This window comes from Micromonospora sp. NPDC047812, assembly GCF_040704175.1.
Taxonomy (GTDB): domain Bacteria; phylum Actinomycetota; class Actinomycetes; order Mycobacteriales; family Micromonosporaceae; genus Micromonospora.
On sequence record NZ_JBEYRY010000007.1, the window covers coordinates 111,218 to 168,888 of the forward strand.

At 75.3% G+C, this 57,671-nt stretch carries 52 protein-coding genes (2 of these 52 running past the window's edge); 24 read left to right on the plus strand and 28 right to left on the minus strand.

What is annotated here, in order from left to right:
• The 4 genes from AB0883_RS24055 to AB0883_RS24070 form a co-directional block, all read left to right on the plus strand.
• A protein-coding gene (locus AB0883_RS24055) for an ROK family transcriptional regulator (RefSeq protein ID WP_366643494.1) crosses the window boundary here: on the plus strand, window positions 1-691 show its 3' portion. Its footprint begins 530 nt before the window's first position; the window shows 691 of its 1,221 coding nt (coding positions 531-1,221); its start codon lies beyond the left edge, outside the window; the stop codon is at window positions 689-691.
• A 224-nt stretch (window positions 692-915) separates the two neighbouring features.
• Window positions 916-3,369: a glycoside hydrolase family 3 C-terminal domain-containing protein gene (locus AB0883_RS24060; protein ID WP_366643495.1), complete on the plus strand. Its 2,454-nt coding sequence runs from the start codon at window positions 916-918 to the stop codon at window positions 3,367-3,369.
• Window positions 3,366-4,424: a LacI family DNA-binding transcriptional regulator gene (locus tag AB0883_RS24065; RefSeq protein ID WP_366643496.1), complete on the plus strand. Its 1,059-nt coding sequence runs from the start codon at window positions 3,366-3,368 to the stop codon at window positions 4,422-4,424. Before AB0883_RS24060 ends, AB0883_RS24065 begins: the two co-directional genes overlap by 4 nt.
• Complete coding sequence (locus tag AB0883_RS24070; protein WP_366643498.1) at window positions 4,421-6,646, plus strand: glycoside hydrolase N-terminal domain-containing protein; 2,226 nt, start codon at window positions 4,421-4,423, stop codon at window positions 6,644-6,646. The genes AB0883_RS24065 and AB0883_RS24070 overlap by 4 nt, the downstream gene beginning before the upstream one ends.
• 58 nt (window positions 6,647-6,704) lie before the next feature.
• On the opposite strand, the gene AB0883_RS24075 is transcribed toward AB0883_RS24070, so the two are convergent.
• Genes AB0883_RS24075 through AB0883_RS24090 form a run of 4 tightly spaced genes read right to left on the minus strand, consistent with a single transcriptional unit; the run spans window position 6,705 to window position 10,082 of the window.
• On the minus strand, window positions 6,705-7,214 hold the full coding sequence (locus tag AB0883_RS24075; protein ID WP_366643499.1) for an NUDIX domain-containing protein: 510 nt from the start codon (window positions 7,212-7,214) through the stop codon (window positions 6,705-6,707).
• 10 nt (window positions 7,215-7,224) lie between these two features.
• On the minus strand, window positions 7,225-8,049 hold the full coding sequence (locus AB0883_RS24080) for an SDR family oxidoreductase (RefSeq protein ID WP_366643500.1): 825 nt from the start codon (window positions 8,047-8,049) through the stop codon (window positions 7,225-7,227).
• Window positions 8,046-9,371, minus strand: a complete 1,326-nt coding sequence (locus AB0883_RS24085; protein ID WP_366643501.1) for an FAD-dependent oxidoreductase — start codon at window positions 9,369-9,371, stop codon at window positions 8,046-8,048. Before AB0883_RS24085 ends, AB0883_RS24080 begins: the two co-directional genes overlap by 4 nt.
• 60 nt (window positions 9,372-9,431) lie before the next feature.
• Complete coding sequence (locus AB0883_RS24090; RefSeq protein WP_366643502.1) at window positions 9,432-10,082, minus strand: TetR/AcrR family transcriptional regulator; 651 nt, start codon at window positions 10,080-10,082, stop codon at window positions 9,432-9,434.
• A 70-nt stretch (window positions 10,083-10,152) separates the two neighbouring features.
• On the opposite strand from AB0883_RS24090, the gene AB0883_RS24095 reads away from it, so the two are divergent.
• Together AB0883_RS24095 and AB0883_RS24100 are read left to right on the plus strand one after the other, a co-directional pair.
• Window positions 10,153-11,502 (plus strand): MFS transporter, encoded by a 1,350-nt coding sequence (locus AB0883_RS24095; protein WP_366643503.1) that lies wholly within the window; start codon window positions 10,153-10,155, stop codon window positions 11,500-11,502.
• Between the two features lie 166 nt (window positions 11,503-11,668).
• Complete coding sequence (locus AB0883_RS24100) at window positions 11,669-12,793, plus strand: hypothetical protein (protein ID WP_366643504.1); 1,125 nt, start codon at window positions 11,669-11,671, stop codon at window positions 12,791-12,793.
• Window positions 12,794-12,802: 9 nt separating this feature from the next.
• On the opposite strand, the gene AB0883_RS24105 is transcribed toward AB0883_RS24100, so the two are convergent.
• Window positions 12,803-13,792, minus strand: coding sequence for a WYL domain-containing protein (locus AB0883_RS24105; RefSeq protein WP_366643505.1), 990 nt, complete (start codon window positions 13,790-13,792; stop codon window positions 12,803-12,805).
• 61 nt (window positions 13,793-13,853) lie between these two features.
• Here AB0883_RS24105 and AB0883_RS24110 point away from each other — a divergent pair, with 61 nt between their 5' ends.
• The 4 genes from AB0883_RS24110 to AB0883_RS24125 all read left to right on the plus strand — a co-directional run bounded on the left by AB0883_RS24110 (window position 13,854) and on the right by AB0883_RS24125 (window position 16,980).
• Window positions 13,854-14,471, plus strand: a complete 618-nt coding sequence (locus tag AB0883_RS24110) for a DinB family protein (protein WP_366643507.1) — start codon at window positions 13,854-13,856, stop codon at window positions 14,469-14,471.
• Between the two features lie 67 nt (window positions 14,472-14,538).
• Entirely contained in the window at window positions 14,539-15,639 is a 1,101-nt protein-coding gene (locus AB0883_RS24115; protein WP_366643508.1) for a winged helix DNA-binding domain-containing protein, read from the plus strand.
• Window positions 15,640-15,692: 53 nt separating this feature from the next.
• Window positions 15,693-16,283, plus strand: coding sequence for a pyridoxamine 5'-phosphate oxidase family protein (locus tag AB0883_RS24120; RefSeq protein WP_366643509.1), 591 nt, complete (start codon window positions 15,693-15,695; stop codon window positions 16,281-16,283).
• A gap of 355 nt (window positions 16,284-16,638) precedes the next feature.
• Window positions 16,639-16,980 (plus strand): RNA polymerase-binding protein RbpA, encoded by a 342-nt coding sequence (locus AB0883_RS24125; RefSeq protein ID WP_007460094.1) that lies wholly within the window; start codon window positions 16,639-16,641, stop codon window positions 16,978-16,980.
• Window positions 16,981-17,043: 63 nt separating this feature from the next.
• On the opposite strand, the gene AB0883_RS24130 is transcribed toward AB0883_RS24125, so the two are convergent.
• The 9 genes from AB0883_RS24130 to AB0883_RS24170 form a co-directional block, all read right to left on the minus strand.
• Window positions 17,044-17,571: an FxsA family protein gene (locus tag AB0883_RS24130; protein WP_366643510.1), complete on the minus strand. Its 528-nt coding sequence runs from the start codon at window positions 17,569-17,571 to the stop codon at window positions 17,044-17,046.
• Window positions 17,572-17,656: 85 nt separating this feature from the next.
• Window positions 17,657-18,463 (minus strand): polyprenol monophosphomannose synthase, encoded by an 807-nt coding sequence (locus tag AB0883_RS24135; RefSeq protein WP_366643511.1) that lies wholly within the window; start codon window positions 18,461-18,463, stop codon window positions 17,657-17,659.
• A 34-nt stretch (window positions 18,464-18,497) separates the two neighbouring features.
• Window positions 18,498-20,075, minus strand: coding sequence for an apolipoprotein N-acyltransferase (gene lnt / locus AB0883_RS24140; RefSeq protein WP_366643588.1), 1,578 nt, complete (start codon window positions 20,073-20,075; stop codon window positions 18,498-18,500).
• A 468-nt stretch (window positions 20,076-20,543) separates the two neighbouring features.
• Window positions 20,544-21,881, minus strand: coding sequence for a glutamate mutase L (locus AB0883_RS24145; protein WP_366643512.1), 1,338 nt, complete (start codon window positions 21,879-21,881; stop codon window positions 20,544-20,546).
• Window positions 21,878-22,270, minus strand: coding sequence for a hotdog domain-containing protein (locus AB0883_RS24150; RefSeq protein ID WP_121398270.1), 393 nt, complete (start codon window positions 22,268-22,270; stop codon window positions 21,878-21,880). Before AB0883_RS24150 ends, AB0883_RS24145 begins: the two co-directional genes overlap by 4 nt.
• Window positions 22,267-22,968, minus strand: coding sequence for an OAM dimerization domain-containing protein (locus tag AB0883_RS24155; protein WP_366643589.1), 702 nt, complete (start codon window positions 22,966-22,968; stop codon window positions 22,267-22,269). Before AB0883_RS24155 ends, AB0883_RS24150 begins: the two co-directional genes overlap by 4 nt.
• 71 nt (window positions 22,969-23,039) lie before the next feature.
• Window positions 23,040-24,626, minus strand: a complete 1,587-nt coding sequence (locus AB0883_RS24160) for a lysine 5,6-aminomutase subunit alpha (protein ID WP_366643513.1) — start codon at window positions 24,624-24,626, stop codon at window positions 23,040-23,042.
• 67 nt (window positions 24,627-24,693) lie between these two features.
• Window positions 24,694-26,262: an amidohydrolase family protein gene (locus AB0883_RS24165; protein WP_366643514.1), complete on the minus strand. Its 1,569-nt coding sequence runs from the start codon at window positions 26,260-26,262 to the stop codon at window positions 24,694-24,696.
• Window positions 26,263-26,267: 5 nt separating this feature from the next.
• A complete protein-coding gene (locus tag AB0883_RS24170; RefSeq protein ID WP_366643590.1) occupies window positions 26,268-27,317 on the minus strand; it encodes a zinc-binding alcohol dehydrogenase in 1,050 nt (349 codons plus the stop codon).
• A gap of 154 nt (window positions 27,318-27,471) precedes the next feature.
• On the opposite strand from AB0883_RS24170, the gene AB0883_RS24175 reads away from it, so the two are divergent.
• Window positions 27,472-28,878, plus strand: a complete 1,407-nt coding sequence (locus AB0883_RS24175) for a lysine 2,3-aminomutase (RefSeq protein WP_366643516.1) — start codon at window positions 27,472-27,474, stop codon at window positions 28,876-28,878.
• 289 nt (window positions 28,879-29,167) lie between these two features.
• On the plus strand, window positions 29,168-29,779 hold the full coding sequence (locus AB0883_RS24180) for a histidine phosphatase family protein (protein WP_366643517.1): 612 nt from the start codon (window positions 29,168-29,170) through the stop codon (window positions 29,777-29,779).
• On the opposite strand, the gene AB0883_RS24185 is transcribed toward AB0883_RS24180, so the two are convergent.
• The 3 genes from AB0883_RS24185 to AB0883_RS24195 all read right to left on the minus strand — a co-directional run bounded on the left by AB0883_RS24185 (window position 29,709) and on the right by AB0883_RS24195 (window position 32,562).
• Window positions 29,709-30,215, minus strand: a complete 507-nt coding sequence (locus tag AB0883_RS24185; protein ID WP_366643518.1) for an Lrp/AsnC family transcriptional regulator — start codon at window positions 30,213-30,215, stop codon at window positions 29,709-29,711. The two genes, AB0883_RS24180 and AB0883_RS24185, sit on opposite strands and share 71 nt — an antisense overlap.
• A gap of 92 nt (window positions 30,216-30,307) precedes the next feature.
• Window positions 30,308-31,450, minus strand: coding sequence for an acyl-CoA dehydrogenase family protein (locus tag AB0883_RS24190; RefSeq protein WP_366643519.1), 1,143 nt, complete (start codon window positions 31,448-31,450; stop codon window positions 30,308-30,310).
• Window positions 31,447-32,562 (minus strand): Xaa-Pro peptidase family protein, encoded by a 1,116-nt coding sequence (locus AB0883_RS24195; protein WP_366643520.1) that lies wholly within the window; start codon window positions 32,560-32,562, stop codon window positions 31,447-31,449. Before AB0883_RS24195 ends, AB0883_RS24190 begins: the two co-directional genes overlap by 4 nt.
• 222 nt (window positions 32,563-32,784) lie before the next feature.
• Here AB0883_RS24195 and AB0883_RS24200 point away from each other — a divergent pair, with 222 nt between their 5' ends.
• Window positions 32,785-34,164, plus strand: a complete 1,380-nt coding sequence (locus AB0883_RS24200) for a glycosyl hydrolase family 18 protein (RefSeq protein WP_366643521.1) — start codon at window positions 32,785-32,787, stop codon at window positions 34,162-34,164.
• 160 nt (window positions 34,165-34,324) lie between these two features.
• On the opposite strand, the gene AB0883_RS24205 is transcribed toward AB0883_RS24200, so the two are convergent.
• Window positions 34,325-35,413: a DUF4037 domain-containing protein gene (locus AB0883_RS24205; protein ID WP_366643522.1), complete on the minus strand. Its 1,089-nt coding sequence runs from the start codon at window positions 35,411-35,413 to the stop codon at window positions 34,325-34,327.
• A 115-nt stretch (window positions 35,414-35,528) separates the two neighbouring features.
• Here AB0883_RS24205 and AB0883_RS24210 point away from each other — a divergent pair, with 115 nt between their 5' ends.
• On the plus strand, window positions 35,529-35,756 hold the full coding sequence (locus AB0883_RS24210) for a hypothetical protein (RefSeq protein WP_366643523.1): 228 nt from the start codon (window positions 35,529-35,531) through the stop codon (window positions 35,754-35,756).
• A 57-nt stretch (window positions 35,757-35,813) separates the two neighbouring features.
• Window positions 35,814-36,734: a 5'-3' exonuclease gene (locus AB0883_RS24215; protein ID WP_366643524.1), complete on the plus strand. Its 921-nt coding sequence runs from the start codon at window positions 35,814-35,816 to the stop codon at window positions 36,732-36,734.
• Between the two features lie 50 nt (window positions 36,735-36,784).
• On the opposite strand, the gene AB0883_RS24220 is transcribed toward AB0883_RS24215, so the two are convergent.
• Together AB0883_RS24220 and AB0883_RS24225 are read right to left on the minus strand one after the other, a co-directional pair.
• The gene (locus tag AB0883_RS24220; protein WP_366643525.1) at window positions 36,785-37,666 is read right to left on the minus strand and encodes an MHYT domain-containing protein; all 882 of its coding nucleotides are present in this window, start codon (window positions 37,664-37,666) and stop codon (window positions 36,785-36,787) included.
• Window positions 37,667-37,831: 165 nt separating this feature from the next.
• Window positions 37,832-40,657 (minus strand): DEAD/DEAH box helicase, encoded by a 2,826-nt coding sequence (locus AB0883_RS24225; RefSeq protein WP_366643526.1) that lies wholly within the window; start codon window positions 40,655-40,657, stop codon window positions 37,832-37,834.
• 164 nt (window positions 40,658-40,821) lie between these two features.
• Here AB0883_RS24225 and AB0883_RS24230 point away from each other — a divergent pair, with 164 nt between their 5' ends.
• Both AB0883_RS24230 and AB0883_RS24235 read left to right on the plus strand, forming a co-directional pair.
• Window positions 40,822-41,517 carry an HAD-IA family hydrolase gene (locus AB0883_RS24230; protein WP_366643591.1) on the plus strand — a complete coding sequence of 232 codons (696 nt, stop codon included), beginning with the start codon at window positions 40,822-40,824 and terminating at the stop codon, window positions 41,515-41,517.
• Between the two features lie 60 nt (window positions 41,518-41,577).
• Complete coding sequence (locus tag AB0883_RS24235) at window positions 41,578-42,288, plus strand: helix-turn-helix domain-containing protein (protein ID WP_366643527.1); 711 nt, start codon at window positions 41,578-41,580, stop codon at window positions 42,286-42,288.
• Window positions 42,289-42,410: 122 nt separating this feature from the next.
• On the opposite strand, the gene AB0883_RS24240 is transcribed toward AB0883_RS24235, so the two are convergent.
• Entirely contained in the window at window positions 42,411-43,346 is a 936-nt protein-coding gene (locus AB0883_RS24240) for a diacylglycerol kinase (protein ID WP_366643528.1), read from the minus strand.
• A 246-nt stretch (window positions 43,347-43,592) separates the two neighbouring features.
• On the opposite strand from AB0883_RS24240, the gene lanKC reads away from it, so the two are divergent.
• The 5 genes from lanKC (at window position 43,593) to AB0883_RS24265 (ending at window position 50,144) form a co-directional block, all read left to right on the plus strand.
• Complete coding sequence (gene lanKC, locus AB0883_RS24245; RefSeq protein WP_366643529.1) at window positions 43,593-46,193, plus strand: class III lanthionine synthetase LanKC; 2,601 nt, start codon at window positions 43,593-43,595, stop codon at window positions 46,191-46,193.
• A 6-nt stretch (window positions 46,194-46,199) separates the two neighbouring features.
• Entirely contained in the window at window positions 46,200-46,319 is a 120-nt protein-coding gene (locus tag AB0883_RS24250; RefSeq protein ID WP_089003486.1) for a SapB/AmfS family lanthipeptide, read from the plus strand.
• 71 nt (window positions 46,320-46,390) lie between these two features.
• On the plus strand, window positions 46,391-46,510 hold the full coding sequence (locus tag AB0883_RS24255; RefSeq protein WP_089003486.1) for a SapB/AmfS family lanthipeptide: 120 nt from the start codon (window positions 46,391-46,393) through the stop codon (window positions 46,508-46,510).
• 74 nt (window positions 46,511-46,584) lie between these two features.
• Window positions 46,585-48,315: an ABC transporter ATP-binding protein gene (locus AB0883_RS24260; RefSeq protein ID WP_366643531.1), complete on the plus strand. Its 1,731-nt coding sequence runs from the start codon at window positions 46,585-46,587 to the stop codon at window positions 48,313-48,315.
• The gene (locus tag AB0883_RS24265; RefSeq protein ID WP_366643532.1) at window positions 48,312-50,144 is read left to right on the plus strand and encodes an ABC transporter ATP-binding protein; all 1,833 of its coding nucleotides are present in this window, start codon (window positions 48,312-48,314) and stop codon (window positions 50,142-50,144) included. The genes AB0883_RS24260 and AB0883_RS24265 overlap by 4 nt, the downstream gene beginning before the upstream one ends.
• Before the next feature lie 22 nt (window positions 50,145-50,166).
• Here the strand turns inward: AB0883_RS24265 and AB0883_RS24270 are convergent, their stop codons facing one another.
• The 7 genes from AB0883_RS24270 to AB0883_RS24300 all read right to left on the minus strand — a co-directional run bounded on the left by AB0883_RS24270 (window position 50,167) and on the right by AB0883_RS24300 (window position 55,945).
• Window positions 50,167-50,745, minus strand: a complete 579-nt coding sequence (locus AB0883_RS24270; RefSeq protein WP_366643533.1) for a response regulator transcription factor — start codon at window positions 50,743-50,745, stop codon at window positions 50,167-50,169.
• 138 nt (window positions 50,746-50,883) lie between these two features.
• Window positions 50,884-51,489 carry a response regulator transcription factor gene (locus AB0883_RS24275; RefSeq protein ID WP_366643534.1) on the minus strand — a complete coding sequence of 202 codons (606 nt, stop codon included), beginning with the start codon at window positions 51,487-51,489 and terminating at the stop codon, window positions 50,884-50,886.
• A 640-nt stretch (window positions 51,490-52,129) separates the two neighbouring features.
• A complete protein-coding gene (gene tatC / locus AB0883_RS24280; RefSeq protein WP_366643535.1) occupies window positions 52,130-53,083 on the minus strand; it encodes a twin-arginine translocase subunit TatC in 954 nt (317 codons plus the stop codon).
• Between the two features lie 17 nt (window positions 53,084-53,100).
• Entirely contained in the window at window positions 53,101-53,427 is a 327-nt protein-coding gene (gene tatA / locus AB0883_RS24285) for a Sec-independent protein translocase subunit TatA (protein WP_121398247.1), read from the minus strand.
• Window positions 53,428-53,635: 208 nt separating this feature from the next.
• Complete coding sequence (locus tag AB0883_RS24290; protein ID WP_121398246.1) at window positions 53,636-53,884, minus strand: DUF5320 domain-containing protein; 249 nt, start codon at window positions 53,882-53,884, stop codon at window positions 53,636-53,638.
• A gap of 10 nt (window positions 53,885-53,894) precedes the next feature.
• The gene (locus tag AB0883_RS24295) at window positions 53,895-54,950 is read right to left on the minus strand and encodes a YafY family protein (RefSeq protein WP_366643536.1); all 1,056 of its coding nucleotides are present in this window, start codon (window positions 54,948-54,950) and stop codon (window positions 53,895-53,897) included.
• Window positions 54,947-55,945, minus strand: a complete 999-nt coding sequence (locus AB0883_RS24300) for a WYL domain-containing protein (protein ID WP_366643537.1) — start codon at window positions 55,943-55,945, stop codon at window positions 54,947-54,949. Before AB0883_RS24300 ends, AB0883_RS24295 begins: the two co-directional genes overlap by 4 nt.
• Window positions 55,946-56,071: 126 nt before the next feature.
• On the opposite strand from AB0883_RS24300, the gene AB0883_RS24305 reads away from it, so the two are divergent.
• Both AB0883_RS24305 and AB0883_RS24310 read left to right on the plus strand, forming a co-directional pair.
• Entirely contained in the window at window positions 56,072-57,028 is a 957-nt protein-coding gene (locus AB0883_RS24305; RefSeq protein WP_366643539.1) for a cation diffusion facilitator family transporter, read from the plus strand.
• Window positions 57,029-57,091: 63 nt separating this feature from the next.
• A protein-coding gene (locus AB0883_RS24310; protein ID WP_366643540.1) for a DUF3866 family protein crosses the window boundary here: on the plus strand, window positions 57,092-57,671 show its 5' portion. It continues 506 nt past the right edge of the window; only the first 580 of its 1,086 coding nucleotides appear in the window; the start codon lies at window positions 57,092-57,094; the stop codon falls past the right edge of the window.

Below are 57,671 nucleotides of genomic sequence, written 5' to 3' on the forward strand. Positions count from 1 at the left end.
CGTGGCCCTCGCCGCCGACCTGCGCGCCGCACTGCGCGAGCCCGGCCTCACCGTCGACGTCGACACCGACGCCAACCTCGCCGTCCTGGCCGAGCACCGCCACGGCGCGTACGCCGGGGCCGCCCACCTGGTCCACCTCACCGGCGGGGCCGCCGTCGGCGCGGGGATCGTCGCCGGCGGACGGCTGCTGCGCGGCGGTCGGGGATTCGCGGGCGAGATCGGGCACCTGACGCTCGACCCGGCCGGTCCCGCCTGCGCGTGCGGGCGGCGCGGCTGTTTGGTCGCGTACGCCGGGTTGCCGGCGGTGGTCGGCCGCCTCCTGCCCGACACGCAGCAGGACGGGCCGGTCACCGACTTCCTGCCGGAGATCGAACGGATCCAGGCACTGGCCCGCCAGGACGACCCCACCGTCCTGGCCGGACTGGCCGACGTCGGCTGCCGGCTCGGGCACGCCGCGTCCGTTCTGGCCAACCTGCTCAACCCCGAGGCCGTGGTGGTCGGCGGGCACTTCGCGACGCTGGCCCCGTGGCTGCTGCCGGCGGCCCGGACGGAGTTCGCCGCGCGGACCCACGCCCCGAGCGCCGGCGGCTGCCTGCTCGACGCCTCCACCCTGGACTCGGCGGCCACCGCGCTCGGCGGCGCCACCGCCGCGCTCGCCGCCGTCGAGTCGGGCCGGCTCCCCGCGGCGTGACCCCGGGCCGCCGGGCCTTGACCGGACCGGCCCGGTGGTGCCAACCTCGAACCGCCGCCCTGTGGCTCGGGCACCCGGGGCGGCATGTCTCGCGCAGTCGTCGAAGCGCTTCAACGCTTCCGGGCCGGCGACCGCCACCCTCCACCGCGACGCCGCTCGCGCCGCCGTTCGTCGAAGCGCTTCGACACGGTCGTGACGCGGACCCACGGAAGGCGACACCGACCATGACCGAACACCCCGCCCCCTCCCCGCAAGCCCTCGTCGACGACCTGCTGGGCCGGCTCACCCTGCCGGAGAAGCTCGGCCTGCTGCACCAGTGGCAGGCGCCCGTGCCCCGGCTGGGCCTGCCCCCGTTCCGCACCGGCACCGAGGCGCTGCACGGCGTGGCGTGGCTCGGGAAGGCCACCGTCTTCCCGCAGGCGGTCGGGCTCGCCAGCAGCTGGAACCCCGAGCTGGTCCGGGCCGTCGGCGCCGCCGTCGGCGACGAGGTCCGCGCCAAGCACCACGCCGACCCCGAGCGGGTCGGCCTCAACGTCTGGGCGCCGGTGGTCAACCCGCTGCGCGACCCCCGCTGGGGACGCAACGAGGAGGGCTGGTCCGAGGACCCGTGGCTGACCGGCCGGCTCGCCACCGCGTACGCCCGGGGACTGCGCGGCGACCACCCGGACCGGCTGCGTACGGCGCCGACGGTCAAGCACTTCCTCGCCTACAACAACGAGACCGACCGGGCCACCACCTCCAGCGACCTGTCACCCCGGGTGCTGCACGAGTACGAGCTGCCCGCCTTCCGCGCCCCACTCGCCGCCGGCGCGGCCGTCGCCGTGATGGCCTCCTACAACCTGGTCGACGGGGTGCCGGCGCACCTGAGCCCGCTCATCGACAGCGAGCTGCGCCGGTGGGCGCCCGGGGAGCTGATGGTGGTCGGGGACGCCGGCGCGGTCACCAACATCGCCGGGGTGCAGGGCCACCTGCCCGACCACGCCAGCGGATTCGCCGCCGCCCTGCGCGCCGGGATCGACAGCTTCACCGAGGACGACGCCGACAGCGCCCCGACCGTCGCGCGGCTGACCGAGGCGCTGGACCGGGGGCTGATCAGCGTGTCCGACGTGGACCGCGCCGTCCGACGGATCCTCACCCTCCGGGTCCGCCTCGGCGACCTGGACCCGCCGCGCGACGACCCCTTCGCCGGCGTCGCGCCGGACGTCGTCGACCGTCCCGCGCACCGGGACCTGGCCCGCGAGGCCGCCCGCCAGTCGATCGTGCTGCTGCGCAACGACGGGCTGCTCCCGCTGACCGGCGCGGGGCTGCGGGTGGCCGTGCTCGGCCCGCTGGCCGACGCCGTGCACACCGACTGGTACAGCGGCACCCTGCCGTACGCGGTGACCGCGTACCAGGGACTGGCCGAGCGGCTGTCCACGGTCACCACCCACCCGGGCACCGACCGGATCGCGCTGCGCGTCGGCGGGAGGTACGTCGGCTGCCCCGACAGCCCCGACGGCGGCCCGCTGACCGTCGGCGCCGACGCCACCGGGTTCGACGTCTTCGACTGGGGACGCGACGTGGTGGCGCTGCGCGCCGCGGGCAACGGCCGCCACGTCGGAGCCGACGAGGCCGGCGCGCTCGCCAACGACCGCCCGGGACCGGGCGGCTGGGTGGTGCGCGAGACCTTCCGCTTCCACGACGGCCTCGACGGCACGGTGCTGCTGCACCACCTCGCCACCGACCGGTACGTCGCCGTCGACGCGGACGGGCGGCTGCGCGCCGACGCCCCGACCCCGGGCGACGCGACCCGGTTCACGGTGGAACTGCTGGCCGACGGGGCCGCCGAGGCCGCCGCCCTGGCCGCCGCCGCCGACGTGGCCGTGGTGGCGTTGGGCAACCACCCGATGGTCAACGGCCGGGAGACCGAGGACCGCGTCGACCTGGCCCTGCCCGCCGGTCAGGAGGCGCTGCTGCGGGCGGTGCACGCCGCCAACCCGCGCACCGTGCTGGTGCTGACCAGCAGCTACCCGTACGCCGTCGGCGGGGTCGGCGCGCACGTGCCGGCGGTGCTGTGGTCCGCGCACGGCGGCCAGGAGCACGGCACCGCGCTGGGCGACGTGCTGCTGGGCGACGCCGATCCCGGCGGCCGGCTCACCCAGACCTGGTACGCCGACGCCGCCGAGCTGCCCGACCTGCTCGACTACGACGTGATCGGCTCCGACGCCACCTACCTGTACCACCGGGGCGATCCGCTGTACCCGTTCGGCCACGGGCTCAGCTACACCCGCTTCGACTACGCCGGCCTGCGGTTGAGCGTCGCCGAGGCCACCGCCGGCGAGGAGGTCGAGGTGAGTGTCGAGGTCACCAACGCCGGCGACCGCCCCGGCGAGGAGGTGGTGCAGCTCTACACGCGCCAGCGCCGCTCCCGCGTCAAGCAGCCGCTGCGCCAGCTGCGGGACTTCGCCCGGATCAGCCTCGCGCCCGGGCAGCGGCAGGTGGTGCGGCTGCGGCTGCGTACCGCCGAGCTGAGCTGGTGGGACGCCGCGCGGGGCCGTCGCGTGGTGGAGGACGCCACCCACACCGTCCTCGTCGGGCGGTCCTCGCGCGACGTGCGGCTGGTCGGCGCCCTCGTCGTACGCGGCGACGAGGCGACCGACGGCCGGGCGGCCGTGCCGGCGTCGGGGCGGGCCCGGTGAGCGGGGTGCGGGGGCGCCCGTCGCCGGAGCAGCCGACCATCGCCGACGTCGCCCGGCACGCCGGGGTCGCGGTGAGCACCGTGTCGTACGTGCTCAGCGGCAAGCGCGCCATCTCCGAGGTCACCCGCAACCGGGTGCTGGCCAGCATCCGGACGCTCGGCTACCACCCGCACGCCGGCGCACGGGCCCTGGCCAGCCGGCGGGCCAACGTGATCGCGCTGGTCCTGCCGCTGCGCGCGGGGATGCAGGTGCCCGTGGTGATGCAGTTCGCCATGGCCGTGGTCACCACCGCCCGCCGCTTCGACCACGACGTGCTGCTGGTCACCTCCGACGAGGGGCCCGCCGGCCTGCGGCGCGTCGCCGCCACCGCCCTGGTCGACGGCGTCCTGGTCATGGACGTGGAGCTGGACGACCCGCGGGTGCCGCTGCTGCGGGAGCTGGCCCGGCCCAGCGTGCTCATCGGCCTGCCCGCCGACGCCACCGGCCTGACCTGCGTGGACCTGGACTTCCACCGGGCCGGGTGGGCCTGCGTCGCGCACCTGGCCGGGCTGGGGCACCGGCGCGTCGCCCTGCTCGGCGCGCCCGCCGCCGTCTACGACCGGGGCACCGGCTTCGCGCACCGCACCCGCGCCGGTGTAATCGAGGCCGCCGCCGGCCACGGTGTCGACGCGGTGGCGCTGCCCTGCGAGGAGGGGGCGGTGGCCGTGCGCCGCAGCCTCACCGACCTGCTGCACCGCCACCGGGACGTGTCGGGGCTGATCGTGCAGAACGAGGCCGCGGTGGACCCGGTGCTGGCGACGCTGCCCGCCCTGGGCCGGCGGGTGCCGCAGGACGTGTCGGTGGTGGCCGTCTGCCCCGACCGCTTCGCCGAGCAGGCCAGCCCGATGCTCACCGCCGTGCCCGTCCCCGCCGAGGAGATCGGCACGCAGGCCGTCTCGCTGCTGATGCGCAAGCTCGACGGCGAGGCCGTGCCGGAGGTCACCCTGCTGCCACCCCGGCTGACCGTACGCGACAGCACCGCCGCCCCCGCCCCGACGGCGAGGGCCGGCCGGTGACGGGCGAGCCGTCCCCCGCCGCGCACCGCATCGTCGACACCGCCCCCGCCGCCCGCTGGGAGGACGCGTTCCTCTCCGGCAACGGCGAGGCCGGGATCATGGTGTACGGCCGGCCGCACGCCGAACGCATCATCGTCAACCACCACCGCCTCGTGCTGCCCAACGGCACCCGCGACGCCCGGCCGCCCGAGCTGGCCGCCCTGCTGCCGCGCGTCCGTGAGCTGATCCTCGCCGGCCGGCGCGCCGAGGCCAGCCGGCTGCTCGCCGGCGACGGCGTGCTGCGCTGGACGCAGTCGTTCCACCCCGGCTTCGCCCTCACCGTCGACGCCGTCGCGCCCGGCCCGGTCGACGACTACCGGCGCCGCACCGAGTTCACCACCGGGGAGGTCGTCGTCGAGTGGTCGGGCGGCCGGCGGCGCTCGTTCGTCTCCCGCGCCGACGCGCTGGTGGTCACCCACGTCGACGCGGGCCCCTGCGAGGTGGGCGTCAGCGGGGACCTGCCCGGCCGGCCGGAGTCGGTGCGCTACGGCGCCGCCGCGTACCGCCGGGGGGATCTGGTCTTCCTGCGGGTGCGGGGCCGCTACCCCGACGCGGGCGGCGCGTACGGCTTCGAGGGGCTCACCCTGCTGCGCGGCGACGTGGCGGTCGTCGGCGGCGACCGGGTGGCGGTGCGCGGCCCGGCGCTGCTGATGACCGTGCTCGACCGCCCCGACACGCCGCCGTGGCGCACCGGCGACCTGGAGGACCGGCTGGCCGCGCACGCCGGCGACGACTACGAGACCCTGCTGGCCCGGCACGTCGCCCTGCACGGGCGCGCCTACCGGCGGGTGGGCCTGGACCTGCGGGTGCCGGACGCGCAGCGGCAGCGGCCCGTGGGCGAGTTGCTCGCGGCGCAGAACGCCGACCCGGGCACGCTCCAGCCCGCCCTGCTGGAGCGGCTGTTCCACGCCGGCCGGTACCTGCTGCTCAGCTCCAGCGGCGTCCTGCCGCCCCGGCTGACCGGGCTGTGGCTCGGCTCGTGGGACGCCGCCTGGGCGGGCGACTTCACCACCGACGCCAACCTGAACCTGCAACTGGCCGGTGCGAACGTCGGCGCCCTGCCGGAGGTGACCGCCGCGCACGCGAACCTGGTACGCGGCCAGGTCGACGACTGGCGGCGCAACGCGCGGGCCATCTACGGGGCCCGGGGCCTGCTGGCGCCCAGCCGCACCGACGGCGAGCACGGCCACCTGTTCCACCTGCACGAGGACTGGCCCTTCGCCGCGTGGCTGCCCGGCGCGGACTGGCTGCTGCACCCGCTGCACGAGCACCACCTGGTCACCGGTGCGCCCCTCGGGGAGGTGGCCGGCTGGCTGGTGGAGGTGGCGGACTTCTTCGCCGACCTGCTCACCGTCACCGACGAGGCGGGCAGGGTGGTCGTCGTGCCGTCGTACTCGGCGGAGACCGGCCCGTACGACGAGCGGGGGCGGGCCGTGCACGTGGCGGTGAACGCCACGATGGACATCGCCGCCGCCCGGCACGCCCTGCGTACCGCCGCCGAGGTGACCGGCTCGGACCGGTGGGCGGGGCTGCTTCAGCGGCTGCCCGCGTACCGGGTGGACGGGCGCGGAGCGCTGGCCGAGTGGGCCTGGCCCGGCTACCACGGCGACGACGACCACCGCCACGTCAGCCACCTCTACCCGGTGTGGCCGCTGGACGAGATCAACCCGGACGACACCCCCGAGCTGGCCCGGGCCGCGCACCGGGCGTTGACGCTGCGCGGCGACGAGAACCTCTCCGCACACGGCAGTCTGCACCGGGCGCTGGCCGCCGCCCGGCTGCACGACGGCGCGCTGACCGCCGGGAACCTGCTGAAGATCCTCGGCAACGACATGTTCTTCCGGTCCCTGATGAGCGCGCACAACCCGGGCCTGGTGACGTACAACGCCGACGCCGCGCACGCCCTGCCGGCGGTGCTGATCGAGTCGCTGGTGCAGTCCCGCCCGGGGCTGCTGCGGCTGCTGCCGGCCGTCCTGCCGGGACTGGACGCCGGGGCGCTGCACGGGGTGGCCTGCCGGGGGCGCGTCACCGTCGAGGAGCTGTCCTGGTCGCCGGGGCGGGTGCGGGCCCGCCTGCGCTCCCCCGTCGCGCAGCGGGTCAGCGTGCGTAGCCCGTACGGCGGACGGGACGTGGAGCTGGCCGCGGCGACGCCGGCCGAGGTGGCCTTCGCCGCCCCCGGATGAGCGGCGCTCGGCCGCACTCGCACACCTGGCCCGGGCGGGGCGCGCCGACGGGCGGCGGTCAGAGCGCGTCGGGCCGGTCGAGCGCCGGATGCCGCTCGCCGGGAGCGGCGTGCCAGACGGGGGCGTCCTCGCGCAGCGCGGTGTCGACGCGCAGCCGCGCCCACTCGTTGATCTCCGGCAGGTCGGCCGGGTCGAACCAGGCCACCTCGGTGGACTCGTCGTCGTTGACGCGCGGCTCGCCGCCCACCGCCCGGCACCGGAACCACACGTTCAGGTACTCGCAGACGTCGCCGTTGGGGTAGACGACGGGGTGGGTGGCGACGCCGGCGACCCCGTCGACGCGCACGTGCACGCCGGTCTCCTCGTACACCTCCCGCACGACCGCGTCGGCGGGTTGCTCGCCGGGGTCGATGAGGCCGGCGGGCACCGACCAGCGGCCGTTGTCGACGCGCCGGGCCAGCAGCACCCGTCCGGCGTCGTCGCGCACGACCGCGCTGACCCCGGGCAGCAGGAGCAGGTCGTGACCGACGTGGGCGCGCAGCCGGGCGACGTACGGGGAGATGGCCACGCCGGCCACGCTAGCCGGTGGCGTCGCGGTGCCGGCGCAGCATCCCGGCGGCCAGCGGCGCGGCGTCCAGGTCGCCGGCGGCGACCCGGGCGGCGACGGTACGGCGCACGAGCCGGTCGGCCAGCGTGGGGGCGTGCCGGGCGAGGGCCAGTTCGAGGCGTCCGCGCCGGGTGGTGGCCACGTCCCGGGGTGCCCGCCGGGCGGTGGCGGCGCGCAGGATCGCGGCGACGACCCCCTGCACCGGCTCCGGGCGCGACACGCCCCGCAGGGACAGGCCGGCGTCGGCGGTGCTGTCGTGGATCGGCGAGGCGACCATGCTCGGGTAGACGACGCTCACCCCGACGTGGGTGCCCACCTCGTGGCGCAGCGCGTCGGCGTAGGCGACCAGGGCCCGCTTGCTGACCCCGTACGCGGCGGCCAGCGGCAGCGGCAGCAGGGCCATCCGGCTGGCGACGAAGACCACCCGGCCGCGAGCGGCCTCCAGGGCGGGCAGCGCGGCGGCAGTGGTCCGCCAGGCGGCGAGCAGGTTCACCTCCAGCTGTTGGCGCACCACCGCGTCCGGTGCCAGCTCGGCCGGGGCGGGGCCGCCGACGCCGGCGTTGTTGACCAGCAGGTCCAGCCCGCCGAGGCGGTCCACGGCGGCGGCGACCGTGGCCGGCACGGCGGCCGGGTCGGTCAGGTCGCAGCCGAGCACCGCCACGCCGCAGACGGTGCCGGCCTGGCGGTCGATGCCGACGACCCGCGCCCCGGCGGCGGTGAACGCGGCGCACAGGTGCCGGCCGAAGGTGCCGCTGGCCCCGGTGACCAGCACCCGGCGGTGCGCCAGCCCGCTCATGCCGTGGCTCCGGTGGCGCGGGCGCGGCGGGTGCCGGCGGCCAGTTCCCGCCTCAGCTCGGCCAGGTACGCGTCGAAGTCCACCCGCATGGCGGGCCGGCGCTGTCCCCAGCGGGCGGTGGCGGCGCGCAGTTCGGCCCGGCAGGCGGCGCGCTGTGCGGGCGGCTCGGGCAGCGCGTAGCGGCCGGACAGCTGCGCCGCGACCAGCTTGGCCTGCGCCTCGACGAGCGGGAACGCGGCGCCGGTGGACTGCATCAGCCCGACGAACGCCAGCCCGGGCGCGTCGAGGTGGAACACGTGCCGGTACAGCGGCAGGGTGTCCGCCCCGTCGCCGAGCAGCGCGGGGTCGAGGAACGGGATCTCCACCCGGTAGCCGGTGCACCAGATCACCAGGTCGACCTCGTCGACGCGGCCGTCGGTGAAGGTGACGCGTCCGCTGTCGAAGGCGGCGATGCCGGGGCGGGGCTCGATCTCGCCGTGGGTCAGCCGGGACAGCAGCCCGTCCGACAGCGTCGGGTGGTCCTGCAGGAAGCCGTGCGCGGGGGCGGGCAGGCCGTAGCGGGTGGGCGCGCCGACGGTCGCGGTGAGCAGCCGCTGGGTGATGCGCTGACGCAGCCGCCACGGCAACCGCCGGGCCAGGGCGCCGTTGAGGGTGTCCGACGGGCGGCCCAGGAGGTGTTTCGGCACCACCCAGACGCCCCGGCGCAGCGACAGCAGGGTGCGCCGGGCCGCGTACGAGGCGTCCACGGCGATGTCCATGGCGGAGTTGCCGCCGCCGACGACCAGGACCCGCCGGCCGGCGAGTTGTTCGGGTCCCCGGTAGGCGTGGCTGTGCATCTGCTCGGCGGTGCAGGCGCCCGGCGGGGTGGGGGTGGCCGGCTTGGGCACCCGGTTGTGGCCGTTGGCGACGACGACGGCGTCGACGCTGACCTCGACGCCGCCGTCGGGTCCGTCGGCGTGCACCGCCCACCGGCCGTCGCCGCCGCGTTCGACCCGGTCGACGGTGTGCCGCAGCCGCACCGCGTCGTGCAGCCCGAACCGGTCGGCGTAGTCGGTGAGCCAGCCGGCGACGCGGGCGTGGTCGGGGTAGTCCGGCCAGTGCGCCGGCATGGGGTGGTCGACGAACTCGGTGCGCGCCTTGCTGGTGTTCAGGTGCAGGGTCCGGTACGCGGGCGAGCCGGGCGCCCCGTACACCCAGAGGCCACCGACCCGGTCGGCCGCCTCGAAGCAGACGGCGGGCACGCCGACGTCGGCGAGCGCCTTGAGGGTGGCCAGTCCGGCCGCCCCCGCGCCGATGACCGCCACGGACGGCTGCGCGCCCATCGCCGGCTCCTTCCCGTTAATCCAACGTGCGTTGGATAATGGACCGGGGCGGGCGGCACGTCAAGGCGTCGCCGGCCCGTACAGCCCGTCGAGGAAGCGGTGCACGAAGGCGCGGAACTCCCGCCGCTCGCGCGCCTGCGACCCCCCGCCGGCGGCCAGGGCCACCACGTGCCCGTGCACCGCCCACACGAGGCTGCGCACCGTCACGTGCGGCGTCGGCTCGGTCAGCGCCCCCGCCGCCGCGGCGGCGCCGAGCAGGTCGGCGACGAGCCGGTACAGCGGGGCCGCGTACCGCTCGTCGAGTTCGGCGTGCCGTTGCGGCTCCAGCCAGCGCCGCAGCCACAACGCGGTGGTCTCCGGCCGGTCCTCCAGGAAGTCCACGAACACGTCCACCAGGTCGTGCAGCGCGCCCCGGACCTCGGCCGGCCCGCTGTCGAGCGCCTGTCGGGCGCGCCCGGCCGCCGCCTCGAGCGCCTCCCGCTCGGCGGCGAAGACCCGCGCGAAGCAGGCGTCGTAGAGCTGCGCCTTCGTACCCGTGTGGTGCGAGACCGTGGCCACGTCGACGCCGGCGGCCGCCGCGACCTCCCGCAGCCCGACGGCGTCGAAGCCCCGCCGGGCGAACAGCGCGGTCGCGGCGGTGAGCACCACCTCCCGGGTCGGTCGGGTCTCGTCGCGGCGGGGCCGCCCGGGTCGACGGCGGGGCATGGTCATGGCCGCCATTCTGCCCCTACAATCCAGCATCCGTTGGATTGCGGGCGGCGTGCCCGCCGAGGAGGCCGCCATGACCGGGCTCGACCAGCAGCCGACCGGCACGGACACCGCCACCGCACTGCCGCGCGGGCCGTTGCTCGGCTTCGCCGCCGGTTCCCTCGGCATGGGCGTCTGGGTGACGGTCCCCGGCCTGCTGCTGCTCTACTTCCTCACCGACGTGCTGGCCGTCGCCCCCTGGCTGGCCGGCCTGGCGCTGCTGCTGCCGAAGGTCGCCGACGTGCTGCTGCACCCCTGGATCGGGCACCGCTGCGACGTCGAACAGGCACGCCGGGGCGACCGGCGTCGGCTGCTGCTGCTCGGCTGCGCCCTGCCGCTGGCCTTCGTCACCCTGTTCGCCGTGCCCGGCGCGCTCACCGGCGCGCCGGCCGCCGCCTGGGTGGCGCTCGCCTTCGTCGCCGGCAACCTGCTCTTCGCCGCCTACCAGGTCCCCTACCTGGCCACCCCCGCCGACCTGCGGATCGGCTACCACGAGCGGACCCGGCTGATGGCCTTCCGGATGGTGGTGCTGACCCTCGGCATCCTCGCCTCCGGACTGCTGGCACCCCTGCTGGCCGGCGGCGAGGACGCCACCCGGGCCGGCTACCAGCGGATGGGTGTGCTGCTGGCCGCCGGGATGCTGGCCGCCATGCTGGTCGGCGTGGCCGGCATCGCCCGGCTGCGCCGGGCCGCCGCCGCGACGCCCGCACCGCACGGCGGCGGCTGGCGGGGGCTCGCCGTGGCGCTGCGCGACCGGCAGTTCCGTTGGCTGGTCGCCGCGTACCTGGCCATGTCCACCACCACCCACCTGGTCCTGGCCGCGGTGCCCTACTACGCCGAGTACGAGCTGGGTCGCCCCGGGCTGACCACCGTGCTGGTGGCCGCCTTCGTCGCCCCGGCGCTGCTGGTCACCCCGGCCTGGCTGACGTTGGCCCGCCGCGTGGGCAAGCAGCGGGCGCTGCTGGGCGCCCAGGGCGCCTTCGCGGCCGGCTCGCTGGTCCTCGCCGTCGGCCGCCCCGCGGGGCTGCCCGTGCTGGTGGCCGCCGTGGCGGTGCTCGGCGTCGCCTTCGCCGGCATGCAACTGCTGCCGTTCTCGATGGTGCCCGACGTCATCCGGGCGGGCGGCGGCGCCGCCGGCACCTACACCGGGGTCTGGACGGCCACCGAGGCCACCGGCGCGGCGCTGGGCCCGTGGGCGTACTCGCTGTGCCTGGCCGCAGGCGGCTTCGTCGCCTCCACCGCCGGTGAGGGCGTCACGCAGCCCGACGGCGCGCTGACCGCGATCCGCTGGGGCTTCGGGCTGCTGCCCGCCGCGGCGATGCTCGTCGCCCTGCTGCTGCAACGCCGCTACACCCTGGACCGCACGGCCCGCACGGCCGGCTGAGCAGCCCACACAGGTCCGCGCAGTACGCACCGTCGGCGCCGCACGCGGTCCGCCGCGCGGCGGCCGGGCCGGGGTCGCTCCGGCCCCGGGGGCGGTCGCTCCAGCCCCCGCAGGCGTGGGGCGCTGCGCCGGCGGCCCCCCGGCCCGGCAGTAGACTCCGCCCTCGATGGACGCCGAGCCCACCCCCGCCGAGACCCGCCCCTGCGCCCACTGCGGACGGCAGGTGCCGCAGCGCGTCGGCGCCGGCCGGCCGTTCCGCTACTGCCGCGACAACGACGGCGCCTGCCAACGGGCCTCGCGCAACAGCCGCATGCGGCACCGCAACGCCCCCGGCCTGCCCGGTCAGGTGGCCCGCACCTGGGAGGCGGTGGACCGGCTGGAGCAGGTCGCGGAGACCCTCGCCGACGCCCTGCACGCCGAGCTGTCCCCGGTCGGGGTGGAACGCCAACTCGCGCAGGCCCGCGCCGACGCCGCGACGCAGGTCGCGGCGGCCCAGACCGAACGCGACGAGGCCCGCCGCGACGCCGAGGACGCCGCCGCGGCCGCCGTCCGGGCCCGCGAGGAGGCCCGGGCCGCCGCCGCCGAACGCGACGCCGCCCACGACGAGGCCCGGCGCGCCGCCGAGCGGGCCACGGCCGCCGTCGAACGCGCCGACCGGGCGGAGGCCGCCCGCGACGACGCCCGCCGGCAGGCCAGCGCCGCGGAGGCCCTGCGCACCCAGGCCGAACGCGACCGCGACACGGCCCGCCACGAGCTGCGTGCGCTGCGCGTCGAGATCGACGCCGAACGCCGCCGCAGCACCGAACTCACCGGCGAACGCGACGCCGCCCGCGCCGACGCCGACCGGGCGACCCGCGCCGCCACCGAGGCCCTCGACCGCGCCCAGCGCCTGCACGCCGAGGCCGAACAGGCCCGCGAGCGTGCCGGACAGGCCCGCGCCGAGGCCGACTCCGCCCGCGCGGCCGCCGCCGAAGCCGACACGGCCCGGCAACGCGCCGAGGCCACGCAGCGGGACGCCGAGACCGCCCGGCGACACGCCGAGGCCACCGCCGAGCAGGCCCGCGCGGAACTGGCCGCCCTCACCGGCCGACACGACACGCTGCGCGCCGACCTGGCCGCCGCGCGCGAGGCCGCGAGCGCCGCCGAGGGTCGCGCCGCCGAGTTGACCGTACGGCTGCGCGCCGCCGAGACCGACCGCGACGAGGCGCAGCGGCGGACGGCCCAGCTCGCCGAGCAGGTCAGCAACCTCGCCGCCGCCCTGGCCCACCTGGGCGCCCGCGAGACCGGCTGAACGGCCGGGTCAGCTGCCCGCGGTGGCGGCGTAGCGGCGGGCCAGCCGCGCGAAGGCGTCCCTGAGCTCGGCCGGGCCGACCACCTCGATGTCGACGTCGAAGCGGCCGAGGGTGGCGGCCAGGCCCACCCACGACCACGAACCCAGCACGAGCCGGCAGCGGTGCGGGCCGAGTTCCTCGACGAGCGCGTCGTGCAGGTATCCGGACACCACCGCGGCCGGCAGGTCGAGGATCACCTCCCCGCGGCAGGGCCAGTCGCTGGAGCCTCCGCGGCCCCGGAAGCGGTCGTTGACGAAGGCGGCCACGTCACCCCCGGGCAGCTCACGCGGGATGAACCGGGGCCCCGTGGGGGTACGCGGGCTGATCCGGTCGGCGCGGAAGGTGCGCCAGTCCTCGCGGTCGAGGTCCCACGCCACCAGGTACCAGCGTCCGCCCCACGTGACGAGGTGGTGCGGCTGCACCCGGCGCGGCGGAGGCAGCCCACCGTCGCCGTCGGCCTCCGACGGAGCCACGGGGGTGTGGTCGAAGCGCAGCACCTCGCGGGCGTGCACGGCGGCGCCGAGCGCCATGAGCACGCCGCTGTCGACCTGCCGGGCCGCTCGCGTCGGGGACCGCTCGACGGCCGTGACGCGGAGGATGTCGATGCGGTGGCGCAGCCGGGCGGGCATGACCTGCCGCACCGTGTGCAGTGCGCGCGCCGCGGCCTCCTCGATGCCGGCGCCGGCGGTGGTGGCGCTCTGCAACGCGATGGCCAGGGCCACGGCCTGCTCGTCGTCGAACAGCAGCGGCGGCAGCTGCGCACCGGCGGCGAGGCGGTAGCCACCGTCGGGTCCCTTGACGGCCGCGATGGGATAGCCGAGCTCGCGCAGCCGCTCGACGTCGCGCCGTACGGTGCGCGCGCTCACGTCCAACCGCGCCGCCAGCAGCGCCCCCGGCCAGTCCCGGCGTGCCTGCAGCAGCGACAGCAGCGCCAGCAGGCGCGCGGAGGTTTTCGGCATTGCCCCATGGTGCCCGCAGAAGCGGACACATCCTGTCCGCTTCGACTGCGAACGTGGTCACGTGCCCACCGACGACAAGAAGGACCCGAACACCGTGACCGACACCGCCACCGCCACGCCCCCGTCGACCCTCGACCCCGAGCGGGCCGACCTGCTCGCCGCGCTCTCGACCGCCCGGTCCGCCCTGACCGGCACCGTCCGCGGCCTCACCGACGAGCAGCTCGGCCAGCGCCCGACGGTCAGCGCGCTGTGCCTGGGCGGGCTGATCAAGCACGTCGCGGCCATGGAGCAGTCGTGGCTGCGCTTCGTGGTCGAGGGCCCCTCGGCCATGTCCTTCGACCTGCCCGAGGGGGTCACCTGGGCCGACATCACGGCCGGTACGGCCCGCGAGGTGCCACAGTGGCTCGTCGAGCACGAGGCCGGCTTCCGGATGCTGCCCGGCGAGACCCTGGCCGGGATCCTCGCCCACTACGCGCAGGTCGCCGCCCGCACCGAGCAGACCGTCGCCGCCGTCGCCGACCTGTCGGCGACCCACCCGCTGCCACCGGCGCCGTGGCACGAGGTGACGGCGGTGCTGAGCGTACGCGGGGTGCTGATGCACGTCATCGCCGAGACCGCCCAGCACGCCGGGCACGCCGACATCCTGCGCGAGAGCCTCGACGGGCACCGGGCCACCTGAGCGCCCGACGTCCCGACCACCCGCACCGGCCCGTACGCCGTGCCTGCGCAGGGAAGACGTGCACCCGATGACCGTTCTCGACACCCGGACGCTCAACCGCGCCACGCTGGCCCGGCAGCTGCTGCTCGACCGCGCCGACGTGCCGGTCCTCGACGCCGTCGCGCACCTGTGCGGCCTGCAGGCGCAGGAACCGCAGGAGCCGTTCGTCGGGCTCTGGTCCCGGCTGCGCGCGTTCGACCCGGCGGCGCTGTCGGACCTGCTGACCGGCCGGCAGGTGGTACGGATGCACCTCATGCGGCGCACCGTGCACCTGGTCACCGCCGACGACGCGCTGGCGTGGCGGGCCCGCCACGACGGCATGCTGCGCCAGCGGGTCCTCGGGGTCTACCGTCACGAACTCGCCGGCGTGGACCTCGACGAACTCGCGGCGGCGGGCCGGGAGGTGCTGGCCGACGACCAGCCCCGCTCGCCGGGCGAGGTGGCGCGGGCCCTGGCCGGGCGGTGGCCGGCACCGGGACCGAGGGCGCTGGGCGAGATGCTGCTCGCCGCCCTCGTCCCGGTGGTGCAGCTGCCGCCGCGCGGGCTGTGGCGCACGACGGCCGGCGTACGCCACGTGCTGCTCTCCTCCTGGCTGGGCCGCGAGACCGACCCGCCGGCCCCACCGGGCTGCGACCCGGTCGGCGAGGCGCTCGTGCGGCGCTACCTGGCCGCATTCGGGCCGGCCTCGACGGGCGACCTGCGCGCCTGGTGCGGCCTCGCCGGCCTGCCGGCCGCGGTGGCCGCGATCCGCGACGAGCTGGTCGTCTTCCGCGACGAGCGCGGGCGGCGGCTGTGGGACCTGCCCGACGCGCCGCGCCCCGACGCCGACACGCCCGCGCCGGTGCGGTTCCTGCCGGCGTTCGACAACGCGCTGCTCGGCTACGACGACCGCAGCCGCATCGTCGACGACGCCCACCGGGGCCTGTCGGTCGCCGGCGAGCGCGTCGTCCTGGTCGACGGCCGCGTCGCCGCGACGTGGAGCGTCGTGGCCGGCACCGTGACCGTCGCCCCGCTGCGCCGCCTCTCCCGCGCCGAGCGCGCCGCCGTGGAAGAGCAGGGGCAGGCGCTGGCGTCGTTGCTCTCCGACGACGACAGCGACCGCGTACGCGTCGCCGCGTCCACGCCCTGAGCACCGCGCCGCCCGGGGCAGCGCAGGGACCGGCACGGGGCCATGATGCGGGGGTGGGAAAGACATACGAGCGCATCGAGGGCCGGCTGCGCAGCTTCATCGAGGAGCAGCCGCTGTTCTTCACCGCCACCGCCCCGCTGTCGGGCGACGGCACCATCAACCTGTCGCCGAAGGGACTGCGTGGCTCGTGGGCGGTCCTCGACGCGCACACCGTGGCCTACCTGGACTTCGCGGGCAGCAACGCCGAGACGATCGCGCACCTGCGGGAGAACGGCCGGATCACCCTCATGTGGTGCGCGTTCGACGGGCCGCCGAACATCGTGCGGGTGCACGGGCGCGGCGAGCCGGTGTTCCGTGACGACCCCCGCTGGGGTGAGCTGGTGGGCCACTTCCCGGACATCGACACCAGCGTCCACGGCCTGCGGGCGGTCATCGTCGTGCGCGCCGAACTGATCCGCGACACCTGCGGCTACGCGGTGCCGTTCATGTCCTACGACGCCGACCGTGACCTGCACGCCCGGCGCTTCGCCCGGGAGGACGACGCGTCGCTGAGCGACTACTTCGCCGGCAAGGACCACGTGGCCCGCAGCATCGACGGGCTGCCGGGCCTGCCGCTGCCGCTGCCACCGACCCCGGCGGCCTGAGCCGGCCGCCGCGTCGCTGTGCCGTTCCCCCGCGAAGAGTCGCTGTGCCGTTCCCGCGAGGAGGAGCGGGCCGGGCCTTCGGGTGAGCGGGCGGCGACGGTCGGGGTGCGCTCCGCGCGGCGCGGTCGGCGCGTCACCGGCTGCCGCGACCTGCGTCGCCTCGGGGCGGCTACCATCGCCGGTGGCACAGCGGAGACACTCCACCCGCCCGATGCGGCCCGGGGCGACCTCGTCGGGCGGCTGGCGTGGCCGGCTACCCTTGTGCAGGCCCGCCCGGCGTCCGGGCGGGAATGGCCCGGCGGGAACGGACCGTTACACCGAGAAGACCAGCACCACGAACGAGGGGAAGTCGATCATGGGCGAGCGTATGCTGCGTGGCAGCCGTCTGGGCGCGGTCAGCTACGAATCCGACCGCAACACGGAGCTCGCGCCGCGTCAGACCCGCGAGTACCTCTGCGCCAAGGGCCACCAGTTCGAGGTTCCGTTCGCCGTCGACGCCGAGGTCCCCACGACCTGGGAGTGCAAGTTCGACGGCAGCGTGGCCCGGCTGGTCGACGGCAACGAGCCGGAGCAGAAGAAGGCCAAGCCGCCGCGCACCCACTGGGACATGCTGTTGGAGCGGCGTTCCATCGCCGAGCTGGAGGACATCCTCGCCGAGCGGCTGCAGGAGGTCCGCACCCGCCGCGGCCGCGCCTGAGCCGCAACCTGGACGCCACGGCGCCCCGGGAGCATCCGCTCCCGGGGCGCCGTCGTGTCCGGCTCAGTTCCGGCCGGGCTCGACGATCTCACCCTCGATGGCGCGCCCCCCGTCGACGACGACGGTCGGTTCGGCAGCCGGCTGCGGCTGTGCCGGCTGCGGCGCACCCCGCCGCACCCGCACCCGGCGCGGCCCGAACAGGTCACCGGCGACCATCGACGACACCCGCCGCTCCGCGGCCCGCTGCACCCCGTTGCGGGCCAGCCGGCGCACCGGCGGCACCAGCAACGACACCCCCACCAGGCCGCTGAGCAGGCCCGGCATCGCCAGCAGCAGCGCACCGAGCAGCCCGACGAGACCGTCGGTGACCTGCCGGCCCGGCGGCTGACCGGCCTGCGCGGAGGCCTTGAAGCCACGCCAGGCGCGCATCCCCTCCCGACGCAGCAGCACCAGCCCCAGCAGCGACACCGCGAACACCACCAGCAGTGCCGAGCCGAACCCGATCGCCCGCCCCACCGCGACGAACACCACCAGCTCCAGCAGCGTCGCCGCCAACAGGGCCAACGGCACAAACCTCAGTCCTCGGCGCATCTCACCCCATCCGCCATCAGCGGCGCCTGCGGCGGGGCCACCCCGCGCGGGCGCCGGCGCCCCGTCCAGCATGACACGCCGCCGCTCAGGGCCACCGCACCTGACCGGTGGGGGTGCCGTGCAGGCCCCGCCGCACCGCCAGCCGCCGGTCCTGCACCCCCCACGCCGTGATCCGCCACAACGCCTCCGCCACGATCAGCGGGCTCATCTTGCTGCTGCCGCGCTCCCGCTCGGCGAACGTGATCGGCACCTCGACGATGCGCGCCCCGGAGCGGTGCGCCAGCCGGGACAACTCCACCTGGAACGAGTAGCCCTGCGAGCAGACCGACGCCAGGTCGATCTCGTCCAGGGCCGCCAGCCGGTACACCCGGTAGCCGCCGGTCGCGTCGGACAACGGCATGCCCAACACCAGCCGCGCGTACAGGTTGCCGCAGCGCGACAACAGCAGCCGCCGCAGCGGCCAGTTCACCACCCGCGCCCCCGCGGTCCACCGGGAACCGATCACCACGTCGGCGTCGCGGGCGGCGGACAGCAGCGCGGGCAGGTCCTCCGGGGCGTGCGAACCGTCGGCGTCCATCTCCACCACCGCGTCGAAGCCGCGCTCGCGGGCCCACGCGAACCCCGCCAGGTAGGCCGCGCCGAGGCCCTGCTTGCCCTCGCGGTGCAGCACATGCACCCGACGGTCGTCGCCGGCCAGGGCGTCGGCGAGCGCACCGGTGCCGTCCGGGCTGTTGTCGTCGGCGACCAGGATCTCCACCGCCGGCGCGGCGCGACGCACCCGCGCCACGATCCTCGCCACGTTGTCGGCCTCGTTGTAGGTCGGGATCACCACGAGCACCCGACCCAGCCCCGGATGACCGCTTTCCGTCCGGGTGCCGGTCGTCTCGCCCACCGTCGCTCCCCCTCCGCCGGCGTACCGGCTGGTGTCACCCGGCGTGCGGCCGGCGGCGCAGCACGCCCGCGCCGACCAGGGCCACCACGGCCAGGGTGGCCAGCGCCACCTCCGGCCACAACCCGACCCGGGTGGCCAGGGTGCGTCCGTCGTCCAGCCGCAGCTGCCGCACCACGACCGCTCGGGTGTTGAACCCGGTGGCGTCGCTTACCCGCCCGTCCGGGGCAACGAACCCGGACACCCCGACCGTGGAGGCCATCAACGCCGGCCGGCCGTGCTCGACCGCCCGCAGCCGCACCATGGCCAACTGCTGGCGCGCCTCGGCCACGTCGAACGTGGCGTTGTTGGTCTGCACCACCAGCAGCTGCGCCCCGCCCGTGACGGTGTCACGCACCACCTCGTCGTAGGCGACCTCGAAACAGATCACGTCGCCGAGCACCGCCGCCCCCGTACGCAGCACCCCCGGCTCGCTGCCCGGCACGAAGTCGGCGCGGACCCGGTCGACCTGCTTGCTGACCATCCGGGCCAGATCACGCATCGGCACGTACTCGGCGAACGGCACCGGATGCCGCTTCGTGTACAGCTGCTCCAGGTCCGGGCCGCTGCCGGGCCGCCACAGGATCCCCGCGTTGCGCACCTGCCCCTCTCCGGGGCCGCGCAGCACCGCACCGACCAGGATCGGGGCGCCGACCGCGTCGGCGGCCTGCGAGATGCGCGCCCCGGCGTCGGTGTCGCGCAGCGGGTCGATGTCGCTGGAGTTCTCCGGCCACACCACCAGGTCGGGGCGGGGCCGCACGCCGGCGGACACCTGCCCGGCCAGCTCGATCGTGGCGTCGACGTGGTTGTTCAGCACCGCCTGCCGCTGGGCGTTGAAGTCCAACCCGAGCCGGGGCACGTTGCCCTGCACGATCGCCACCGTCACCGCGTCACCGCCCCCCGCACCGGACACCGGCACCAGCAGGCCGACCACCGGCACCGCGACCGCCGCGGCGCTCAGCGCCGCGATCGGTGCCCGCCGCAGCGGCGACTCCCACGCCCGCCACAGCGCCACGCCCACCAGCCCACCGGTCAGCGCCACCGCGAACGTCACCAGCGGCGCACCGCCCAGCGCGGCCAGCCGCAGCAGTGGCGATTCGTCCTGGCTGAACGCCAGGCGCCCCCACGGGAACCCACCGAACGGGGTGCGGTCGCGCAGCGCCTCCTGCCCCACCCACAACACCCCGGTCACCGCCGGCCAACTCCACCGCACCCGGTCGACCAGCGGCGAGGCGTACGCGCCCGCCGCGCCCAGCAGCGCCAGGTAGCCGGCCTGCAACAGCGACAGCAACACCCACGGCAGGTAGCCGGTGTGCAGATTCGTCCAGCTCAGCAGCGGCGCGAACAACGCCACCCCGGTCAGCAGACCCAACCCGGCGCCCGCGCGTACCCGCCGACGGTGCGTCGCCACGGCCAGCAACGCCACCCCCAGCGGCGCGAGCGGCCACAGCCCGTACGGCGGGAACGCCGCCAGCAACGCCAGCCCGGCCACCACCGCCATCGGCGCGGCCACCGGCAACGGCAACGCCCGCCCGGCAGGCTGCCCGCTGTCGTCCCCGGTCGGCGCCGGCACCATCCCCACGATCACGGGCCGAAGGCTACCCGCCGGCCGGTCGCCGCCCCACCGGGCCACACACCCCGCACAACAGGCCACGGACACAAATCGGGGCGCGGCTCGCGCCGCGCCCCGATGCTCCCAGGCCCTTCCCGGCCGGTGGGGCGAGAATGAGCTACGCCGACCTTCGGACCGACCCGACGCGGACTGGCTGCCCCCGCCTGGCCGTTGTCTACTGGCCGTGCACCTCACCCTGCCCGTACACCGGTAACCGCGGCCGGTTCGCGCCGCCCCGCCGACCCCCGCCCGCTGGACCTGGCCGCCGCGACGCACTGCTCACATGTCGCTCGGCCAGCGGACGAAGGGACGAAGCGAACAACAGCCGCTTCCCGTAGTAGGACTCAAAGACGGTACGGCGTGGACCCCCGCCGCTGTCAACCCACCCGGGCCTGTCGTGTGATGCACCACGGCGTGTCGCGTCGGCGAGTCTCAATCCGTGGCGAGGTGCCGCCGCAGCAACGCCCCCGCCGCCTCCGGATGCTCGGCGGCCAGCAACCCACCGGCGGCCAGCACGTAGTCCACGTCGACGACCGGCCGCGCCGCCCGCGGCAACGGCCACCCACCGGCGTGGTCGGCCAGCACCGCACCCAGCACACCCGCCGCGTCCGCCGGCGCGGCGTGCCGCAACACCCCACCGGAACCCACCAGCAGCCGCACGTCACGCAGGTCCCGCCCCGCCCGCTCACCCGTGGCCGCCCCCCGCGCGTGCCGCCGCAACGCCACCGTCGCCGCCAGCGCCGCGATCCGCGTGTCCACCGCACGCTCCGCGTCCCCCACCGGCAGGAACCCCGGATCGCCGGCGCGCACCGCCGCCCCCGCCGCCAGGTCGTCGCGCTGCCCGTCGGTCAGCAACCGCTCCTCGACGGCCGCCCGCACCACCCCCGGCGCGCTCCACCGCATGCCCAGGTCCCCCTCGACGGTACGGGCCCGCCACAGCGACCCCGCCACCTCCCGCCCCGGCCCGGTGGCCCGCTCGTCCGGCGTGAGCACCGAATACACGTCCGTGGTGGCGCCACCCACGTCCACCACCACCAGATCACCACCCAGCGTGTCGGCCAGCACCTCCACGCCGGTCAGCACCGCGTCGGGGGTGGCCGCCCGCACCAGCCGCGCGAACCGCGACCCCCGCGACAGCCGCTTGCCACCGATCACGTGCCGCAGGAACACCTCCCGGATCGCCGCCCGCGCCGACGCCGGCGCCAACACCCCGATACGCGGCAACACGTTGTCGGCCACCGTCACCGGCACCCGCGCCCCCGCCAGCACCGCGTGCAGGTCGTCGCGGGCGTCGACATTGCCGGCCAACACCACCGGCACCCGCCAGCGGGCCCTCGCCAGCCGCGTCGCGTTGTGCGTCAACGTCTCGGCGTCACCGCCGTCGGTGCCACCCACCAGCAGCACCACGTCCGGGCGGGCCGCACGCAACCCGGCCAGCTCCGCCGCACCGAGCCGACCCGCCGCCACGTGCACCACGTCCGCGCCCGCCGACAGACCCACCCGCCGGCCCGCCTGCGCCGTCACCAGCCGCTCGTAGCCCACGACCGCCAGGCGCAACCCACCACCGGCCGACGAGCACACATACCACGGCACCCGACCCACCGCCAGGCCGGCGGTGGCCGCCGCCACCGCCGCGTCCAGGCCGTGCAGCACGTCCGTACCCACCGTCGTCGGCGCCGACGCCGACGCCACCAACGCGCCCCCGTCGAGATCCACCACCGCCACCTTCGTGTACGTGGACCCGACGTCGGCGCAGACCGCGTACCTCACGCCACCGGCGGAACGACCACCGTGCCGGTCGCGGTGACCGCCACGATCGGCTCGTCGAGCACCTCCGCGGCCGACTCACCCCGATCCGGCCGCCCCCGGCACACCACCCGCGCGGCGAAGTCGATCGTGCGGCTGCGCGTACCCACCCGGGTCACCGTCGCCGTCACCTCCAACACGTCGCCCGCCCGCATCGCCGCCCGGAACTGCACGTCCGAGTACGACGCGAACAGCCCCTCGTCGCCATCGGTGCGGATACACACCTCCGTGGCCACATCCCCGAACAACCCCAACGCGTACGCCCCGTCGACCAGGTTGCCGGCGTAGTGGGCGTGCGAATACGGCACATACCGCCGGTGCACGACCGTCAGACCCACCCGGGAATCACTCATGCCTTCGCCCTCTTGTCCGTGATCAACGCGTGCACCAGGAAACTCGCCACCTCACCCGGGGTCGTCCCCCGGCCGAAGATCCGATCCACACCCAACTCGCCGGCCATCGACTCGTCGAAACGCGGCCCACCCACGATCAGCAACGGCCGACGCCCCGCCGGCATCGCCTCCCGGAACGCCGCCGACATCTCCCGAGTGTTGTGCAGATGCGCGTCGCGCTGCGTCACCACCTGCGACACCAACACCGCGTCCGCCCGCTCCACCCGCGCCACCTCCACCAACTCCGGCACGCTCACCTGCGCACCCAGGTTCGTGACCTTCAGCTCCCGGTAGTACTCAAGACCCTTCTCCCCGGCGATGCCCTTGACGTTGAGGATCGCGTCGATGCCGACCGTGTGCGCGTCCGTGCCGATGCACGCCCCCACCACCGACAACTTGCGCCGCAACCGCCGCTTCACCACCGCGTTGACCTCCTTGGCACTCAGCAGCGGAAAGTCCCGCTCCACCACCTGCACCGCCGACAGGTCCACCAGATGGTTCACCCGCCCGTACACCACGAAGAACGTGAACCCGTCGCTCATCGGCTTGGCGTGCACCAGCATCGCCGGATCGATGCCCATCTTGTTCGCCAACTGCACCGCCGCGCCCTCGGCCCGCTTGTCGTGCGACACCGGCAACGTGAACGACACCTGCACCATGCCGTCGCCCGTCGTGTCCCCGTACGGCCGGACGATCTTCTTCCCGGCGTCCCCGCCGGCCCCGACGGCGCTCACGCCCGTGCCACCTCTCCACCCGCCACCGCCGCCGCCTCCAGGATCTCCGTAGCCGGATTGAAATAGCCCGCCTCGTGCGCGGCCACCCCCGACAACCCCTTGCCCCGGTCCGCCGGCCGCTTCATGATCCCGAACGTGCCCTCGGCGATCGCCGTCAACAACGACTGCTCACCGATACGCTCCAGCAGCTCGACCGCCTCACCCAGCACCCGGTTGGCCCGCTGCTGGATGAACCCGCCCGGCGCCGGCACGAAGTCCTCGTGCAACCCACCGGCCGCACCCAGCACGTACCGCACGTTCTGCAACGCGATGTCCCGATCCGACAACCACGGCGTCACCACCGCCTCGGTCATCATCCCCACCAACAGGATCCCCTGACCGGTCACCGTCCCCACCAGGTTGAAGAACCCGTCCAGCAGGTTCCCCCGGAACACGTCGCCCGTCATGTGCTTCGTCGGCGGCATCCACTTCAACGGCGCGTCCGGGAACAACTCCCGCGCCAGCAACGCGTGCGCCAACTCCAACCGCAACGACTCCGGCACATCAGGGTTGATCTCGAACGCGTGCCCCAACCCCAACTGCCAGTCCGCCAACCCCGCCTCGTGCGCGAAGAACTCGTTGAGCAACTGCGACACCGTCACCGTGTGCGCCTCGTCCACCGCGTCCGCGGTGGTCAGGTAGTTGTCCTCACCGGTGTTGATGATGATCCCCGCCCGCGCGTGCACCTGACGCGAGAACCGCTGGTCCACGAACGTCCGGATCGGGTTGATGTCACGGAACAGGATCCCGTACATCGAGTCGTTCAACATCATGTCCAGCCGCTCCAGGCCGGCCAACGTCGCCATCTCCGGCATGCACAGACCCGACGCGTAGTTCGTCAGCCGCACGTACCGGCCCAACTCCCGCGACGACTCGTCCAGCGCCGCCCGCATCAACCGGAAGTTCTCCTGCGTCGCGTACGTGCCCGCGAAGCCCTCCCGCGTCGCCCCCTCCGGCACGTAGTCCAGCAACGACTGCCCCGTCGACCGGATCACCGCGATGACGTCCGCACCCGCCCGCGCCGCCGCCTGCGCCTGCGGAATGTCCTCGTAGATGTCCCCCGTCGCCACGATCAGATAGATCCACGGCCGCTGCCTCGGATCACCGAACCGCTTCACCAGCCGGTCCCGCTCCGCCCGCCGCCGGTCGATCGCCCGGACCCCCGCACCAACCGCCCGCCGCGCCGCCTTCCGCGCCGCCGTGGCCGCCTTCCCCGTCGGCACCTCGAACCGCACCGACCCCGCCGCCGCCTTCTGCGCCAGCAACGTCACGTCACCGAGCTGCTCCCGGGCCAGCGCGTCGAACACCGGCAACGCCACCCCGTGCCCCAACCCCACGTCCGCGACCACCGCGTCCACGAGCCGGTTCACCCACGGAATCCCGTCCGGATCGGCACCGGAAACACCGGCCAGCCGCAACACCGCACGCTCCACCGACACCGTCGTGTGGCTACGCGCCAGATCCACCACCGGCTGCCCCGCCCGACGCGCCAACTCCCGCGCCCGCGCCACCAACCGCGGATCCAGGTCAAGCTTGCCCGTCACACCATCACCCCACTCCGCCCGGCGACGGCGCCACGCGCCCCCCGTGCCGTACCGATGGTTCGCTCGCTCACGAAGACCCTTCCTCGTAGATCACGTCACCGCGCAACACCGTGCGCCGACACACCGGCAGCGGCGTCGGGTCCAGCGGACCACGCGCCTCCACATCCGCCGCCAACAACACCGGCAACCCCCGGTCCACCCCCGCCGGCGTCGACCACACCGCGAACGTCGCCGGCGCCCCCAACGCCAGCACACCCTCGTTGTCCATCCGCACCGCCCGCCACCCGCCACGGGTGTGCGCCGCGAACGCCGACCGCACACTCATCCGCTGCGTCGGGCTGTGGTGCCACACCGCCGCCCGCACCGAACCCCACGGATCCAGCGGCGTCACCGGCGAATCCGACCCGAACGCCAACGCCACCCCGACGCCGTGCATCGCCCCCATCGGATTCGACTCCAACGACCGCTGCAAACCCAACCGCGACTCGTACATCCGACCCGCGCCACCCCACAACCGGTCGAACGCCGGCTGCATGCTCGCCACGATCCCGTACTCCACGAACCCCGCGATCAACCGCTTGTTCATGATCTCCGCGTGCTCGATACGGTGCCGCGCCGCCCGCACCCGGTCCGTGCCCAGCCTCTCCGCCGCCCCCGCGAACCCCTCCAGCACCGTCGAGATCGCCGCGTCACCGATCGCGTGGAACCCACCCTGCACACCGTGCGCCGCACAGTCCAACAGATGCTCCCGCACCTGCTCCGCACTCAGATAGCCGTGCCCGCAACCCCCGTCACCATCCAGGTAGTCACGCGACACGTGCGCCGTACGCGACCCCAACGCCCCGTCGGCGAACAAGTCACCCCCGGCCCCCACCGCACCCAACTCCCGGGCCCGCGCCGCACCCAGCAGCTCACCCCAGTACCCGTACACCTCCGCCACACCGTCACCCGACAACGCCAACAGACCCGTGAAATCCTCCTCGTCGGAGATCTCCGGACCACCGCACTCGTGCACCGCCGCGATACCCAACGACGCCGCGTGCGCCAACGCCGCCCGCTGCGCCGCCACCCGCTGCGCCCGCGTCACCGACGCGAACGCCGCCGCCCGCACCACATGGTGCGCGTCCCGCCGCAACCACCCCGACGCGTCGTACCCCGCCGCCGACACCACCTGCGGACACGCCGCCAGCAACGCCGCCGACACCAGCGCCGAATGGATCGACGCCTGCGACAGGTACACCCGCCGGCCGCCGGCCGCCCGGTCCAACACCACCGCGTCCGGCAGCTCCGGCACCGGCCAGCTCGACTCGTCCCAGCCGTGCCCCAGCACCACCGCGTCCGACGGCAACCCCGCCGCGAACCCCGCCACCGCGTCCAGCAACTCCGCCGCCGACCGCACCCCCGACAGGTCCAGCCCCGACAACGCCAACCCCGTGTCCGTCGCGTGCACGTGGGCGTCGACGAACGCCGGCGTCACCAACGCCCCGTCCAGATCCACCACCCGCTCGGCGGCCGGCGCGTCCGCGTCCACCCCCAACCAGGAGATCCGGCCGTCGGTGACCAGCAGAGCCGTCGCGCTCGGATCGGCCGGGCAGTGCAGCGTCCCGCCGCGGTACAGAGTCGAGGGGTTCGTCATGACCATCAGTCTGCCGCGAGACGCGCCTCGAACAACGCCCGCACCCCCGACTCCGCGCGCAGCAGACCCAACGCGAACTCCGCGTGCCCCGGCACGTAACCGTTGCCGACCAGCATCGTCACGTCCGCCGCCAGGCCCTCCGCCCCCAACGCCGCCGCCGCGAAACTCGTCGCCATCGAGAAGAACACCACCGTGCCGCCGTCCGCCGTCGCCAGCACCGCACCGTGCTCACAGCCCGGCACGTCCACGCAGACCACCGTCACGTCCGCCGGCGCCTCCAACGCCGTCGTCACCGCCGTCGACACCGCCACCGGGTCCCGGGCGTCGGCCAACGCCACCGCGTCCGCCAGACCCACCGCCGCCAGCGCGTCGCGCTCCGCCACCACCGGCACCACCCCGACCGTACGAGCGGCACCCGCCCGCCGCGCCGCCGCCAGCGACAGCGACCCGCTCTTGCCCGCGCCGCCGATCACCGCCACCCGCACCGGCGTCGGGTCCCCCGCCCGCTCCCGCTCCGCCACGTGGCGCGACACCACCCGCGCCGTCAGCGCCGGCGCCCCGCACACGTCCAGCACCGCCAGGGACAGCTGCGGATCGAGATCCGCCGGCAGCACCGCCGCGATCGACCGGGCGAACAGGATCGCGTACCCGTCGCACGGCACCTGCTCGCTGCGCCCGTCCCAGCGGGCCAACCCGTCGAGGATCGTCAGGGGCGTCAACGTCAGCGACACCAGGGTCGCCACCCGCTGGCCCGCCCGCAGCCCCAGCGGGGAACGCCGCCCCGCCTCCTCCACCGTGCCGATCAGCATCCCGCCCGACCCGGTCACCGGGTTCTGCATCTTGCCCCGGGCGGACACGATCTGGAGCACCTCGGCGCGCACCGCGTCGCCGTCCCCGCCGTGCTTCTCCCACAGCTGCCGGAAGCTCGCCGCGTCCAGGTTCAACCGCTCCACCCGGATCCGCACCTCGTTCGGCGCGATCTCCGGACTCGCGTCCAGCCGCCACGCGGCCTGCGGAAGCACCCCCGCCGGTTCGACAACGCGGTGCAGACCCACCGGTGACGTCACGCCGACCTCCCCTGTCACGCCGCTCGAAGCCCCGATCAGGGCTCGCGTAGCGGGAAAACTTACGGCAGACTAATTTCTTCACCGAATATTTTCCAGTAGCCTTCGGGGTCGCTGATCAACCGCACCACATCGAGGAGGGGCCGTGACCCAGACCCAACCGGTGGAGACCCTGTCCCCGCCCCGCCCTGCGCCGGTCGCGGTCCCCACCGCCGGACAGCCCTACGAATACCGCCGCGCGCCCCTCGTCGAACCCGACTGGACCCGCTTCCCCGGCTGGCGCCACGTCACCCGCGACCAGTGGGAGAACGCACAGTGGCAGCGCGTCAACTGCGTCAAGAACATCAAACAGCTGCGCACCGTCCTCGGCGACGCGGTCGACGAGACCTTCTACGCCGACCTCGAGGCCGACCAGAAGGCCCTGGCCACCATGTCCATGCTGGTGCCGCCCCAGATGATCAACACGATGGTCCCGTTCGCCCCGATGACCACCGAGGCGTTCCTGGCCGACCCGATCCGGCGCTACATGATCCCCGTCGCCTCCGACCGGCGCACCGACTGGCCCTCCCACCCGTACGCCAGCCGCGACTCCCTGCACGAACACGACATGTGGGTCGCCGAGGGCCTCACCCACCGCTACCCCACCAAGGTCCTCGCCGAGCTGCTCTCCACCTGCCCCCAGTACTGCGGGCACTGCACCCGCATGGACCTCGTCGGCAACTCCACCCCCGCCGTCGACAAGCTCAAGCTGACCCTCAAGCCCGTCGACCGCTACGACGCCCACATCGGCTACCTCAAGGCCCACCCCGGCGTCCGTGACGTCGTCGTCTCCGGCGGCGACGTGGCCAACGTCCCGTGGAAGAACCTCGAGTCCTACCTGATGCGGCTGCTGGAGATCGAGACCATCCGCGACATCCGGCTCGCCACCAAGGCCCTCATGGGCCTGCCCCAGCACTGGCTCCAGCCCGACGTCGTCGAGGGCCTCGAACGGGTCGCCCGCACCGCCGCCCGACGCGGCGTCAACCTCGCCATCCACACCCACGTCAACCACGCCCAGTCGCTCACCCCGCTGGTCGCCCGGGCCGCCCAGACCGCCCTCGACGTCGGCGTACGCGACGTCCGCAACCAGGGCGTGCTCATGCGCGGCGTCAACGCCACCGCCCCCGACCTGCTCGACCTCTGCTTCGCCCTCCAGGGCGAGGCCGGCATCCTGCCGTACTACTTCTACATGTGCGACATGATCCCCAACGCCGAGCACTGGCGGGTCCCGGTCTGGCACGCCCAGCAGCTCCAGCACGACATCATGGGCTACCTGCCCGGCTACGCCACCCCGCGCATCGTCTGCGACGTCCCCTTCGTCGGCAAGCGCTGGGTGCACATGCTCACCGAGTACGACCGCGACCGCGGCATCTCGTACTGGACGAAGAACTACCGCACCTCCATCGAGTCCGCCGACGCCGAGGCGCTCAACAAGCGCCACGCCTACTACGACCCGATCGACACCCTGCCCGAGACCGGGCAGCAGTGGTGGGCCGCGCACCGCAACGACTGACCACCAGCGCACCGTCACCCCCGGAGCCGGCACCGGCCCGGGGGTGACGCGTTTTCGGACCCGCCCGGCCCGGCACACCACTGCCACCACGTCTCCCCCGCCGGGCACGGAGCCGTCTCCCCGCACACCCACGTCGGGCCGGCCGGCTCTGCGTCTCCGACGCGATCTTCCGGGCTTCGTCCCTTGTCGGTGGCGTGCCCTTCGCGGTCTGCGACGGCCCGCACACTCCCTAAGGCATCCTAGGACACTAGGTGAACGGTGGGGACGGGCCGTCTGGTTGACTGGACGAATGGGAGAGCTTCTGCTGATCCGGCACGGCGAGACCACCTGGAGCGCCAGCCGCCGGCACACCTCGTACACCGACCTCCAGCTCACCCCCGACGGCGAGCGGCAGGCCCGCGCCCTCGGCCGCTTCCTCGCCGGCCGGCGCTTCGCCGCGGTCCTGACCAGCCCCCGCGCCCGGGCGCTGCACACCGCGCGGCTCGCCGGCCTCACCGTCACCGGCACGGTCGACGACCTGGCCGAGTGGAACTACGGCGAATACGAGGGGCGCACCACCGCCGCCATCCGCGACGACCGCCCGAACTGGTCCATCTGGGCCGACGGCTGCCCCGGCGGGGAGTCCCCGAACCAGGTCGGTGAGCGCCTCGACCGGGTGCTCGCCCGGGTGCACCCGCTGCTCGACCGGGGCACCGTCGCCCTCGTCGGGCACGCCCACAGCCTGCGCGTGCTCGGCGCCCGCTGGGTCGGCCTGCCGCCGTCGGCCGGCGGGCTGCTGCGCCTGGACACCGCCACGGTCAGCGTGCTCGGCCACGAGCACGGCCGGCGGGTCATCCTGCGCTGGAACCAGCCTGTTCCCCCGACGCCCGCGACCGCACCCGAATCTGGGGCTCGGCACTGATCTTCGGCGGCCGGTTCTCGTACGGCGTCGACAGCACCACCGTCGTGCGGGTGGTCACGTTCGCCGCCGTACGGATCTCCTGGAGCAGCCGCTCCAGGTCGGCCGGGCTGGCCACCCGCACCAGCAGGAGGTAGAAGTCCTCCCCCGCCACCGAGTAGCACGAGTCGATCTCGGGCAGGTGGGCCAGCCGCTCCGGCGCGTCGTCGGGCTGTGACGGGTCGAACGGCCGGATCGCCACGAACGCGGTCAGCGGCAGGTCGAGGGCCTCGAAGGAGACCCGGGCGGCGTACCCCTTGATCACGCCGCGCTGCTCCAGGCGGCGCACCCGCTGGTGCACGGCGGAGACCGACAGGCCCACCTTCTCCGCCAGATCCGTGTACGACAGCCGACCGTCAGCGGTCAGCGCGGCGATGATGGCGCGGTCGATCTCCTCCACGGCGTGCAACCTACCGGGAAAACGGCGTCGCGGCGACGACGCGGCCCGCCGACGCGACGCGGCACACGTGCCGCGCCGGCGGGCGACGCCCGTCAGCCCTTCGTCAGCGCCCGGGAGATGACCAGCCGCTGGATCTGGTTGGTGCCCTCGACGATCTGGAGCACCTTGGCCTCGCGCATGTACCGCTCCACCGGGTGGTCGGCCACGTAGCCGGCCCCGCCGAGCACCTGCACCGCGTCGGTGGTCACCCGCATCGCCACGTCGGTGGCGAAGAGCTTCGCCTTCGCCGCCTCGATCGAGTACGGCCGGCCGGCGTCGCGCAGCCGGGCCGCGGCCAGCGTCAACGCCCGGGCCGCGGAGATCTGGGTGGCCAGGTCGGCGAGCGTGAAACCCAGCCCCTGGAAGTCGATGATCGCCCTGCCGAACTGCTGGCGCTCCCGGGCGTAGCCGACCGCGTAGTCCAGGGCCGCCTGCGCCAGCCCGACCGCGCAGGCGGCGATGCCGAGGCGCCCCGAGTCCAGCGCGGACATGGCGATGGTGAAGCCCGCCCCCTCGCCGCCGATCAGCCGATCGGCCGGCACCCGGGCCGAGTCGAAGGCGATCTGCGCCACCGGGGAGGCGCGCAGCCCCATCGTCCGCTCGGCCGCCTGCGGCGCGATGCCGGGCGTGGCGCGGTCGGCCAGCAGGCAGGAGATGCCCTTCGGGCCGGGGCCGCCGGTGCGGCAGAAGATGTCGTAGAAGTCCGCCACCTGCGCGTGGGTGATCCACGCCTTGGTGCCGTCGACCACGTAGTCGTCGCCGTCGCGCACGGCCTTCGTGGTCAGCGCGGCGGCGTCCGACCCGCCCTGCGGCTCCGACAGGCAGTACGCCCCGAGCAGCTCCCCGCCGATCATGTCGGGCAGCAGCTTGCGCTGCTCGTCCGTGCCGAACTGGGCCAGGGGGTAGCAGGACAGGGTGTGCACGCTGACCGCCTCGGCGACCGCGAGCCAGCGGCTGGCCAGGATCTCCAGCACCTGGAGGTAGACCTCGTAGGGCTGGGCGGCGCCGCCGTGCTCCTCGGCGTAGGGCAGGCCCAGCAGGCCGGCCCGCCCGAGGGTGCGCAGCACCTCGCGGGGGAACTCGGCGCGTTCCTCGAACCCGGCGGCTCGCGGCGCCAGCTCCCGGTCGGCGAGCTCGGTGGCGAGCTCCAGCAGGTCGTGGGCCTCGTCGGTGGGGAGGATCCGGTCGACAGTCATAGCGCGATGAGCTCCGTGGGGGTGGTGTTGAGCCGTTGCACGCCGTCCGTGGTGCAGACGACGATGTCCTCGATGCGGGCGCCGTGCCGGCCCGCCAGGTAGATGCCCGGTTCGACGGAGAACGCCATCCCCGGCTCCAGGGGACGGGCGTTGCCGGCCACCACGTAGGGATCCTCGTGGCCGTCCAGGCCGATGCCGTGGCCGGTGCGGTGCAGGAACTCCGCGCCGAAGCCGGCGGCGGCGATCGGCTCCCGGGCCGCCGCGTCGACGTCCTCGGCGGTGACCCCGGGGCGGACCGCGGCCACCGCGGCCCGCTGGGCGGCGTGCAGCACCGCGTAGTAGTCGACGAACTCGGCCGGCGCCGGGGCGCCCGCGACGTAGGTGCGGGTGCAGTCGGAACGGTAGCCCGACGGCATCGTCCCGCCGATGTCCACGACGACCGGTTCGCCGGCGCCGATCGGGCGCTCGGAGGTGCCGTGGTGCGGGCTGGCGGCGTTCGGGCCGGCGGCGACGATCACGAAGTCCACGCTCACGTGGCCGGCGGACCGGATCGCCGCGGCGATGTCGGCGCCCACCTCCGCCTCGGTGCGTCCCGGCCGCAGCCACTCCCCCATCCGCTCGTGCACCGCGTCGATCGCCGCGCCCGCCTCGGCCAGCGCCGCGACCTCGGCCGGGGACTTGCGCAGGCGCATCTCGCGCAGCACCTCGGAGGCCAGCCGCTGGGTGGCGCCGGGCAGCGCCGCGCGCAGGGCCAGGACCTGCTCGGCCCACATCCGGTCGGCCAGGCCGACCGTCGCCACCGGCCCGCCGAGCGCGGCGACGAGCAGCGGGTACGGGTCCGTGCCGTCGGCGTGGTCGACGATGCGTACGCCGGTGGCCGGTGCCGGGGACGCCTCGGCGGCCGGCCGCTCCAGCGTGGGCACGATCAGGGTGGGCTCGCCCTGCGCGGGCAGCACCAGGCAGGTGAGCCGCTCCCCTTCGTGCGCGTCGTAGCCGGTCAGGTACCTCAGGTCGGAGCCCGGGGTCAGCAGCAGCGCGTCCAGGCCCGCGGCGGCGGTGGCGCGCCGGGCCTCGGCCAGCCGCCGGGGCGGATACAGCTCGTCGATTCCCACCCGGTCAGCTTAACGGTCGTTCGGGCGCGGACCCAGCCCGCCCGGCGGGACGACATCGCCCGCCAATCCATCGAACACCGTCGTTGACGCGACAGTTAACACTCCTTAGGATTTGGCTGCCTCGAGGATGTCCGACCCGTCCCCACCCGTACGCCCGCCACCGGCGCCGCGCCGCGACGCGGGCGGCACGGCCGCCACCACCCGCCCACGGGAAGGCCCCCGATGCCCTCATCGCTGTCCCGCCTCAGGTCGGCCCTCGCCGCCGGCCTGCTCACGCTGGCCACCGCCGCCACCACCCTCACCCTGGCCCCCGCCACGGCGCAGGCCGCCGTGCTGCCCAACGGCTTCCTCAGCGTCGGCTACCTGCCGTCCTGGACCGGTGACGTCAACGCGGTGCAGTACGCCAAGCTGACCCACGTCAACTACGCGTTCGTGCTGCCCAACGGCGACGGCAGCCTCCGCCCGGTGGAGAACCCCGCCAAGCTCTCCCAACTGGTGTCCCGTGGCCACGCCAGCAACGTCAAGGTGTCGATCGCGATCGGCGGCTGGAACAACGGCGACGACTCCGCCTTCGAGGCGCTCGCCGCCAACGCCGGCACCCGCACGACGTTCGTCAACAACGTCGTCAACTTCGTCAACCAGTACAACCTCGACGGCGTCGACATGGACTGGGAGTACCCGGACCCGGGCGCCTCGGCCACCAACTACACGGCGCTGATGCAGCAACTGGCCGGCGCCCTGCACAGCCGGGGCAAGCTGCTCACCGCCGCCGTCGTCTCCGAGGGCTGGTACGCCGAGGGCGTGCAGCCGGCCGTGTTCGGCCACGTGGACTGGCTCAACATCATGGCGTACGACGGCGGCAGCCCGCACGCCAACTACGACTGGTCGATCAACGCCGTCAACTTCTGGAAGTCCCGGGGTCTGCCCGCCCGCAAGGCGGTGCTCGGCGTGCCGTTCTACAGCCGGCCGGGTTACCACACCTACGCCTCGCTGGTCGCCATGGACCCGGCCAACGCAAACCGCGACTGCACCACGGTCGGCGGGACCCAGCAGTGCTACAACGGCATCCCCACGGTGAAGCGCAAGACCCAGTGGGCCATGGCCAACGCCGGCGGCATGATGAACTGGGAACTCAGCCAGGACACCACCGGGGCCACCTCCCTGGTCAGCGCCATCTACGACACCGTCACCGGCGGCACCACCCCGCCGCCCGTCGGGCGTACCGGCCCGATCACCGGGATCGGCGGCAAGTGCGTCGACGTGGCCGCCGCCGGCACCGCGAACGGCACCGCCGTGCAGCTCTACGCGTGCAACGGCACCAACGCCCAGACCTGGACGGTGGGCACCGACGGCACCCTGCGCGCCCTCGGCAAGTGCGCCGACGTGACCAGCGCCTCCACCGCCAACGGCGCCAAGGTGCAGCTCTGGGACTGCAACGGCACCGGCGCGCAGGTCTGGCAGGCCCAATCCAACGGCACGCTGCGCAACCCGGCGTCCAACAGGTGCCTCGACGCCACCGGCAACAGCTCCGCCGACGGCACCCGGCTGCAGATCTGGGACTGCTTCGGCGGCGCCAACCAGGTCTGGCGACTGCCCGCCTGAGCGGCACGGGCCCCGTCACCGTCGCGCGCGGGGCGGGGCCCGCGCGCCGGCGCCGCCCGCCGCCGGTCGACCCCTCGGCAGCACCCCGCGCGCCGGTCCGGCACCGTCCACCGCCGGTCCGGCGCGCGTCCACCGCCACCGGTCTTCGGCCCGTCCGGTGTCAGCCCGGTCCGTGCGCCGTCACCGGCAGCGCGGCGGCGAGCCGGCGGGCACGGTGCGCGTGGGTCAGCACGTCCACGCTGTCGACGTACTGGTCGACCGCGCCGAGGGGCGGGCGTGCCCGCAGTGCCGGATCGGTGATGGCGGCGCGCAGCGCGGCGGCGACCCGACCGGCGTCCAGGACCAGGAACGGCCGTCGGTGGAACGGCCGGGGCCGGGCGCGCACCGGGGCCGCCAGGCCGGTGTCGTCGGTCCGGGCGGCGAGGGCCTCCAGCGCCCGGACCAGCCCGTCCTCCCGCCGGCGCCAGTCGCCCGGGCCGAGCGCGTCGGCTAGGGCCGCGACCAGGGGCGCCGCGTCGGGCAGCCGGGCGAACAGCGTGCCCAGCCACTTGTCGTACGGGGGCCAGCGGCGGTGCAGCAGCAAACCGAGCCGCATGAGGTCCCGGGCCAGGCCGGCGGTGACCACCCGGCTGCCGAGGTCGTCGCCGGTCTCGGCGCAGCGGCCGGGCAGGTGCTCGGCCTGGGCGACGCGGGTCCACGCGGCGGCGAGCACGTGCCGCCACACGTCGTCCGGGTACCACGCCAGCGCCGCCCGGGCCCCGGTCAGCGCGCCGTCGAGGCCGTCGTGGAAGACCTCCCCGCCGGTCACCTCGGCCAGCCGCTGCGTCGGCGTGGCCAACCAGTCCGCCGTGGTGACGCCGGCGGCCGGGTCGAAGCCCAGCCGCTCGCGCCACCAGCCGCCCAGCTCGTCGATCGTGACGCCGTGGCGGCTGCCCGCCGGGTCGGCGACGCCCAGCCGGCCCTCCCCCGTGAAGCGGGTGGGCCAGCCGAGGAACTCCGCCGGCAGGTCGGCGTCCAGCGCCGCGCGCAGGTGCGGGATCCGGGCCGCGTCGGACGCGGCGACGAAGAGCTGCCCGCGCGGCCCCCAGTCGTGGTCGGTGGAGCGCGGGGTGTCCAGCCCGAGCAGCTCCGAGCCGCCGTCGAGCAGGCCGGCCGCGTAGCGCAGGCCGGGAAGGCGGCGACGCAGGATCGGGGCGAGCACCTCGTCGTGGAACCGGCGGCCGAGCGTCAGGCCCGCAACGAACGTCACACCGCCAAGTCTGCGCCGCGCAGCGGCGGGCCCGCAGCCCGGTTCCGCCGCCGGAGACCCGTACGCGCCGATAGGCTCGGCTCGTACGGGTCGCCGACGGAGAGGACCGACCGCCGTGGCAGCGACGGACCGGGAGCGCGCCGCGACCCGACGCCGCCGGCTGCTCTGGGCGGGCATCCTCGCCGTGGCGGGCCTGGTGCTGCTGGCCGTCGGCCTGACCGTCGCCGACGGCACGGCGGCCTGGATCGAGGTGGCGGTCGCGATCGTGCTGCTGCTCGCCAGCTATGGCCTGCAGTACGTGGTCCGCCGCGAGACACTCCACCGCGACCACGAACGCCCCTGACCGGCCGCGCCGTGCCGTGCCCCCTGATCGTCGGTGGCGTGTGCCAGGCTGTCGGGCGTGGCACAGCGACCCCCGATCCTGCTCATCGACGCGCCCAGTCTCTACTTCCGGGCCTACTTCGGCATCCCCGAGTCGGCGGCCCGGGCCGCCGACGGCAGCCCCGTCAACGCGGTGCGCGGCTTCCTCGACATGCTGGCGAGTCTGATCCGCACCCGCCGGCCCGACCGGATGGTCTGCGCGATGGACCACGACTGGCGGCCCGACTGGCGGGTGGCGCTGCTGCCGTCCTACAAGGCGCACCGGGTGGCCCCCGACGGCGGCGAGGTGGTGCCCGACACCCTCAGCCCGCAGGTCCCGCTGATCCTGGAGGTGCTCGACGCCGTCGGGATCGCCCACGTCGGCGCGGCCGGCTACGAGGCCGACGACGTGCTCGGCACCCTCTCGGTGACCCAACCGGCGCCGGTGGAGGTGGTCTCCGGCGACCGGGATCTGTTCCAGCTCGTCGACGACGCACGCCCCGTGCGCCTGCTCTACGTGGGGCGGGGCGTGGCGAAGCTGGACGACTGCGACGACGACGCGGTGCGCGCCCGCTACGGGGTTCCGGCGGACCGCTACGCCGACTTCGCCGCCCTGCGGGGCGATCCCAGCGACGGACTGCCCGGCGTGGCGGGCGTGGGCGAGAAGACGGCCGCCCGGCTCGTCGAGCGCTACGGCGACATCGCGGGCATCCTGGCCGCCCTGGACGAGCCGGGCTCCGGCTTCGCCCCCGGGCTGCGCACCAAGCTCGCCGCCGCGCGTGACTACCTGGCCGTCGCGCCGCAGGTGGTCCGGGTCGCCCTCGACGTGCCGCTGCCCGAGCTGGCCACCGCGCTGCCGACCGCACCGGCCGATCCCGACCGGCTGCTGGAGCTGGCCGGCGAGTGGAACCTGGCGGGCTCGGCACGCCGCCTGGTCGACGCCCTCGCGCAGCGGTCCTGACGCCGTCCGTCGCGCCGGGGCCGGCGGGCGGCGCCGACCCGCTGGACGGGTCAGCGCGGCGGGTTGCCCCGGCGGGACGGGAACGGGGCGCCCGGCTGGCCGAGCGTGGACCGGGCCCGCAGCCCCACCGGGTCCGGCGGCGGCGGCGACGCCTCGGCCGGCTCCTGGCCCCGCAGGTCGTCGAAGTACGCGGCGGCGGCCCGGTCCTCGGCGGTGGGGGCGGCCAGCAGCGCGTAGACCAGCCCGACCACGCCGAACACCACCGCGAGGATGATCGGCACGAGCAGGGTGCTGACGCCGGCGCCGGACACCTCGCCCTGCCCGGCGTGCGGATGCACCGACATGGCGCTCATCCCGGTGAAGTGCATGCCGTTGACCGCGACGCCCATCAGCAGCGCCGAGCCGACGATCGCCAGCCCCCGGCGGACGGTCATCGCCAGCCAGAGCGCCACCGTGGCCGCGACCACCGCGATCACGACCGACAGCACGACCCGGGTGGTGTCGTAGTCGATCCGGCCGTTGAGCCGCATGGCCGCCATGCCGGTGTAGTGCATCGCGGCGACCCCCGCGCCCGTGAACAGGCCCCCGGCGAGCAGCCGCACGGCGGAGAACCGTCCGGTGCCGACGATGGCCAGGCCGATGCCGACCGCGATCACCGCGATCATCGCGCTGGCCACGGTGATCGGCACGTCGTACCGGATCCGGGTGCCCTGGACGGCGAAGCCGAGCATCGCCATGAAGTGCATGGTCCAGATGGCGGTGCCGCCGATGGCCCAGGCCGCCAGGGTTCCCCACCAGGCGCGCTGGCCCGCGCTGCGCGCGGTGCGGATGCGGATCGCGCAGATCAGGCCCAGGGCCGAGCCCAGCACCGACAGCGCGTAGCTGAGCGCGGGGGTGATCCACCCGTACTCAAAGTGACTTATCTCCGCCACGGCGGCCTTCTCCCAGGTCGATCCACCGACGCGCGATCTCGCGCCGGAGCAATGATCAGGGATGCCGCCACCAGGCACGACGGCACCCCCCGGACAATTCGGGGGGTGCCGTCGCGATGACTTTGCGATGCGTCGATTTCGATGTCCGGTGACGGACAGTGACGGTCAGGCCGGGGTGTGGTAGGCCAGCACGCCCCGGTTCACGGCGCCGATCGCCTGCCGGGCGGTCGACCTCAGCTCCGCCGAGGCGCCGCCGGAGTCGGCGAGCTGGCCGAGCAGGTCGACCACCTGCCGCGCCCAGCGGACGAAGTCGCCGGCCGGCATCTCGCCGTCGATCTCGTGGCCGCTGCCGAGGACCTTCGCCAGCGCCTCGCCCCGCGCCCACCGGTAGACCGGCCAGGCGAAGCCGAGGTCGGGCTCGCGGGTGACGGTGAGGCCGCGGGCCGCCTCGTCGGCCTCGATCTCGCTCCACAGCTTGAGCGTCTCGTCGACCGCCTCGGCCACGGGGCCGCGCGGCAGCGACGCCCGCTCGTCGACGTCGCGGCGGGCCTCGAAGACCACCACGGAGACCGCCGCCGCCAGCTCCGCCGGGGAGAGCCCGTCCCACACCCCGCGCCGCAGGCACTCGGCGACCAGCAGGTCCGCCTCGGTCCAGATCCGGCCGAGCATCCGGCCGGCGTCGGTCACCGCGCCGTCGGGCGTCAGGTAGCCCCGGGCGGTGAGCAGCGCCACGATCCGGTCGAACGTGCGGGCCAGCGAGCCGGTGCGGCCGGCCACCCGCTGCCGCAGCTCCTCGGTGTCGTTCTCCAGGCGGCGGCGCCGCTCCGCCCAGCGGGCGTGCTCCTCGCGGTCGGGGCAGGCGTGGCACGGGTGCCGGCGCAGCTCGGTGCGGAGCTGGCTGAGCCGGTGGTCCTCGCCGGCAGCCTGCCGGGACCGGCCGCCCCGGCGGCCGCCGTGCCGGTCCAGCCCGGTGCCGCTGACCTCGGCGGCCAGGTCGCGCCGGGCCGCCGGGGACCGGTGGTTGAAGTGCTTCGGCACCCGGATGCGCGCCAGGACCTCGGCCGGGGCGGTGAAGTCCCCGGGGCTGACCCGGCCCGCCCAGCGGTCCTGGGTGAGCACCAGGGGCCGGGGCTCGCCGAAGCCGCCGGTGGCCGGGTCGAGCACGACGGCCAGGCCGGCCCGCCGTCCCGACGGCACCCGGATCACGTCGCCGACCCGCAGCCGCTCCAGCGAGGCCACCGCGGCGGCCTTGCGCTGGCTCTGCCCCTGCCGGGCGATGGCCCGCTCCCGCTCGCCGATCGCCACCCGCAGCGCGAAGTACTCGTCGAAGTCGCCGTGGTGGCAGGCCGCCTCCACGCCGTACGCCTCGATGGTCTCGGTGTTGCGCTGCACCTGGCGGGCCAGGCCGACCACCGAGCGGTCCGCCTGGAACTGGGCGAACGAGGACTCCAGCAGCGCGCGGGCCGGCTCGGCGCCGACCGTGCCGACCAGGTTGACCGCCATGTTGTACGACGGCCGGAAGCTGGACCGCAGCGGGTAGGTGCGGGTGGAGGCGAGACCGGCCACGTGCCGGGGGTCGGTCTCCGGGGACCAGACGACGACGGCGTGCCCCTCGACGTCGATGCCCCGCCGGCCGGCGCGGCCCGTGAGCTGGGTGTATTCGCCCGGCGTCAGGTCGACGTGCGCCTCGCCGTTGTACTTGACCAGCCGCTCCAGCACGACGCAGCGCGCCGGCATGTTGATGCCCAGGGCGAGCGTCTCGGTGGCGAAGACCGCCTTGACCAGCCCCCGGACGAAGAGCTCCTCGACGACCTCCTTGAACACCGGCAGCATGCCGGCGTGGTGGGCGGCCAGGCCGCGTTCGAGGCCGTCGAGCCACTCCCAGTAGCCGAGGACGGTCAGGTCCTCGCCGGGGATGGCGGTGACCCGCGACTCGACGACGCGACGGATCTCGGCCCGCTCGTCGGGGGAGGTGAGCCGCAGGCCCGCGGCGAGGCACTGCTGCACGGCCGCGGCGCAGCCGGCGCGGCTGAAGATGAACAGGATCGCCGGCAGCAGCCCCTCCCGGTCGAGCCGGTCGACGATGTCGGGGCGCATCGGGCCGCGCCAGCGGGGCCCGCGCCGGCCGCCGCCGGGGCCGGCGCTGCGCCCCTCGCCGAGTTCCAGCCGGCGCATGGTGTCGCGGGTGTAGCGCAGCAGCTCGGGGTGGACGTCGTGCTTGCGGGCGGCGTCGGCGTCGTGGAACAGGTCGAACATCCGCTTGCCGACCAGCATGTGCTGCCACAGCGGCACCGGGCGGTGCTCGCTGACCACCACGGCCGTCTCGCCGCGCACGGTGACCAGCCAGTCGGCGAACTCCTCGGCGTTGGACACGGTGGCCGACAGGGAGACCAGGGTGACCGAGGCCGGCAGGTGGATGATCACCTCTTCCCACACGCCGCCGCGGAACCGGTCGGCGAGGTAGTGCACCTCGTCCATCACCACGTAGGCCAGGCCGTCGAGGGTGGCCGAGCCGGCGTAGAGCATGTTGCGCAGCACCTCGGTGGTCATCACCACCACCGGGGCGTCGCCGTTGATGGCGTTGTCGCCGGTGAGCAGCCCGACCTGCTCGGCGCCGTAGCGGTCGACCAGGTCGTGGTACTTCTGGTTCGACAGGGCCTTGATCGGGGTGGTGTAGAAGCACTTGCGCCGGCGGGGCGGGGCGCCTCCGTCGCCGGCCGCGGGCGCCGTCGCGTCGCCGGCCGCCGTGTCGCGCGCCGGCGTGCCGCGCAGTGCCAGGTGCACGGCGAACTCGCCGACCACGGTCTTGCCGGCGCCGGTCGGGGCGCAGACCAGGACGCCGCTGCCCCGTTCCAGAGCCTGGCACGCCTCCCGCTGGAAGTCGTCGAGATCGAACCCCAGATCGAGGGCGAACTCGTCCAGTGCCGGGAACTGTGAGGCCTGCGCGGCCCGGCGGCGCGCCGCGGCGTACCGCTCGGCGGGGCTCGACATGCCTCCAAGATTAATGCGTGCCGCCGACAGCCACCGGACAAGGCCGACCGGCAGCGGGGTCGGAGGCGGTCGGTAGGGTGCACGACGTGCCGGATCATGCCGAACCGCCCCACGCCTCGCGCGGCGCCGACGACGCCGTCCGCCCGGGTCCGTCCCGCCGGCCGGTGGAGGCGGTCCTGCTCGACTTCCACGGCACCCTGGCTCAGGTGGAGGAGCCCCGGGACTGGGTGCTCGCGGCCGCGGCCGCCTGCGGGGTGACCCTGGAGCGGATGCGGGCCACCGCGCTGGCCGACCGGCTGCTGACCGCCGGCCGGGCGGGCGGGCCGCTGCCGACCCGGGTGCCGCCCCGGCTGACCGAGCTCTGGGCCGACCGGGACCTCTACCCGCACGCCCACCGGGGCGCCTACACCGGGCTGGCAGAGACCGTGGACGCGGGCATCGAGGGCTTCGCGGAGGCGCTCTACGAGCGGGTGCTGGTGCCCGAGGGCTGGGTGCCCTACCCGGACACCGCCCCGACCCTGGCCGCGCTGCGGGCCGGGGGCGTCCGGGTGGGCGTCGTCAGCAACATCGGCTTCGACATCCGGCCACACTTCGAGGCCTGGGGGCTGGCCGGGCTGGTCGACGCGTTCGTGCTCTCGTACGAGGTGGGGCGCTGCAAGCCGGACCCGGGGATCTTCCTGCGCGCCTGCGGGATGCTCGGCGTCGACCCGGAGCGGACGCTGATGGTGGGCGACACCCCGGCCGACGCGGGGGCCGTCGCGGCCGGGTGCGCGGTGCTGGTGCTGCCGGCCGCCGAGGCGGGCCGGGCCAACGGGCTGGGCGCCGTGCTGGACCTGGCCGGCGTCGAGAAGCAGAGCTAACGGCACGTTGACAGCGCCGTTAACACGCGTCGCTAACACGAAGGCGTTATCGTCGCTGCCATGATCACCGAGACGTCGCCCCGGGACCGGATCGTCCGGGCCGCCGCCGCGCTGCTCGCCGAGGGTGGCCGGGAGGCCGTCTCCACCCGCGCGGTCAGCCGGGCGGCGGGGGTGCAGGCGCCCACGATCTACCGCCAGTTCGGCGACATGCGCGGCCTGCTGGACGCGGCGGCCAGCTACGGGTTCGCCGCGTACCTGCACGGCCAGGCGGCCGGCGACCTCGTCGACGACCCGGTCGACGACCTGCGCCGGGGCTGGGACCTGCACGTCGGCTTCGGCGTGGCCAACCCGGCGTTCCACGCCCTCATGTACGGCGACCCGCGCCCCGGCGAGACCCCGACCGCGGCCCGGGTCGCGGCCGACATCCTGCGCCAGCTCGTGCACCGGGTGGCCGAGACGGGCCGGCTGCGCACGGGCGTCGACCAGGCGACCGAGATGTTGCACGCCAGCTCATGCGGGGTCACCCTCACCCTGATCCGGACCCCGCCGCCGCAACGCGACCCGGCCCTGTCCACCCGCACCCGCGAGGCGATCCTCGCCGCCCTGGTCACCGACTCCCCCGCCGCCCGGGCGACCTCCCGGGCCGACCGACCGGTCCGGCACGCGGTGGCGCTGCGCGCCGCCCTCGACACCCTCACCACCGACCTCACCCCCGCCGAACGCGCCCTGCTGGCAGAGTGGCTCGACCGCATCACCCGCACCCCCTCCTAACCCCACCCCCGCGCCCCGCCCCGCGCGTCGATCATGGACTTCTGGTGCCGGTCGTGTCCGCCTACACGGCTTGTGCGGGGCACCACGACCGCATGATCGACGCCGAGGTGGGGGCGGGGGGTTCAGCGGAGGAGGTGGAGGGCGGCGGGGGTGGCCGTGACCGTCAGGGGGAGGGGCAGGGCGCGCTCGCCGTCGGCGTACGTGGTGATCCCCTCGGCGCTCAGCTCGACCGTACGGGCGCGGTAGCTGCGCACCAGCGGATGCGTCACGTGGGTGCCCCGGTAGATGCGCGGCTTGACCCGCATCAGGGTGCGCCGGTCGAACCGGCCGCCCACCACCACGTCGAGCAGGCCGTCGGTCGGGTCCGCGTCCGGACAGATCCGCATGCCGCCGCCGTAGCTGGCGCAGTTGCCCACCGCCACCAGCACGGCGTCCACCTCGTGCGCCACCCCGTCGAGGCGCAGCGTGTAGCGGCGCGGGCGCAGCCGGGCCAGTTCCACCAGGATCGCCAGGTCGTAGCGGCGCGGACCGCTCGGCCAGCGCATCCGGTTGGCGCGCTCGTTGACGATCGCGTCGAAGCCGGCCGCGAGCACCGCCCCGTACCACCGGTCCGTGCCGTCGGCCCCCGTCATCCGCGCCAGGTCCACCGGGCGGGTGCGGCCGTCGCGCAGCGCCGCCGCGATCACGTCGACGGCGGCGAGCGGGTCAGGCGGGAAGCCGGTGTCGGCGGCGAAGTCGTTGCCGGTGCCGGCGGGCACCGGACCGAACGGGACGCCCGTCCCGGCGATGGCCTGCACCGCGCGGTGCACGGTCCCGTCGCCGCCGACCGCGACCAGGGCCGACGCGCCGTCGCGCACCGCCGCACGGCAGGCCGCCTCGGCCTCGTCGGCGGTGCGCGCGCGCAGCGGGCGTACGGGCCGGCCGGCGGCCGCGAGCCGGCGCAGGACCTGCGGCAGCAGCCCTCGGTGCCGACCCCGGCCCGCGGTCGGGTTGGCCAGCACGGCGACGGGCCCGACGCCGGCGACGGAGGGGTGATCGTCTGCGGTCACGGCGAGCACCGTACCGCCACCGGCCCGGGTGGGCGTACCGCCCGACCCACGACCGGCGAACCGCCGGCGGGCATCGCGCGCCCCGGAGCGCAACTGACATTTGTCACGGCCGACCCGTGCGGCACGCATTCGTCGTCATGACTGAACGCACTGGAGCCGCCATAGTCCGAACGGACAGACTCGTATCCATCGACAGGCCCGGGTCATCGGCCGAACGGCAAGGGCAGCGACCGAACAGCGGAGGGAGTGGTCAGGGTGGACGAGCGCTACGACAGCTACTGCGCCGCCGACCGGCTCTTCTACGACTCCCTCGGCAGCGCGGTCGAGCAGCCCACCTTCGCGGCGGCCCGGCGGCCCGTCCCCGACGGCTGGCGCTCCGAGCCGCTCGACGACTGGCTGATCTACGCCCCCGAGGGTGGCACGCTGCCCCAGCAGGGCTGGAAGATCCACGTGTCGGCGACGCTCGACAACGCCGAGCGGGTGCTGGACGTCGTCTGGGACTACTGCGTCCCGCGTGGACTGTCCTTCAAGTTCCTGCGCGGCCCGCGTACCCTGCTGCTGCGCAACTCCAAGTACGCCTCCCGCGCGGCCAGCGGCAAGTTCGTCACCGTCTACCCCCGCGACGACGCGGAGCTGGAGCTGGTCTGCAAGGAGCTCGACGAGCTGCTCGCCGGCGAGCCCGGCCCGTACATCCTCAGCGACCTGCGCCACGGCGCCGGCCCGGTGCACGTACGCTACGGCGGCTTCGCCGCGCGCTACTGTCACTCCCCCGACGGCCAGGTCGTCCCGGCGATCGAGGACGACACGGGCACGCTGGTGCCCGATCGCCGCGACCCGGTGTTCCACGTGCCGTCCTGGGTGACGCTGCCCGACTTCCTCGGCCCGCACCTGGCCGCCCGCAACGCCACCAGCACCGACGAGGTGCCGTACCGGATCGAGAAGGTCATCCACTTCTCCAACGGCGGCGGCCTCTACGTCGGCCGGGACGTGCGGACCGACACCCAGGTGGTGCTGAAGGAGGCCCGGCCGCACGCCGGCCTCGACGCCGACGGCACCGACGCGGTGGCCCGCCTGGCCCGGGAGGCCGACGCGCTGCGCCGGCTGGCCGACCTGCCGCAGGTGCCCCGGGTGCACGACGAGTTCGCCCTCGGCGAGCACCGGTTCCTCGCGCTGGAGTTCATCGAGGGCCGCGCGCTCAACAAGGTCCTCGTCGACCGGTACCCGCTGATCGACGCCGACGCCACCGACGCCGACCGCGCCGACTACACCCGCTGGGCGCTGGACGTGCACCGGCAGGTCGAGGAGGTCGTCACGGCGATCCACGACCGCGGCCTGGTCTACGGCGACCTGCACCTGTTCAACGTCATGGTCCGCCCGGACGACCGGATCGCGCTCGTCGACTTCGAGGTCGCCGCGCCGATCGACGGTCACCGCCGGCCGGGACTGCGCAACCAGGGCTTCGCCGCACCCCGGGACCGCACCGGTCCCGCCGTCGACCGGTACGCCCTGGCCTGCCTGCGGCTGGCGCTGTTCCTGCCGCTGACCCAGCTCGTCCGGCTCGGGCCGGACAAGGCCGCGCACCTCGCCGACGTGATCGCCGAGCACTTCCCGGTGCCGAGGGAACTCCTCGACGACGCCGTACGGGAGATCACCGGCGCCGCCCCGGCGGACGCCGGACCGGCACCCGACCTCACCGTCGACGTCGGACCGGCCCACCGGGACCGGCTCGCCCGGGCGATCCTCGCCAGCGCGACACCCGAGCGGGACGACCGGCTCTTCCCCGGCGACATCGAGCAGTTCCGCAGCGGCGGGCTGAACCTCGCCCACGGCGCGGCCGGCGTCCTGTACGCCCTACACGTCAGCGGCGCCGGACGGTGGCCGGAACACGAGCAGTGGCTGGCCCGCCGGGCCACGGCGCCGGCCTCCGGCACCCGGTGCGGCTTCTACGACGGTCTGCACGGCGTCGCGTACGCCCTCGAGGCGCTCGGTCGCCGCCAGGACGCCCTCGACGTGCTCGACATCTGCCTGCGCCAGCCGCTGGACGGCTTGGACCACAGCCTCTCGGGTGGCCTGTCCGGCATCGCGCTCAACCTGGCCGAGCTGGCCGGGCGCACCGGCGAGACGGCCCTGCGCGACGCGGCCTGGCGGGCCGCCGAGCGGGTGGTCGACCAGCTCGCCGACGACCCGGGGCCGGACATCAGCGGCGGGCGCAACCCGTACGCCGGGCTGCTGCGCGGCCGGACCGGGCCGGCGCTGCTGCTGGTGCGGCTGCACGAGCTGACCGGTGAGCAGGCGCTGCTGGAGCACGCCGCCACGGCCCTGCGCCAGGACCTGCGCCGCTGCGTGGTACGCCCCGACGGCGCGCTGGAGGTCAACGAGGGCTGGCGCACCATGCCCTACCTCGGGCAGGGCAGCGTCGGGATCGGGCTGGTGCTCGACGAGTACCTGCGGCACCGCGCCGACGAGCGGTTCGCCGAGGCCAGCGCCGGTGTGCGCCGCGCCGCCCGGTCCCCGTTCTACGCCCAGGCGGGCCTCTTCGCCGGACGTGCCGGCATCGTGGCCTACCTCGCGGCGGATCCCGCCGACCCGCAGCGCTGCCGCGAACGCGACGAGCAGGTCGCCCGGCTGGCCTGGCACGCCCTGCCCTACCGGGACGGCACCGCCTTCCCCGGCGAGCAACTGCTGCGGCTGTCCATGGACCTCGGCACCGGCACCGCCGGCGTGCTGCTGGCGCTGGCCGCCGCGCGGCCCGACGCCCCGGTGAGCCTGCCGTTCCTCGCGCCCCTGGCGGGCGCCCCCGACTCCCCCGCCTCGGCGAGGGCGACCGATCCGACCGACCAGCACGGAAGGAGGTGACACGACATGGCGCTTCTCGACCTCCAGGGCATGGAGATGGCTCCCGCCGACCGCACCGGCGGTGGCAGCCGGGCGAGCCTGCTGCTCTGCGGCGACAGCTCGCTGTCCGTCACGACCTGCAACTGATCCGAACGCCTTCACCGGCGACGTCAGGGCAAGACCACCCGATAGACCAGCACAGAAGGAGATGACTCGACATGGCGCTTCTCGACCTCCAGGGCATGGAGATGGCCCCCGCCGACCGCACCGGCGGTGGCAGCCGGGCGAGCCTGCTGCTCTGCGGCGACAGCTCGCTGTCCGTCACGACCTGCAACTGATCAGGTCATCACGCGAGGCCCTGGGCGGATGTACGTGTCCGCCCAGGGCCGCACGGCTTTCTGCGGGAGGACCGATGCGGACGCCGACCGGCTCCGACCGGCTGCTGCGGCGGGTGGTCCGCGACGGTGGCGGGTGGACGGTCCTGCTCGGCGCGGTGGCGCTCACCGGCGCCGCCGCCGAACTCGCCCTGCCCGCCGCCCTCGGGCTCGCGGTCGACGCCGCCGTCGGCGGCGACGGGGGCGTCCGGTGGCCGGCCGTCGCCTGCGGCCTGATCGCCGTCCTCATGGCCACCGACATCCTCGCCGACGTGGCCAGCGGGTACGGCGCGGCCCGGGCCACCGCGCGGCTGCGCCTACGCCTGCTGCGCCACCTGTTCGCCTGCGACGTACGCACCGTCCGCCGCTATCCGGTGGGCGACCTGGTCAGCCGCCTCGCCGCGCAGGCCGCCGACGCCGGGCAGGCCGGCAACGCCGTGGTCCTGGGCGTCGTCGCGGTGCTCCCCCCGGTCGGCAGCGTCGTCGCGCTCACCCTGCTCGAACCGCTGCTCGGCGTCACCCTCCTCGCCGGGCTGGCCCTGCTCGCGCTGCTCATGCGCGCCTTCGTCACCGACGCCTCCGCCGCCGTGGCCGGCTACCAGCGGGTGCTGGGCGTGATCGCCGGCCGGCTGCTGGAGGCGCTCGGCGGCGCCCGCACCATCGCCGCCGCCGCGACCGTCGACCGGGAACGCGACCGGGTGTTGGCGGCCCTGCCGGAACTGCGCGGGTACGGACTGCTCAGCTGGCGGCTGCTGGCCCGGGCGAGCGCCCGCACCGCCGCCGTCGGGCCGCTGCTCCAGGTGACCGTCGTGGCCGTCGGCGGGTACGCGCTGACCGTCGGCTGGCTCACCCCCGGCCAACTCGTCGCCGCCGTGCAGTACGCGGCCCTCGGCGCCGGGCTGGGCGCGGTGCTGGCCACCCTGAACCGGCTGGTCCGCAGCCGCGCGGCGGCCGGCCGGATCGCCGAGCCGCTGGCCCACCCGGTACGCCCCGACGGCACCGAGGCGCTGCCGCCCGGCCGGGGTGAACTGCGGCTGCGCGGGGTCGGCGTACGCGCCGAGGACGGGCGGCCGGTCCTCGACGGGATCGACCTGACCGTCCCGGCGGGCGCCACGGTGGCCGTCGTCGGCCGCTCCGGCGCCGGCAAGTCGACCCTCGCCGCGGTGGCCGGCCGGCTGCACGACCCGGACGCCGGCGAGGTGCTGCTGGACGGGGTGCCGCTGCGCCGGCTCGACCCGCCCGCGCTGCGCCGGGCCGTCGGCCACGCCTTCGACCGGCCCGTGCTGGTCGGCGAGACGGTGCACGACGCGATCGGGCTCGGGCTGCCCGCCGACTCGGCGCGACCGCCCGCCGGTGCCGCCGCGGCCACCCCGGCGGTGCTGGCCGCGGCACGGGCGGCGCAGGTCGCCGATGTCGTCGCCCGGCTGCCCGAGGGCTTCCGCACCCGGCTGGCCGACGCGCCGTTCTCCGGCGGCGAGACGCAGCGCCTCGGGCTGGCCCGCGCGTTCCCCGCCGAGCGGCTGCTCGTCCTCGACGACGCCACGTCCAGCCTGGACACCGCCACCGAACACCGGATCGCCCGCGCGGTGGCGACCGGCGCCGGCGGGCGTACCCGACTCGTGGTGACCCACCGCGCGACGACGGCGGCGGCGGCCGACCTGGTGGCGTGGCTCGACGGCGGGCAGCTGCGGGCCGTGGCGCCGCACCGGCAGCTCTGGTCCGACCCGGCCTACCGGGCGGTCTTCACGCCCGGTGGAGACGCCCGATGAGCGGCCCCGGCGTACGCCGGACCACCTGGGCGGCGCTGCGGGCCCGCCGCCGCGCCCTGGGCCGGCTCGCCGCCTGGTCGGCGGTGGAGGCCCTGCCGGCGTTGCTCGGCGGGGTGCTCGTGGCCCGGGCCGTCGACCGGGGTTTCCTGGCCGGCCAGTTCGGCACCGGCCTGGCCTGGCTGGCCGGGCTCGCCGCGGCGGTGCTGGTGGGCGCGGCGGCCAGCGGCCAGGTGTACCGCAGCCTCGGGGCCGTGGTGGAACCGTTCCGCGACGAGTTGGCCGCCCGGGTGGTGCAGGGGGCGCTGCGCGACGCCACCCGGGCCGGCGGCCGGGCGGACAGCGCCACCGTGGCCCGGCTGACCCACCAGGTCGAGGTGGTCCGGGACACCTTCGGCGGGCTGCTGCTGGTGGTCCGCGGGTTCCTGTTCACCGCCGGCGCGGCGCTGCTCGGCCTGCTCGCCCTGGCCCCGCCGCTGGCGGGTGCGGTGGCCGCCCCGCTGGTGGCGGGGCTGGCCGTGTTCGGGGCGTCGCTGCCGGCCATGGTGGCGCACCAGCGGGCGCAGGTGACCGCCGGCGAGCGGCTGGGTCGCTCGGCGGCGTCGGCGCTGGCCGGGCACCGCGACGTCGTCGCCTGCGGCGCGCAGGGGCGCGTGGTGTCCGACGTGGGCCGGCGGGTCGGGGCGCAGGCCGACGCGGAGCGGACCCTCGCGCGGATGGCGGCGCTGCGCAGCCTCAGCCTCGGCGTGGGCGGCTGGCTGCCCGTGGTGGTGCTGGTGCTGGCCGCGCCGTGGCTGGTCCGGCAGGGGCTGAGCGCCGGCGCCGTGCTGGGGGCGCTGGTCTACGTCACCACCGGGCTGCAACCCGCCCTGCACGCGGTCGTGCAGGGCGTCGGCGGCGGCGGCCTGCGCTACGCCGTCACCCTGGGTCGGATCCTGCGCACCAGCCTGCCCTCCGGTCTCCCGCCGCCCACCGCCCCGCCGTCGCGCCCCACCGCCGTCCCGTCGCCGCCGGTCGCCGCCCTGGCGGGTCCCTCGCCGGCCGCCGCCGGTTCGGCGGCGTCGTCCGCCGCTGTCGTCGGCGACCCGCCGGCGGTCGCGCTGCGGGGGCTGACGTTCCGGTACGGCCCGCACGCCCGCCCCGTCCTGGCGGACCTCACCCTGACGGTGGCGACCGGCGACCACCTGGCCGTGGTGGGACCGAGCGGCGCCGGCAAGTCCACCCTGGCCGCGCTGGTTGCCGGGCTGGCGGCGCCGGAGTCGGGCACGGTCCACCTGGCCGGCGTACCGGTCGACGGCACGCCGCCGGAGGCGCTGGCCCGGCTGCGGGTGCTGGTGCCGCAGGAGGCGTACGTGCGCACCGGTTCCGTCGGCGACAACCTCCGCTACCTGCACCCCGACGCGGACGACGCGACGGTCCTGGCCGCCGTGCGCGCCCTCGGCGCCGGTCCCCTGGTGGCCCGCCTCGGGGGCCTCGACGCCGAACTCGACCCCGCCGCCCTCTCCGCCGGGGAGCGTCAGCTCGTCGCCGCGGTCCGGGCCTACCTCGCCCCGGCGCCGCTGGTGATCCTCGACGAGGCGACGTGTCATCTGGACCCGACCCTGGAGGCGACCGTCGAGCACGCCTTCGCCCGCCGGGGCGGCACTCTGGTCGTGATCGCGCACCGGATCAGCTCGGCGACCCGGGCGCGCCGGGTGCTGGTGTTCGACGGCGACCGGCCGCTCGTCGGCGCCCACGACGACCTGCTGATCCGCTCGCCCACCTACCGCGAGCTGGTCGGGCACTGGGAGGACGTGGCGCCGCCGGACCGCGTGCCGCTCGGCCGGTCCTGACCATCCCGGCTGGCGCCGGGCGTCAGATCCAGCCGGCCTCGCGGGCGACCCGCACGGCCTCGATCCTCGTGCGCGCGCCCGCCTTGCGGGCGATCCGTCCGAGGTGGTTGCGCACGGTCCCCGGGGCGAGCCCGAGCGTCCGGGCGACCTCCACGACCGGCGCCCCGGCCGCGGTCAGGTCGAGGATCTCCGTCTCCCGCGAGGTGAGCGGGCTGTCCCGGTTCAGTGCCGCCATCACCAGGTCGGCGTCGACCACCGACTCGCTGCGGGCGAGGCGCCGGATGCCGTCCAGCACCCGGTGCGGTGAGACGTCGCTGCCGAGGATCCCGACGGTGCGCCCCGGCACGAAGACCCGGTACAGGCTGCGCGCGCGGCGCCGGTCGGCGAGCACCAGCAGCGGGCACTGCCCCGCCACGCCCGCCTCGCCGATGAGGTCGAGGTCCACGACCGCGACGTTGGGACGGTGCGTCCGGACCGCCGGCGGCAGGGCGTCGCCCCGGTCCAGTTCCGCCACCACGCTGATGTCCGCCTCGGCGGCGAGCACGAGCGACAGGGCGCCACGGACCAGGGCGCCGTCGAGAGCGAGCAGGATACGGATCAACGTCGACCCCTCCGGAGCGTCGTCAGACAGATCACGGAACGTCAGAATTCAAACACGCCCCGCCGGGCTCCGCTCGGCGAGCGACCCCCCGTCGTCCAGGCCGGACGGGGGGCGGCTGGCTGGGCGCGCCCCGGCCCGCTACATCCAGCCGTCGCGGCGGGCGCGCCACACCGCCTCCATCCGGTTGCGGGCGCCGGTCTTGCGCATGATCGCCGACAGGTGGTTGCGCACGGTCCCGTGCGCCAGGTAGAGCCGGCGGGCGATCTCCTTGAGCGGCAAACCCTCCGCGGCCACCCGCAGCACCTCCACCTCCCGGCGCGTCAGCGGGCTCGACGCGGGGCGCAGCGCCGTCCCGGCGGCGTCGGCGTCGATGACCTTGCCTCCGGCGGCGAGTTCCCGCACGGCACCGACCAGCGCCTCCAGGGAGGCGTCCTTGCCCACCAGGCCCCGTACGCCGGCGGCCAGCAGGTCCCCGACGATCCGCTGGCTCCACCGGCGGCCCATGGCCAGCACGGCGGTGTCGGGCATCGCCCCGGTGATCTCGGCGACGACCTCGACCGGGTCCGGGGCGTCCGGCGCCAGGTCCACCAGCACCACGTCCGGCCGGTGCCGACGCACCAGGGCGGGCAGCTCCGCCACCCCGGTCACCTCGGCGACGACCTCGATGTCCTCCTCACTCGACAGTGCCGCGCACAGCGCGGTACGCAGCAGGCCCATCTCCTCGACAACGACGACGCGGATCAACGCGTGGCTCCGATCTGGGGGTGCGGGGGCGGCGAGCGGTCCCGTTGACGGGACCGCGCGGGCAGGCCGGACGGAACGGCTGACATGAAGCGCGACAACGACGACCGACGGCGGGACATCCGTGTGGTCGGCGCGGGGTGGAGGGACCGGACGACCGTGCGGGCGGGCCCGCTCGGACTCAGCCGGGGCGGGCACTCACCCCGGGAGACCGGTCATCCCGGGCCGCCGCCGGGGCGACGGCGGCCCGGTCCACGGCCGCGGCCGGCTCGCGGGGCAGGGCGGCAGTCAGGACGCCGGTCCCGACGGCGGCTCCCCGCCGTACGAGGAACCGGGCGACAGGCACCCCGGGCCGCGGCGGCGGGGAGGTGGCCTCCGGGCCGGCGACGGGTGGACGACGCAACCTCGGGCGACGCACTGGACAGCGACCTCCCTCGTCGGACACGTCGACACATCGTAAAGATCTGCTTACCCGATTGCAGCTAGTGGATGCCACGTGACGGATTGCCGACTGGGTGCTGACGGTTGACGCGCCGTGCGTTAGGGGCCCGTTTCGCGGTGCCGTACGCACCGGGGCGGCAACGGAAAAAGCCCCCCGGCGAGGGAGGGCTTGTTCCGTTCGTCGACGGGGACGACCGGCCGGTCAGGTCATGTCGTCGTAGCGGCGCTCGATCGGCGCCGGCGCGGCGACCGGCTCCGGGGCGGCGATCGGCGCGCTGGCGTCCACCCGCTGCCCGGCCTCCACCGGGTCGGGGTCGAACTCCAGCGGCGACACCTCGTCGTCGCCGACGCCCGCGTAGACCTCCTTGCCACGTCCCCTGCGCTTGTCGTTGAGGAACGCGACACCGACCGCCGCGAAGTAGAGCGCGCAGAGACAGAGCGCCAGCGCGGTCATCCCGAACGGGTCGGGGGTCGGCGTGACCACGGCGGAGAACGCGAAGAACACGAACACCGCGATCCGCCACCAACTGAGCAGCCGCTTCGCGCTGGCAATGCCGACAAAGTTCAGCATCAACACCAGCAGCGGAAACTCGAACGCCACTCCGAACAGCAGGATCAGGTTGGTGACGAACGAGATGTAGCGGGTGACCTCGAGGTTTGTGGCGATGTCGTCGCCGGAGATGTTGAGCAGGAACTCCAGGCCCTTGGTCGTGACGAAGAACGCCAGCAGGGCACCCGCCGCGAACAGCGGCGCGGCCAGCGCGGCGAAGACGTAGGCGTAGCGCCGCTCTTTCCGGTGCAGGCCGGGCGCGATGAACGCCCAGAGCTGGTAGAGCCAGATCGGGGCCGCAATGATCAATCCCACCCAAAGCCCGATTTTCAGGTTGAGCAGGAAGACGTCCGCGACACCGAGCTGCACGAACTTGCACTTGCCGCTAGCGATATCGATCGACGCCGGCAGGTCGCAGTACGGCTTCGAGAGCAGGATCCGGACCGGCCCGGCGAGCCAGATGCCGAAGCCGAAGCCGACCAGGATCGCCAGGGACGCCTTGAACAACCGGTTGCGCAGCTCGCGGATGTGCTCGATGAGCGTCATCGAGCCGTCGGCGGCCCGTTCGAAGTTGCTCGGGCCGCGCTTCTTGAGGGCGAAGGCCACGGTCTCGGGCCCTTCGGTCAGTTGTCGCGGACGCGCTGCACCGGGTCGTTGACCGGGGGTGCGTACGGCTGCTGCTGCGGGGCGACGTGCGGCTGCTGCCCGGCGGGCGGCGGCGCGTACGGCTGGCCCTGGACGGTCTGCGGCGGGAGCGGCTGGTAGCCGGACTGCGCGTCGGCCTTCTCGGCGAGGTCGCGGTCGTCGTCGTGCAGGCTCTTGGTCTCGGCCTTGATGATCCGCAGCGAACGGCCCAGCGAACGGGCCGCGTCAGGGAGCCGCTTCGCGCCGAAGAGCAGGATCAGCACGACCACGAGTACGGCGATGTGCCACGGCTTGAGGGCACCCATGGGAAGCTCCAGTCGCTCTGTGTCGTCGTGTGGGGTGTACCGCAGCCCATCGTACGTCCGTCGACGGCCGCTGCCACCCGCCGGGTGGTGGTGGTTCGTCCCGGCCGGTGAAGTCTTGACCAACGCGGGACGTCCCGTCAACCATCTGCCGGAGGATCGTTCCTGCGCGCTACCGGACCGGATCGCGCAGGGACCGGGCACCGACCGATCAGCCGCCGCGTTTCGCCTTGATCACGGCCAGCCGCCGCTGGGTGGTGTCGAGCTGCTCCTGGAGAGCCTCCGCCCGCGCCTGGAGCGTCTCGGCGGTCTCCCGCAACGCCTCCGCCTCGGTCGCCCGGCGTTGCAGGGCCACGGCCGCGCGACGCAGCCGGGGCAGCCGCGCCAGCACCGGCCGCAGGGCCAGGGCGAACACGACGAGCGCGAACAGCACCACCGCGAGCACGATCCACTTCACCACGGCGGCCAGCCTACTGCGTGCCCGCGGTCACCGCCGGGTCGGCCGGGGACACCGCCCGCGGCGTGTCCGACCCGCCGACGGGCACGGGTGGCGGCGGTGACGCGTACGCGTCGAGGGCGGCGACCGCCGCGGCCCGGACCTGCTCGGCCAGCTCGACCGGGGCGACCACGGCCACGTCCGGGCCCAGGCCCAGCACGAACCGGCGGGCCCAGCCCAGGTCGGTGACCCGCAGCGAGACCAGCCAGTGGTCGCCGTCGCCGGCCTCGACCCGCTCACACGGGTAGTACTCGGTCAGCCACCGCTCGCCCCGACCGATCCGCAGGGTGATCAGCGGCAGGTCCGGCGAGGGGCGGAACACGCCCTCGGTGAGGTCGTGCGGGCGGGCCTGCGGTGGCACCACCGCCCGCTCGTCCAACTCGGTGACCGCGTCGATGCGGTCGGCCCGGAACAGTCGCACCGCCTCCGCCCGGCGGCACCACGCCTCCACGTACGCCCGCCCGCCGACCATCAGCATCCGCAGCGGGTCGACGACACGGTCGGTGGTCTCGTCCCGCGCGGCCGTGTAGTAGGTGATGCGCAGCGCCCGGCCGCTCTCGACGGCCGCCCGCAGCTCCGCCACCCGGCGGGTGTCGGCGGGCAGCCGGACCTCGACCGGCGCCGCGACCAGGTCACCGGCCGCGTGCTCGATCTTGGCCAGCGCCCGCTCGACGGCCTCCCGGTTGGTCACCCCGGGCGTCTCGGCGAGCATCCGCAGCGCCACCACCAACGCGAGGGCCTCGTCCGGGGTGAGCCGCAGCGGCCGGTCGATGCCGGCGTCGTAGGTGATCGTCACCCGGTCGCCGTCGAAGGCCATGTCGATCAGGTCACCGGGGCCGTAACCGGGCAGCCCGCACACCCAGAGCAGCTCCAGATCCTCGCGCAGCTGCCGCTCGGTGACGCCCAGGTCCCCGGCCGCCTCGGCGAGCTCGATGCCGGGCCGGGCCAGCAGGTAGGGCACCAGGTTCAGCAGCCGGGCCAGCCGGTCGGCGGACGCGCGGGAGCCGCCCCGGGCGGCCGGCCGGGTCACCGGACACCCCCGACGACCGCGAGGTCGTCGTGCCGGGCGGCGATCTCCTTGAGCCGCTGGATCACCGCGTCGCGCACTTCCGGCGGATCGAGCACCCGCACGTCCGGGCCGTAGCCGACGAGCTGGCCCGCGAGGACGTCCGCGTCGGCGTAGGGCAGGACGAGCCGGTCGCCGTCGGGGCAGGCGGTGACGTCGACCGCCCAGCGGCGCAGCCCGGCGGCACGCCCGGCGGCGACCAGCACGGTGGCCCGCCCGGTGCGCTCCGCCGGCCCCGACCAGCGGGCCACGTGGCTGATCAGGTCGACCCCTGCCGGCGGCTCGTAGCCCCCGGGCGCGCCGGTCGCCCGGACCGTGCCGACCACCCGGGACAGCCGGAAGCAGCGGGTCGCCTCGCGGTCGAGGTCGTGCCCGACCACGTACCAGCGGCCCCGCCAGCAGACCACGCCCCACGGCTGGAGGCGGCGGCGGGTGGAGTCGTCGCGGTCGGGCACCCGGTAGTCGAAGCTGACCTCGCGCCGGTCCCGGGCCGCGGCGGTGAGCGGCGCGAACGCCGGGTCCACCGTGACCATCGGCTCCAGGCCCAGCGTGGCCTGCGGGTCCACGTCGACGCCGGCGGCGCGCAGCTTCGCCAGCCCGGAGGAGGCGGCGGCGGCCAGGCCGGCGTGCTGCCACAGCCGGGCGGCGATGCCGACCGCGGCGGCCTCGTCCGGTTCGAGGGGGATGTCCGGCAGCGCGTACTCCCGGTGGGCGATCCGGTAGCCGGGCTCCGCGTCGAAGACGCTCGCCGTCCCGGTCTCCAGCGGCACGCCCAGCTCACGCAGCTCGGCCTTGTCCCGCTCGAACTTGCGCTGGAAGGCCTCGTGGTCGCGGGCGTCGTCCGGATCGTGCTCGTAGCCGGGCACGGTCGCGGCGATCTGCGCGGCGGTCAGGAACCGTCGTGTGGACAGTAGGCAGATAACCAGGTTGACCAGGCGTTCGGTGCGGGTCCGCGACACGCGGTAGACGCTAGCAGCCCGCGCGCCGCGTCCGTGCACCCACGCGGGCAGGACGTGTCCCGCGTCGCGACCGGCCGGTTCACCGGTCGCCGGGCGGCCCGCCGACGACGACCCTACAGTGACGTGGTGGCCCAGCCGGAGGTCAGGACCGAGAGCGTCGGCACCGTCGTGGTGGCGGGGGCCGCCAACCTCGCCATCGCGGTGGCCAAGGTCGTGGCCGGGGTGATCTCCGGGTCGGCGGCGATGCTCTCCGAGGCCGTGCACTCCGTCGCCGACACCACCACCGAGGTGCTGCTGTACCTCGCGCTGCGCCGCGGGGCGCGGCCCGCCGACGCCCGGCACCCGTTCGGGTACGGCAAGGAGAGCTACGTCTGGGCGTTCCTCGCGGCGCTGTTCACGTTCGTCGCCGGCGCCGGCTTCGCCATCACCCACGGCGTCACCACCATCCTGGTGCACGAGCACAGCGGCGACTACCTGGTCACCTACGTCGTGCTGGCGGTGTCGTTCGCCATCGAGTCGGTCTCGCTGGCCCGCGCCGTGCGCCAGGTCCGCAGCGAGTCCCGGCGCTGGCGCACCACGCCGCGCCGGTTCCTGCGGCAGACCGCCGACACCCCCCTGAAGGCGGTGTTCCTGGAGGACAGCGCGGCCCTGATCGGGCTGGTGCTGGCCGCCGCCGGGGTCGCCCTGTCCCAGCTCACCGGGGACGAGCTGTGGGACGGCGTCGCCTCCGTGCTGATCGGCGTGCTGCTGCTCGTGGTGGCCGCCGTCCTGGCCCGCAGCAACATCTCGCTGCTGGTCGGCCGGTCCGTGCCGGAACGGCTGCGCGGCGAGATCGCCGAAGAGCTCGCCGGCCTGCCCGCCGTACGGCGGATCGACACGCTGCTGACCATGCAGCTCGGCCCGAGCGACGTCCTGGTCGCCGCAAAGGTGGACTTCGACGACGAGGCGAGCGGCGCGACCATCGAGGCCGCCGCCGACCAGGCCGAGCGGCGGCTCACCGCCCGCCACCCACATATCCGGTACGTCTTCCTCGACCCCACCCGCAGCGGCGACGCCCCGGAACCCGGCGGCCCCGGCGGCTGACCGCCGACCCGCCGCACCGCCCCGGGCGCGCCCGCTGCGGGCGGCGACGCTAGCGTGCCGGGCATGGTGCGATGGCGGTCGGGAACGGTGACGGCGCTGCGGCGGCAGTGGACCGGGGCGGTGGAACTGGACGTCGACCTGCCCGACGGCGGCACCGTACGCGCCCTCGCCTACCCCGCGCTCGTCGGCCGGCCCGAGCCCGGCGACCGGGTGCTGCTCAACGCCGGCGCGCTGCTGATGGGCCTCGGCACCGGCGGATACGCCCTGGTCGTGGCGTTGCCCGACCGGCTGCCCCCGGACCCGCCGCAGGCCCTCGACAGCCGCGACGCCGGCCACCTCGTCAAGGCCCGCTACACCCCGCTGCAGCCGATCCTGCTCGGCGTCGACGAGGAGGCCTCCCCGCACCGGGAGGTCATGGCAGCCGCCGACGACCTGGCCGGCCTGCCCGTCGTCACCGCCGACCTGCACTCCGCGCTGCCGGCCGTCCTGGCCGGCATCCACGCCGACGCCCCCGCCGCCCGGGTGGCGTACCTGCTGACCGACGGCGGGGCACTGCCGGCCTGGTTCTCCCGCACCCTCGCCGCCCTGCGCGACCACCTCGTCGGCACGGTCACCGTCGGCCAGGCGTTCGGCGGTGACCTGG

Excerpts from the sequence above, each read along its gene's own strand:
- AB0883_RS24060 (WP_366643495.1), top strand. The coding sequence starts at position 916 with ATGACCGAACACCCCGCCCCCTCCCCGCAAGCCCTCGTCGACGACCTG.
- AB0883_RS24080 (WP_366643500.1), bottom strand. The coding sequence starts at position 8,049 with ATGAGCGGGCTGGCGCACCGCCGGGTGCTGGTCACCGGGGCCAGCGGC.
- AB0883_RS24085 (WP_366643501.1), bottom strand. The coding sequence starts at position 9,371 with ATGGGCGCGCAGCCGTCCGTGGCGGTCATCGGCGCGGGGGCGGCCGGA.
- AB0883_RS24090 (WP_366643502.1), bottom strand. The coding sequence starts at position 10,082 with ATGACCATGCCCCGCCGTCGACCCGGGCGGCCCCGCCGCGACGAGACC.
- AB0883_RS24095 (WP_366643503.1), top strand. The coding sequence starts at position 10,153 with ATGACCGGGCTCGACCAGCAGCCGACCGGCACGGACACCGCCACCGCA.
- AB0883_RS24100 (WP_366643504.1), top strand. The coding sequence starts at position 11,669 with ATGGACGCCGAGCCCACCCCCGCCGAGACCCGCCCCTGCGCCCACTGC.
- AB0883_RS24105 (WP_366643505.1), bottom strand. The coding sequence starts at position 13,792 with ATGCCGAAAACCTCCGCGCGCCTGCTGGCGCTGCTGTCGCTGCTGCAG.
- AB0883_RS24115 (WP_366643508.1), top strand. The coding sequence starts at position 14,539 with ATGACCGTTCTCGACACCCGGACGCTCAACCGCGCCACGCTGGCCCGG.
- AB0883_RS24125 (WP_007460094.1), top strand. The coding sequence starts at position 16,639 with ATGGGCGAGCGTATGCTGCGTGGCAGCCGTCTGGGCGCGGTCAGCTAC.
- AB0883_RS24130 (WP_366643510.1), bottom strand. The coding sequence starts at position 17,571 with ATGCGCCGAGGACTGAGGTTTGTGCCGTTGGCCCTGTTGGCGGCGACG.
- lnt (WP_366643588.1), bottom strand. The coding sequence starts at position 20,075 with ATGGTGCCGGCGCCGACCGGGGACGACAGCGGGCAGCCTGCCGGGCGG.
- AB0883_RS24150 (WP_121398270.1), bottom strand. The coding sequence starts at position 22,270 with ATGAGTGATTCCCGGGTGGGTCTGACGGTCGTGCACCGGCGGTATGTG.
- AB0883_RS24155 (WP_366643589.1), bottom strand. The coding sequence starts at position 22,968 with ATGGTGCAGGTGTCGTTCACGTTGCCGGTGTCGCACGACAAGCGGGCC.
- AB0883_RS24165 (WP_366643514.1), bottom strand. The coding sequence starts at position 26,262 with ATGACGAACCCCTCGACTCTGTACCGCGGCGGGACGCTGCACTGCCCG.
- AB0883_RS24180 (WP_366643517.1), top strand. The coding sequence starts at position 29,168 with ATGGGAGAGCTTCTGCTGATCCGGCACGGCGAGACCACCTGGAGCGCC.
- AB0883_RS24190 (WP_366643519.1), bottom strand. The coding sequence starts at position 31,450 with ATGACTGTCGACCGGATCCTCCCCACCGACGAGGCCCACGACCTGCTG.
- AB0883_RS24200 (WP_366643521.1), top strand. The coding sequence starts at position 32,785 with ATGCCCTCATCGCTGTCCCGCCTCAGGTCGGCCCTCGCCGCCGGCCTG.
- AB0883_RS24225 (WP_366643526.1), bottom strand. The coding sequence starts at position 40,657 with ATGTCGAGCCCCGCCGAGCGGTACGCCGCGGCGCGCCGCCGGGCCGCG.
- AB0883_RS24235 (WP_366643527.1), top strand. The coding sequence starts at position 41,578 with ATGATCACCGAGACGTCGCCCCGGGACCGGATCGTCCGGGCCGCCGCC.
- AB0883_RS24250 (WP_089003486.1), top strand. The coding sequence starts at position 46,200 with ATGGCGCTTCTCGACCTCCAGGGCATGGAGATGGCTCCCGCCGACCGC.
- AB0883_RS24255 (WP_089003486.1), top strand. The coding sequence starts at position 46,391 with ATGGCGCTTCTCGACCTCCAGGGCATGGAGATGGCCCCCGCCGACCGC.
- AB0883_RS24260 (WP_366643531.1), top strand. The coding sequence starts at position 46,585 with ATGCGGACGCCGACCGGCTCCGACCGGCTGCTGCGGCGGGTGGTCCGC.
- AB0883_RS24265 (WP_366643532.1), top strand. The coding sequence starts at position 48,312 with ATGAGCGGCCCCGGCGTACGCCGGACCACCTGGGCGGCGCTGCGGGCC.
- tatA (WP_121398247.1), bottom strand. The coding sequence starts at position 53,427 with ATGGGTGCCCTCAAGCCGTGGCACATCGCCGTACTCGTGGTCGTGCTG.